Here is a 48,514-nt window from a genome sequence, read left to right on the forward strand (position 1 = left end):
GTTGCCGTCGACGCTGATCCGATAGATCTCCTGGCGGCCCCCTTCTGCCGGCGTGGCCCCGAAGTAGATGGACTGGCCGTCCTCCGAGAATCGCGGGGTGTTCGGGTTCTTGATGCCGTCGGAGAGATCCAGGATCACCCGCTCGACGGTCGGATTGAGCACCGTGAGGTCGACGTCTTTCTGCGCGGTGCGCGGCTTGAACAGCGCCAACAGGTTGATCCGGTTCCCGTCGGTGACCGACACCGTGAACGTATCCGTTTGCGCCGCATCATAATTGATGTCATCGGGGGTGTAGGTGAACTCACCGGTCTGCTGATCGATGGTCACCGTGCCATGCTCGGGGGCCTTGGTGACCGTGTATGTCAACGCGTCACCCTCAGCATCGGTCACACCGATGTTGCCGGTCACCGTCTGCCCGGTCTGCACCGTGGTCGTCGGATTGCTGACCACCGGAGCCTGATTGAACAGATTGCGCCGAACCCACCCCAACACCGCCCACGCCATCGGAGTGAACGGGTCCGGAGCATCCGGAGACGGCGCCAAGAACGGATTCAGCAGATTCGTCACAATCCCGTTGAGCAACCCCGCCGGATCAGTAGGCGCAGCCACCTGAGACCTCGGAGCCACCGCAGCCGTGGCGATCTGCGCATTACTCGCAGTCGACACCGCCAGCGACTTGGCCTGGTAGGCAGTAGCCGCCAACTTCGGCGCGGCGAGCCTCTCGCTGAGATGCTCCGAAACCTTCTCGGTGATCGTGCCCGTCACCTGTTCCACCCGCTCGAACGATCGCTTGACCGTGTCATTGATGTTCACCGGACTCAGTGACGCCGGGGGCTGGGCGGTATCTGAGGTGCGCGCCGACGCGGTGCTCGGCTTGAGAGCCTTGCCCACCGAGAGGTCCAGCACCGTCGAGCGAACCTTGTCAGGTATCGAGGTCAGCGCCTTCAAGGGCACATCGATCGCCTCCTCCATCCCCGCCTGCTTTCCCGGTTCCTTCTGTGTCCCGGCGCTTTCGGCATCTGGAGCAGAATCAGCATCGTTCGCGCGTGCTCCACCACTGCTGCTGACCGTCACTCCGGGCGCCAGGTCCTTGGTCAACGACGTCTTGCCGGCCCGCTTCGGCTTGGTGGTCTTCTTGGCCCAGCCCTTGCCGACCGTGGGGCCGGTCTTGGTCGTGTCGCTCGATCCGACCCCCGCCGTCCGGTTCGCCGTCGTTCCGGTGGACGCTGCACCCGACGGCAGGTTCGTTGAGCTGGCCGTAGCGGAATCCGACGACGACGTACCGGTGGTGTCGGCAGCGGCGATGCCATAGCCACTGGCTACCGCGGTGACCAGCCATCCCGCCACCACGACGCCGCTGTACGCGCCGATTCTCGCGGTAGTTTGAGTTGTTGTCCGAGACGCCGTCGCCCGTGCCGGCGCACTCGACGAAGGCGAGGCGAACTGGGGGTTGATGAGGGGGTTACTAGCGGTCATGGCGCGGCTCCGATGCCCTAGATGCCTATTTAATTTCTGTGCCGAACTTAATAGCAGCATATTGTTGAGACCGTCAAGGAGGTTCTGCTGAAGCGGTCAGAATCGGCGCGACAGGAGAAGCAGGTGTTGCATCTGCTGCACCGCCAGCGCGTCGTCCACCTGTTGCGGACCGAAGGTCCGCTGGCCCGAGCCGACCTGGCAGATCGGCTCGGTCTGAGCCGACCGTCGATCACGACCATCGTCGGTGAGTTGATCGACGACGGAACCCTCGTTGAGCTGGATTCGCGTGTCGAGGGCCCGGGCTACCGCGGACGTCCGCGCAAACTCCTCGGCTGCAATCCGCAGGCGCGTCGGGTCCTCGGTATCTGGATCGACGAACGACGGGCGCGGATCGCGGTTGCCGACGCGACGGGAAACATCTCCCACGAGGACGAGACACCTACCGCCGGGAGAACCTCCGCATCCGTGATCCGGTCGATCATCCGCATTGCGAAGCATCTGATCGACGAGCCTGCAGGCGGTTCGGTCGCGGCTGTCGGGATCTGTATACCCGGATTCATCGACAGCACAACAGGTTTCGTCGTCGAGTCGAAGTCACTCGGCTGGGCCGAGGTAGAACTGGGTGCGCCGATTGCCCGTGCGCTGGGGGTCCCGACCGCTGTCCAGGACACAACACAAGCCATGACGCTCGCCGAGACGATTGCCGGCGAGGCCAGGGAGGTACGTTCGGCACTCGTACTCAATTGTGGAGGCCATGTCGATGTCGGTCTGATCATCGGCGGGCGACCGTATTCCGGTGCGACCGGAGTCGCCGGTGCCATCGGTCATATGCCCGTCGCCGGCAGCCACGCGAAATGTGCTTGCGGACGGGTCGGCTGCGTCAATGCCGGAATGTCGCTGCACGCCATGCAGTCGGTCGCCCCGCAGACCGAAGGTATGCCACTGAAGGAGATCGATGTCGATGCAGTGGCGCGTGAGACAAGCCGAAACCCGCAGTCCCAGAAGCTTATCCGCGATGTCATCGACCAGATCGCCCGCACGGCAATCTTGATCGAAGCGGTGGTCGATCCCGAGATCCTCATCCTGTCCGGGCTCATCACCGAGTTCGAGGACCTCATCGTCGCCCTCGAATCGCGTATCGACGAGATCAGACCACCCGAGAGGCGTGGCCGCACCACCACCGTGCGCTCACAGATCGGCCGCGACTACCGGGTCGCGGTCATCGTCGCCCTGCAGCAACTCGATCCCGACATCGCCGGGCTGTTGCACACCCCGGCTTCGTAACGCGCCGGGGATCGCCTCCCACCGAGCAGAGAAACTAGGATGTGCAAGTATGCCGGTTGATCGCCTCCTTCCCTCTGACGACGCTCGTGACCTCATTGCGCTGACCCGCGATGTCGCCGACAAGGTCCTGGACCCGATCGTCGACGAGTACGAACGCGACGAGAAGTACCCCGAAGGGGTCATGGCCCAACTCGGCGCGGCGGGGCTGCTGAGCCTGCCGCAGCCCGACGAGTGGGGTGGCGGTAGCCAGCCCTACGAGGTCTACCTGCAGGTTCTCGAGGAGATCGCGGCGCGGTGGGCCGCGATCGGCGTCGCGGTCAGCGTGCACAGCCTGTCCTCGCACCCACTGCTGGCCTACGGCACCGAGGAGCAGAAGAAGCGCTGGCTGCCGGGCATGCTCTCCGGTGAGCAGATCGGCGCCTACAGCCTGTCGGAGCCGCAGGCCGGCTCCGATGCCGCCGCCCTGAACTGCAAGGCCACCCGCGACGGCGACAACTACGTCCTCAACGGCTCGAAGGCGTGGATCACCCACGGTGGAAAGGCCGACTTCTACACTCTGTTCGCCCGCACTGGAGAGGGCTCCAAGGGCATCTCGTGCTTCCTGGTCCCCGCCGATCTCGAGGGCCTGAGCTTCGGGAAACCCGAGGAGAAGATGGGCCTGCACGCGGTCCCGACCACCTCGGCGTTCTACGACAACGCCCGCCTGCCCGCCGACCGGCTGATCGGCACCGAGGGCCAGGGCCTGTCGATCGCGTTCTCCGCGTTGGACTCCGGCCGGCTCGGCATCGCTGCCGTCGCGGTCGGCATCGCCCAGGCCGCCCTGGACGAAGCGGTCCGGTACGCCAACGAACGAACCACGTTCGGCCGCAAGATCATCGACCATCAGGGCCTCGGGTTCCTGTTGGCCGACATGGCCGCCGCGGTGGTCAGCGCCCGCGCCACCTACCTGGACGCCGCGCGCCGCCGCGACCTCGGCCTGCCCTACTCAACCCAGGCCAGCGTCGCCAAACTGATCGCCACCGACGCCGCCATGAAGGTCACCACCGACGCCGTGCAGGTGTTCGGCGGCGTCGGCTACACCCGCGATTTCCAGGTCGAGCGGTACATGCGGGAGGCCAAGATCACCCAGATCTTCGAAGGCACCAATCAGATTCAGCGCCTGGTCATCTCGCGCGGCCTGGGGTCGTGACGAACGGCGTCACCGCGGCCAGGAACTGATCGGGCTGCTCGACCATCGGGGTGTGTCCGGACCCTTTGATCACCACAGGCGTCAGCCCGGCCGCGGTGTAGCGCTCCACATTGGGCGCCGTCGGGGTCAGCACATCCTCGTCGCCCCACAGCACGAGCACCGGCTTGTGCAGTGCGGCAAGCGTTTCCACGGTCGGGTGCGGGCCTTCGGTGGAATCGCACAACCCGGTGTAGGTGAGTCGCTCCAACGAACGGTGGGCGTAGTCGGGCACCGGATAGTCGGCGGCGAACCCGGTCTGAAGTGAACTCTCGCTGATCGCGTCGACGCCGCGGACAAGATCCATCGCCGGCCCGATCACCGGCCAGCACACCATTTTTCCGAGTAGCGGCATGCTGACCAGATCGTCGGCTCCTGGGGTGTCGGAGACCACGACCCGCTCCACCAGGTCGGGATACTGCCGGGCCAGTTCGGCCGAGACCGCTCCGCCCATCGAATGCCCGATCAGCACCGCGTGACGCACGCCGAGTGCCACGAGCGCGTTGTGCACCGCCGTAGCCTGCGCATCAGAGCGGTACGCGGCACCGTCGGCGGGCGCCTCCGAACCGCCGTGACCGACCAGATCGATCGCGATCACCCGCTGGTCTCGGGCCAGCTGCGGAGCCACCTTCTCCCACCACTCCATGGAGGCCGAGTACCCGTGCAGCAACACCACCGCGCGTTCCCCCGGCGGCCCGTACTCACGCACGTTGAGGTCGGGACCGTCCAGTTCCAGCACGTGCCCGCCCGCGAACGGCTCGGCCTGATGGTGCTCCTTGTTCGCCACCAGTTCATTCAGCAGCAACGCCACCACAGCCAACAGCAGCACGACGACGGCGATGCGCAATTTCATCCTGCGCACGGTAATGCCAAGACGTCGGCGTTGACCAGCAGATTTCCCCGGTGGAACGAGTCTCAGCTAACGGCCCCATAATGACAGGGCAATGAACACACCTGCCCACGCCGCCAGCGTCCCCCGGCACCGTATGCCGCGTCGGGGCGTGCGGGCCGCCCGCCGCGCCGCAGCCGGCCTGGTCGCGGCATCAGTGGTGGCCGGTACCGGTGCGGGCTGGGTGACCTACCACGGGGCCCTGGACGGCATCACCACGTCCAACGCCCTCGAGGGTGGGCCGATGTCGGCCGGCGACACCGAGAACATCCTGATCATGGGGCTCGACAGCCGGCTCGATCAGCACGGCAACCCGCTGCCCGAGGATGTCTACCAGGCCCTGCACGCCGGCGACGAGACCGTCGGCGGCTACAACGCCAACGTGCTGATCGTGGTGCACCTGCCCGGTGACGGCGGCCCGGCCACCGCGTTCTCGATTCCCCGCGACGACTACGTGGACCTGGCCGGCTGCGACGTCTCGCCGTGCAAGGGCAAGGTCAAGCAGGCCTACGGTTGGGCCTATCAGCGCGAGATGGACTCGCTGGAGGCCGACTCCGACGATCCGTCGGCCAATGAGCAGCAGGCCCGTGAGGCGGGCCGCAAGGCAGAAATCGCCACGGTCCGCAACCTGCTCGGCATTCCGATCGACCATTTCGTCGAGGTCACCCTCGGCGCATTCTTCGAAATCGCCAAGGCGGTGGCACCGATCACCGTCTGCCTCAACGCCGACACCTCAGATCCATACTCCGGGGCAGACTTTCGCCAGGGTGTCCAGGAGATCGACGCGGCCCAGGCGATGGCCTTCGTGCGTCAGCGTCGCGACGTCAACGACGAGAACTTCACCGACCTCGACCGCACCCGCCGCCAGCAGGCGTTCATCGCCGCACTGGTATCGGCGCTGGGCAAGAGCGGAACGCTGAACAGCCCGGCCGGATTGCGCAGCCTGCTGGGCGTGGTCAAGCAGAACGTCGCGCTCGATGCGGGATTCGACCTGGCCAGTTTTGCCCGGCGCGCGTCGGCGCTGACCGACAAGCCGCCGACGCTCTACACCCTGCCGATCAAGGAGTTCAGCCAGAATTCCAACGGCGAGGACATCAACCTCGTCGATGTGCCCACGATCCGCAAGATCGTGCACGACCTCGTCTCCAAGGATGACGCCACGTCGTCGTCGGCACCCACCAGCAAGGCACAGACGCTCAATGGCCATGGTGCGGTGCTCGACGTGGTCAACGCGTCCACGTACAGCGGCCTGGCCGCCCAGCTCGAAACCACCTTCGGCGCGCACGGATTCACCGAGGGGCAGATCGGCGACGGTGAATCGCTGGCCGCCACCACCACGATCGACTACGGAACCGGCGCCGAGGCCGCCGCTCAGTCACTGGCCGACGAGCTCGGCGTGATCGCGAGCCCGTCGTCCGAAGTGCAGGCCGGTACCGTGCAGCTGACGCTGGGGACCGATTTCCCCGGCGACGAATACCTGACGGGATCGGACGATGCGACATCGGAGTCCGGCTCGGACTCGACCTGGGACTCGAGCAGCGAGACGACGGAGGAGACCACGCCCAGCACGCCGGTGACCACGGTGGCCGCCACCGCGACCGGTACCTACACCCCGGCCCCCACCGACCTGAGCCAGATGAAGGTCTCCGGCATCCCCTGCGTGAAATAGTCGCGGCTACAGCGTGACCCGGACCTGGGTGCCGAACCCGGGCTCCGAGCTGATCGCCATCGATCCGCCCATCGCCTCGATGCGCACCTGCAGTGAGGCCAACCCGATGTGCCCCTCGGCCACGGACTGAGCCAACATCGACGGGTCGAACCCCGTGCCATTGTCGGCCACAGTCAGGACGACGCGCTCCCCCGAGCGGTAGAGGCCGACGGAAATCGTGGTCGCCCCGGCATGTTTGTTGATGTTGGCCAGCAGTTCGCGCGCGGCGCGGTACAGCAATGCCTGCCCGACGGCGCGCCCGACGTCCTCCAGATCCGCCCGCACCGTGATATCCGGCCGAGTCTCATACTGACGCAACAGTTCCCGCACCGCCGGGGTGAGTCCCAGCTGAGCCAGGACCTGCGGATGCAGTGCGGTGACCGTGGAGCGCAGCCCGACGGCGGTCTCCTGCAGCGCGGCATGGACGCGGTCCAGCCCGGGATCCGGGATGCGTTCGCGGATCTCGTCGAGGTCGAGGCGCGCGGCGAGCAGGGTCTGCAGTGGCCCGTCGTGAAGGTGCTCGGCCAGTTCGGCATTGCGCAGATCGTCGGCCCGGGTGGATTCCGAAACCAACTGGCGACGCACCTCCATCAAGGTCCGTACCCGCGCCGAGCGGCGCGCCAGCACGAATGACAACGCCGCCGACGCGACCGCCAGCCAGGCCAGAAAGCCCACGTGCATGTACACGATGTCGGGCAGGCCGACGTTGTCGTCGCGCTCGGAATACAGGATCCACACCGCGAGATATCCCACTGCGGTACTGCCGCCGAGCAGTGCGGTCAGCCATGGACGATCCTGGAACGCAACGGATATGGGCAACAGGAAGAACACCGGCAGCAGCGCCGCGGTGGCCCCGCCCGAGACCGCGCACAGGGCGACCAGCACCAGTACGTCCACTGCGGTCGAGGCCCATTCGGCCCACGGCGGCATGGGCCCGCGGAACACCACCACCAGCCACAGCACCGCCACGGCGGCGTAGACGCTCAGGATCACCGCGTACAGGACAGGCAACCAGTGGTCGACGTCCCACACCGAGACCAGCACCACGATCAGACCGATCAGCGGCAGCCGCAGCAGCGCCGAGACCCGCACGGGCTGGGTGGTGAAGAATTCGACGACGCGCCCGCCTGCCATGTCAGTCCAGCAGCCGGCGGCGCATCGCCTCCGCGACTGCCGCGCCCCGATCCCTGACGCCCAGCTTCTCGTAGAGGCGCTGCACGTGGGTTTTCACGGTCGACGGGGCCAGGAACAGCTGCTTGGCCATGGCCGGGATGGAAAGGCCCTTGGCGATCAGGTCGAGCACCTCACGTTCCCGTGGGCTGAGCACGGGAACGTCGGGTTCGTTGCGACGACGGATCTCGCCGGCCAGCCCGGCCGCCAGGTTGGGGTCGAGGACGTCGCGGCCCTTGGCGCACGACAGCACGGCGTTCACCAGCTCGCTGCGGGTGGACTCCTTGGACAGGAATCCGGCGGCCCCCTGCTGCAACGCGGTGTAGACGATCGCCGACTCGTCGTGCGCGGAGACCAGCAACACCCGGGTGGGCAACTCGTCACGGCTGACCGCGGCCGCCACCTGGGCCCCGTCGAGTTGTGGCATGCGGTAATCGAGCAGGGCGACCTGCGGCTGGTGGGTCCGGATCAATTCCAGTGCGTCGGCGCCGTTGTCGGCCTCGGCCACCACGTCGATCTCGCCGCTGGAGGTCAAGGCGCGCACGACACCCTCGCGGAACATCGGGTGGTCATCACCCACGACCACCCGCACCTTGGCGACCATGCGACACAGCATGGCACAGGCGGACCGGTGATCAGCGCGTTTAGAGTCGGCGGTATGCATCTGGACGAGCTGCAGTGGTTCGTGGTGCTCGCCGAAACCGAGCATGTCACCGACGCCGCAGCCGAACTCGGCATCAGCCAACCCACCCTGTCGCGCGCACTGGCCCGGCTCGAGGAGCAGGTCGGGGTTCCGCTGTTCGATCGGGTGAACCGGCGGCTGCGGCTCAACGCCTACGGGCACATCCTCTTGGAGCACGCCCGCCGCAGTATCAGCGAAATCCGTACGGCCACCGAGAGAATCGCCGAATTACGCGACCCGGACACCGGGACGGTGCGGCTGGCCTTCCTGCATTCGCAGGCCGGCTGGTACGTACCGGATCTGTTGCGGCGGTTCCGCACCGAGGCTCCGCGGGTGCGATTCGAGCTGTTCCAGGGTGCGGCCCACGAAATCGTCGAACGCCTGGCCGGCGGTCAAGCCGACCTGGCGATCACCTCGCCGCGACCCGAGGGCTTTCGCTGGCGCGGGCTGTACATGGAGCGGCTGTGCCTGGCAGTGCCGCGCGAGCACCGTTTCGCCCGCCGGTCCAGGATCCGGTTGGCCGACGCCGGTGCCGAGCCCTTCGTTGCCCTGGCGCCGGACTTCGGGTTGCGGCAGCTCACCGACGAACTGTGCGCCGAGGCCGGCATCTCGCCACCGGTGGTGTTCGAGGCGATGGAGATCCCGACCATGGAGGGGCTGGTGGTCGCGGGTTTCGGGGTGGCGGTGGTCCCGGTGCCCCGGGCCGAGCGGGCCGAACCCGGGGCCGCGTACGTGCCGCTGTCGGAGAGTTCGGCCAAACGCCAGATCGGGCTGACGTGGACCGCCGATCGCCCGCTGCCCCCCGCGGCGGCCCGCCTCGCCGAATTCATCATGCAAAATATTCATGAGATTGAGTAAATTTATGTATTGGACACATCTTTGCCGGCGTCCTACCGTCGGCTGAGTGTCCACCTCCCTGACCTCCGTTGAATGGCGCGGGCATTCCCGCGGCTCGACCGAGTACCGGAGGCTGCTGGCCGCCTTGTTCTGTGCCGGTGTCGCGACCTTCGCCCAGCTGTACTCGCCACAAGCCGTACTCCCGCTGATCGCCCACGACCTGGGCACCGGCGCCGCGCACGCCGCCTTGACGATCTCGGCGGCCACCGTCGGACTGGCACTGGGTGTGATCCCGTGGTCCGCTCTGGCAGATCGCATCGGCCGGGTCCAGGCCATGACGATATCCATCACTGCAGCAACGGTTCTCGGCCTGATCGTGCCGTTGGCCCCAGGTGCCGCACTGCTGCTGTCCGGTCGGCTGCTCGAGGGACTGATGCTGGGCGGGGTGCCCGCGGTGGCCATCGCCTACCTCACCGAGGAGATCGATGCCGGGCACGCCGCCCGCGCGGCAGGCACCTACGTCGCGGGCACCACCATCGGCGGATTGGCCGGCCGGCTCGTGACCGGGCCGATCGCCGAGTTCGCCGGATGGCGCGTCGGCGTCCTCGTGGTCGCGGTGTTGTGCGGTCTGTCGGCGTTCGCATTCGTCAAACTCGCCCCGCCTGCGCGGGGCTTCACCCCGGCCCGCAGCCGCAACCTGGGCCGTCGGCTCGCCGAGAACCTCCGCTCACCCCGTCAACTCGTGCTCTACAGCCAGGGCTTCCTCCTGATGGGCGGCTTCGTGGCGATGTACAACTTCCTCGGTTTCCGGCTGATGGCCACCCCGTTCAACCTGCCGCAGACCGTCGTCAGCCTGGTGTTCCTGGCCTACCTGTCGGGCACCTGGGCCTCCGCCCGGGCCGGCGCCGAGGCCAGTCGGTTCGGCCGCAAGACCGTGCTGCTCGGCTCGATCGCCACGATGATCGCCGGGGTCGCGATCACGCTGGCCGGCAATGTCTTCGTGGTGCTGATCGGGCTGGTGATCGCCACCGCCGGGTTTTTCGGTGCGCACGCGATCGCCTCAGGTTGGGTGGGCGTCGCCGCCGGCGACGGCAAGGCCCAGGCGTCCTCGCTGTACAACCTCTTCTACTACGCGGGATCCAGCGTCATCGGCTGGGTCGGCGGGCTGGCGTTCGACGCCGCGGGATGGCCGGCGGTGGCCGGCACCGTGATCGGTCTGGCGGTGGTGGCGGGGGTGCTGGCCTCGACGCTCAACTACCAGAGCTCGATATCGCGACCGTACTCCGCTTCCGGGCGCGGACCGAAGTAGCGCCGCTGCGACTCCTCGATCGCGACATCGTTGATGCTGGCCTCCCGCCGGGCCATCAGGCCCTCGGGGGTGAACTGCCACAACTCATTTCCGTAACTGCGGTACCACTGTCCCTGTGCGTCATGCCACTCGTACTGGAACCGCACTGCGATCCGGTCCTCGCTGAAAGACCAGAGCCCCTTCCTCAACACGTAGTCGAGTTCGCGTTCCCACTTGCGGGTCAGGAACGCCACGATCTCCTCGCGCCCGACGATGTGCTCGGCACGGTTACGCCAGACGGAATCGGGTGTGTACGCCAGGCTGACCTTCTCCGGGTCACGCGTGTTCCATGCGTCCTCGGCTGCTTGGACCTTCCGGAGGGCTGTTTCGAGAGTGAAGGGCGGGAACGGCGGGCGGCTTTCGGGTGGGACGGGGGGCGGCATTCCAGTCATGCCACCTTTCTACCTGTCTAACCATGTGGCTATCGTGGCTGGCATGGACTTCGCTCTGTCGGCCAAAGCGGCTGATTACCACTCCCGGTTGACCGACTTCATGGTGGAGCATGTTCTCCCCGCAGAAGCCTCCTACCACGCCTATCGCGAGGAGAAGGGCCCGAATGATCACACGGTGCCGCCGGTGGTCGAGGAGCTCAAGGTCAAGGCGAAGGCCGCAGGCCTGTGGAATCTGTTCCTGCCGTCGGAGTCCGGGCTGACCAATCTGGACTACGCGCCGCTGGCCGAACTGTCCGGGTGGAGCCTGGAGATCGCCCCCGAGGCCCTCAACTGCGCCGCGCCGGACACCGGCAACATGGAGACCCTGCACCTGTTCGCCGACGAGACCCAGCGCAAGCAGTGGCTGGAGCCGCTGTTGGCCGGCGAGATCCGCAGTGCGTTCGCGATGACCGAGCCTGCCGTGGCGTCCTCGGATGCCCGCAACATCGAGACCACGATGCTGCGCGACGGGGCCGACTACGTGATCAACGGCCGCAAGTGGTGGATCACCGGCGCGGCCGATCCGCGCTGCAAGATCCTGATCGTGATGGGCCGCACCAATCCTGACGCCGCGTCGCATGCCCAGCAGTCGATGATCCTGGTGCCGGTGGACACCCCCGGGGTGGACATTCAGCGCTCGCTTCCCGTCTTCGGCTGGCAGGACCAGCACGGGCACTGCGAGATCGTGTTCGACAATGTGCGGGTGCCGGCGGAGAACCTGCTGCATGAAGAGGGCAGCGGTTTCGCGATCGCCCAGGCCCGGCTGGGGCCGGGCCGTATCCACCACTGCATGCGCGCCCTCGGTGCGGCCGAGCGGGCGCTGGCGCTGATGATCGACCGGGTGCAGAAGCGGGTCGCGTTCGGCAAGCCGTTGGCCGAGCAGGGCGTGGTGCGTGAGTCGATTGCCAAGTCCCGCAACGAGATCGATCAGGCCCGACTGTTGTGTGAGAAGGCGGCCTGGATGATCGACCAGGAAGGCAACAAGGCCGCCCACGTGCTGGTCTCCCAGATCAAGTCGGTGGCCCCGCAGGTTGCCTGCGACGTGATCGACCGGGCCATCCAGGTGCACGGCGCAGCGGGCGTCAGCGACGACTTCCCCCTGGCCAGGCTGTACTCGTGGCACCGCGCGATGCGGTTGTTCGACGGGCCCGACGAGGTCCACATGCGCACCATCGCGCGGGCTGAGTTGGGCCGCGAGAAATCGCCTCTCGCTGCGGCGGTGATCGCGCAGTGACCACCGAGCTGGGGGAACTGTCGGGGGCGTGGAACTTTCGCGACGTCGCCGAGATCGCCGGAATCCGGCCGGGCCTGCTGTACCGCTCCAGTGAGTTGAGCCGGCTCACCGACGACGGCCGCGTGGCGTTCAGCGGGCTGGGCATCACCGACGTCGCCGACCTGCGCTCGCATCAGGAGGTCGCGCGGCGCGGGCCGGGGCAGGTCCCCGACGGCGTGACGGTGCACATGCTGCCGTTCCACCAGGACGACGAGTCCAATCAGGACGCACCACACGAGTCGACATTTCAACGGGTGATGGCCGAATCACCCGACGGCGAGGACGTCTCGGCATCCGCGCGCCGCTACATGACCGAGGTGTACGAGGAGTTCCCGGGCCTGCCCGGTGCGCATACCGCTGTACGGCAGGTGATTTCGTTGCTCAGGGCGAACCGCCCGGTGATCGCGCACTGCTTTGCAGGCAAGGACCGGACCGGGTTCACCGTGGCGACCGTGCTCACCGCAGTCGGCGTGGACCGCGACACGGTCATCACCGATTTCCTGCGCAGCAACGACGCGACCGTCGCCCTGCGGGAACGCATCATGGAATCGGTACGGGCCCGCGCCGATTCGGCCGAGGCCATCACCTACGCCGAAGCCCGGTTATCCGACGACGTGCTGGGTGTGCGTGAGGAGTACCTCGATGCGGCGTGGGCGAAGCTCGACGCCGCGTACGGGTCGGTTCAGGGTTTCCTCGAGGCGTCGGGGGTGTCCGCCGAGGAACTCGCCGCGCTGCGGGCCAGCCTGCTCGGGTAGCGGCCACTCGGTCAACGGCGGCCGGGAAGCGCGGCGCTGGAACAGGTGTGTCGTGCTGCCCACCTATGCGCGACAATTCAGCGACAATCGCCTCGCAGGCATCGCTGACCACACCTGCCACAGCGCAGATCTTTACCCACGCCACTGGCGCCTCATTCGCCTCGCATGCAACGGATTTCGGGTTGTCCGACTATCAGCGACAGTGTCGCTGATAGTCGGGCACTGGACGGGTGAGGCTGACGATGCCAACGAGACACCGGGGTCGAATGTGACGGCTAGCTTTGGGGCCACTGAGACGCACGTCGACGCATGAGGCGATTGTCGCGGAATTGTCGCTGATAGTCGGGCACAACGCCGATAGCTTCGAAACGCCGTCGCAGCAGTGACTCGCCGCCCTCAGGCCGGCCGGGTCGCTGCCAGGCTCACCCCGACCTCATCGGCGACCTTCATCGCACCCATCAGCATCGAGTACTGCTTGAGGCCGAAATCGCTGTGCCGCACCGAAGCCGCACCGCGCAGGGAATCGTCGGAAACCTCGACCTCGACGGTCTGCTCACCGGAGTGACCGGCAAGCTCGAGAACCCCCACGAGCCGGACCACCGAACCGGAGCACTCGATCGACGTGGACCGGAACCGGGCCTGTGGAAACTTCTTCGCGCGCAACGTCTTCAACGCGTTCGATCGGATCAGCAGCTTCTCGGCACCCGACAACGGAGTCATACCGCCCTCGCCCCGGAGCACGTCCAGGGAGTCGAGGTCCACCGTCACCTCGACCCCCGAAGGTGTGTCGCCATCCCATTCCACGGTCGCGTGCCACGAGCGCATCGCGATGGTCAACCGATGGCCCATCCGCGACGCACTGCCGGTCACCCCGGTGTGGAGCAGCAACTCGCCCGAGTCGGGGCCCAGGTCCCAGTGCGTCACGCGGCGATCACCAGACCCGTCACCCAGGTGATCGTCGCGAGTAACGCTCCGGTCAGCTCGACGCCGACCGACAGCGCAACACCTTTGAGCGCGTGCACAGTCGACGTCCAGGCCCGCCGGTAATCGCGCCGCGAAGCCAGCTCGGCCAGATACACCCCGGCGACGAAGCCGATCACCAGCCCGATCACCGGGATGACGAAGAACCCGATCAGGCCGAGCACCCCACCGGCTGCCAGGCTCCAGATCCCCACCTCCGCGGCCCGCATCCGGCGTACCGGCCAGACGTACTTGATCACCTCAGCCGTCACGAAGAACACCGCTGCGACCCCGAGCGTCACCCAAGCGACGGTGGCGTGGCCCGTACCGGCCTTGGCTTCCCAGACTGCCCACACCGCGATCGCCGCGAAGACCAGGAACCCGCCACCGGGCAGCACAGGCAGCACGATGCCGAGGAGTCCGATGGCAATCACCAATGCGACGAGAACAACGCCGAGGGTGCTCACGGTTTCTGCCCGCGCACCCACTGCATGGTGCCCATGGTCTTGGACCGCACCCGCTCCAGACCCAGCCCCTCGAACCGGTCGGCGAGCTCATCTTCGGCGAAGAAGCGGGCGCCGCCCTTCGACAACAGCTGCGCCGGTCCCCGGTTCGTCGCCGTGGGCACCATGATCGCCATCCGCCCGCCCGGGCGCAGCACCCGCACCATCTCGGCCAGTGCGGCCTCTGCGTCGGGGATCAACTGCAACACCGCGATCGACGTCACCGCATCGAAGACGTCGTCCCGGAACGGGAGCTTCTGGGCGTCGGCACGCAGGAAACCGACCTGGCGGCCCGCTTCGGCCTCGACCGCGCGGGCCAACATCGGCTCGGAGATGTCCACACCGAACGCGAACCCGTCCAGTCCGGCCGACCGCGCCAGCGCGGCCGTCACATTGCCCGGTCCGCTGCCGACGTCGAGCGCGAGGCCGCCGGGCGGGATGTTCAACCATTCGGTGGGTTCCTGCCACGCCGTCATCAGCTTGCGGCCGATCCCCTGGGCGTTGTCGTACAGCATGGACCCGAGCGGGGACGCCCACACCTTCTGGATGAATCCCGCGTTCTTCGGGGCGTCACTGCCGTCGCCCAACAGGTCGAGATACCCCTTGCTGATATCCGGCTCGGCCGGCGGATCGGCGAGAAGCTCGAGCGCCTTGCGTAGTGCCTGACTCGATGCGGTGTCCACACCCCTACGCTACGCACCAAGTTGGTCGGCAAGGTCGACAAAATCGGACGCGACGATGTCGAAACCATCGGCCCTGACGTCGTACGGAGTCGCGTCCGGGCCTGCCTCGACACCTGCCTCCTCGAGCAGTGGGACCAGGATCGCGCGATGCAGGTCGTCGATCCCGGTCCACGGCAGCTCACCACGTCGCACCCGGTCCATCGCCGGGGCATAGCCGGCCCGCCAACGGTCGGCGAAGACCGGCCAATCCCGTTGCAGCCCACGGCCTTTACCGAAGGCTTGTAGCTCACCGATGATGCTGGACCGCCAGTCGACGACGGTGCCGAACACATCGAAGGCCAGGGCTTTCACTGCTACGGTTCCAGGACGAGCTTCCCGCGCACCTGGCCACTGGCCAGCGCATCGAGCGCTGCCGCCCCCTCGGACAGCGGGTACCGCACCGGCGCCGGGGGACGAAGCCCGCCGGCCACCAGCTTGTTGAGCTCGGCGCCGACCTGGGCCTGAGCGGCGGGGTGACGGCGGACGAACTCGCCCCAACCCACGCCCACCACGCTGACGTTGCGCAGCAGCAACCGGTTGACCTTGACCGTCGGAATGCCGCCGCCTGCGGCGAACCCGATGACCAGCAGCCGGCCTTCGGGCGCCAACACCCGGATGGCGTCGTCGAAGGCCTCGCCGCCGATCGGGTCCACGACCAGATCGGCGCCTTCACCTCCGGTGGCGTCCATGACCGCCTGGCGCCAACCGTCGGTCAGCGGCAGCACCACATCGGCGCCCACCGACGAGACGAACTCCTCGGCCCCGGACCGGTGGACCATCGCAATCACCTTGGCGCCCATGGCTTTGGCCAGCTGGATCGAGGCGACACCGATACCACCGGCCGAGCCGAGCACCAGCACCGTCTCCCCGGGAACCAGCCCACCGCGGCGGGCCAGCGCGAATTGCATCGTGTAGTAGTTGCCCAGCAGCGACGCCGCCTGGCCGTCGTCGAGACCGTCGGCGGTCGGGATCACATTGGCCGGCAAGGCTGCCACCTGTTCGGCGTAGCCGCCCAGCATCGTCATCGCCGACACCCGCTGGCCCGGGGTGAATCCCGAGCCCTCGGGTGCCGAGCGCACGGTTCCGGCCACCTCCATGCCTGGGGTGAACGGCGGTTCGAGCCGTAGCTGGTACTCGCCGCGCAACAACAGCAGATCAGGGAAGCAGACGCCGGCGGCGCCGACGTCGATGATCACGGCTTGACCGGAAGGATCAGCCACCTCATCGACGTCGGCGTACGCCAGCCCGGATGTGCCGGTAAGTGCCTGCGCTACAAGCGCCTTCACGTATTTCAGCCCAGCTTGAAGCTGGCCTGCTGAGCGGCGGACAGATCGGTGATCTCGCCCCACTTGGCGGCGATCTCGTCGACCGAAGGCACCTCGCTGAAGGTGATGCCGTCATTCTGGAACAGCGCGGTGCGCTGCACTTTGCCGCCGCCCACGATGAACACCGAGTCGGTGTCGGGCAGTTCCTCGGTCATCAGGTAGGCCACCACCGGGGCGACGTACTCGGGGGTGAGCTTCTCGAACACCTCGGGCGGCAGGATGTCCTGCGTCATGCGGGTGGCGGCGATCGGCGCGACCGCGTTGGTCTTGATGTTGTACTTGGCGCCTTCCTGGGCCAGCGTGTTGATCAGGCCGACCAGGCCGAGCTTGGCGGCACCGTAGTTGGCCTGCCCGAAGTTGCCGAACAGGCCGCTGGTGGAGGTGGCGACGACGACGCGGCCGAAGCTCTGCTCGCGGAAGTGCGGCCACGCGGCGCGGATCACGTTGTACCCGCCGTAGAGGTGCACCTTGAGCACGGCGTCCCACTGCTCGAACGTCATCTTGTGGAAGGTGCCGTCACGCAGGATGCCCGCGTTGCTCACCACACCGTCGACCTTGCCGAACTCGTCGATCGCGGTCTTGATGATGTTCTCGGCGCCCGCCTGCTCGGCGACGCTGTCGTAGTTCGCGACGGCACGGCCACCGGCGGCCTTGATCTCGGCCACCACCTCGTCGGCCATGTTATGTCCGGCGCCGGACCCGTCACGGGCACCGCCCAGGTCGTTGACGACGACGCTAGCGCCCTCACGGGCGAGCGTCAGGGCGTATTCACGGCCCAGACCTCCACCGGCTCCGGTGACGACGACAACGCGATCCTGCACTCCTGGCATGGGGATTCCTCCTCGATAACGGGCCGGGAAACGGCTCAGCTCCCCTCCTGTATACGGCGGGCGGATAACTCCCGGTCAACCGGGTCGGTTACCGCCCGGGACGACGCATTTCTGCCACCGAACGGTCAATTGCCGCCAACCCCGCTGATCAGGAATCAACCGGCACTTCCTTTAGTTGAACCAATCAAGAAAGCAAGATTTAGAAAGAGGCAGAGGAAATGAAGAAGTTCGGGATTGGAGCTGGGTTCAGCACAGTCGTCGCCAGTGGTCTGGCCGCCGCAGTTTTGGGCCTGGCAGGCCCGGCTTCCGCCGATGTGTCCCACCACGATTGGCTGAATCAGATCGGCCCGCACGTGACCGTGCCGCACGTCGACACCACCGTGCACCAAAGCCACTGAGGCGCCTACGCGCCGGCAGATGCGACTCGCACGAACTGACCGATTGGTGAGCACCGTCACCGCGTCCATGACGCGTTTAATAGGAATAAACGCCCAGGTCCGACGGTTGTTCACTGCGGAATGTGTTCGCAAAAAGGATAGAAATAGATGAAAAAGTTCGGAATTCCCGCAGTACTCGTCAGCGGAGTGGCCACCGCCCTTCTGGGCCTGTCCGCCCCCGCCTCAGCCGGAGTTGACCACCACCTCTGGGTGCACCAGATGCATCAGAAGGCCACGGTTCCCCAGGTCGACACCACGGTCAAGCACACCAATGTGAATCGCACCAAGGCGATGTCGAACCGCTGATCGACAACGAAAACGAAAGGGGCGCCCCACAATCGGGGCGCCCCTTTCGTCATGTCAAAGGACTCAGAGCTTCTCGGCCGTGACAAAGATCGAGAACGCGTCACGCTCGGGCTCCTCGCTGAGCTGGACCAGGCGACCCAACCGGCGCATCTCGTCCAACGAGTGCACACCCTCGGCCTGCCAACCGTGCGACCGCAGCCATTCCGCGACGTCGGCACGATCGGGATCCTCGTACATCAGGTCGGCGACCGACAGCGCGGAGCCCATGTTGAATTGGTCGGCGAACCTCTCGAAACGTTCGCGCATCGCCTCACGGCGCTCGGCCGAACTAACCCCTGCCGTCTCGGCCGCGAGCCGACTACCCGGTGCCGACAACTCGGTGACCAGCTCGAACAACCGGTCCTGAGCATCGGCCGGCAGATACATCAGCAGCCCTTCGGCCAACCAGGCCGTGGGCACGCTGTCATCGAAACCGGCCTCCCGCAGCGCCGTCGGCCAGTCCTGGCGCAGGTCGATGGCCACCTCACGCCGCTGCGCCGACGGCTGCGCACCGTGGGCGACCAAGGTCTCGACCTTGTACTCCAGCACCTTCGGCTGGTCGATTTCGTAGACCGTGGTGCCGGACGGCCAATCCAGCCGGTAGGCGCGGGAATCCAGCCCCGAAGCCAAGATGACGACCTGCCGGATGCCGGCCTGCGCGGCTCCGGCGAAATACGCGTCGAAGAAGTGGGTGCGCACCGCCTGGTAGTTGCCCATATGCGCGAAGATCTGCGCGGCCTCGGCGTCGACGTCTTCGATCTTGCTGACAAAATCGTTGTCCAACAACGTGTCCCATACCCCGGTACCCGCACCGGCCACCAGAATCTTGGCGTACGGGTCGTTGATGAGCGCGTCCTCGCGTTCGGTCTCCCCGGCCCGGGCGGCGGCGACCATCACGGCCGTCGACCCCACGCTGGTGGCGATGTCCCAGGTGTCGTCGTGGCTGCGCAGTGAGCTCATCGGGTTTCTCCGTCCAATCGGGCGCGCAACAGCACGCTGTCCAAACCGAGTTCAGCCAGTTCGTCTGCGTCGGCCGCACGGCCCAACCGGGCCATCTCGTCGGCGCTGGACACCGCGTCGACGTCCCAGCCGTGTGCAGCGAGCCATTCCGCGGCGTCAGCGCGACCGTCGCACGCGTACATCAGCGCGTCGGCATCGATGTCGAGCCCCAGCGAGGCGCGCATGTGCTCACCGCGGGCCCGACGTGCGGCCCGCTTCTCCGGCGTGAAGCGCGCCGGATCCATGGCGAAGTCCTCGACCGCGACGCGGCTGCCCGGCGCGCTGTGTGCGCCGACGAGTTCGAACAGCTGATCCTGCGCCTCGGCAGGCAGGTAGGGCAGCAGCCCCTCGGCCAGCCATGCGGTGGGCTGCCCCGGGTCGAAGCCCGCGTCGATCAGTGCCGCGGGCCAATCGTCGCGCAGGTCGACCGGCACCGGCACGTGCTCGGCGCGGGCCAGCGCGCCGTGCGCCTGCAATGTCTCGGTCTTGTAGTGCAGCACCTTGGGCTGATCGATCTCGTAGACGATGGTGCCGGCCGGCCAGTCCAGCCGGAACGCCCGGGAGTCGAGGCCCGCGGCCAGGATCACGACCTGACGGATGCCGTCATGGGTGACCTCGGTGAAGTAGTCATCGAAGTAGTGGGTGCGCACGGCCTGGTAGTTGCGGGCCATGTCATGAATGCGGTGAGCCTCCGGATCGTCACCGATCCAGTGCGGTTCGCTACCGGCCAGCTGCGCCCACGCCGGACCTGCGGCCGCCACCAGGAGGAAGGCGAACTCGTCGCGAATCAGGGGTTCGGCCTGCACGGTCTCGGCAGCACGGGAGGCGGCCACCGCCAGCGCAGTCGCCCCGACGCTCTCGGTGATATCCCAACTGTCGCCTTCGGCCCGACCCGGCCGTACATCGCTCAGATCAGTCATTTGCCAAACAATGCTACCGAATACTTAGTCGATCTATGCGGTGCTGTGGGGTACCTCACGGCACCGCTGCATCAATCGCGCAGTTGCCAGAGCTTGTTCGCCATCAGCAGTTCGAACTTGTCGACGATGACCGCCACGTCGTCACGACGGCCCACGTAACCGGCGTAAAAGCCCATTCCCCACATCACTGCCACCAGCATCTCCACGATGGCCGGGATGTCGGTGTCGGTGGACAATTCGCCGCCCGCGATCGCCTCGTCGACTGCCCACTTGACGAACTCCCGCGAGCTGCGCAATGCGTCGTGCTCCTCGGAGATGAGCTCGGGATGGCGCTGTGCCTCCAGCACCGAGGTCACCAGGAATGCCGCCGCCGACCGGTCGGTGGACTCGGCATCCATGGCCGCGGCGAAGAACGCCGAAATACGGTTCAGCAGGCTGGTGGCTTCCCGCGCCTTGGCAATGCCCGCGGCGATCACTTTCGCATTGGTCTGCTCGACCACATCGCGGTACAGAACACGTTTGCTGCTGAAGTAGTGGTTGATTGCCGGGCGGGTCAGATCCGCGCGGATCGCGATTGCCTGAAATGTAGCTGCGTCGTAGCCAAGTTCGCTGAAAACTTCACGGGCTGCGCGCACGATGCGTTCGCGTGTCTCCGCTGCCTTTGCTGCGGGAGGACGTCCAGGTCCTCGACTCGCCATGTGGGCCACACTCAAATTGTGCCACACGTCACCTGAGAGACCCGATACCGTCATGTTCGTGTGCGTTATATGCGGCTGACCAGCAAAGCCCCGCCGTGCCGAAAATGTCGACGACGAACTAGCGTTAACCGGATGGCGGGGGTGGTATCGCGGGAGGCGTACTTCGAAACCGGTCTGGACGTGTTGTCGGATCTCGGGTACGGCGGGCTCAAACTTGCCGAGGTGTGCAACCGACTCGGCGTCACAACCGGGTCGTTCTATCACTACTTCCCCAACTGGGCTTCCTACACGCGGGAACTGATCGCGCACTGGCGCGAAGCACGGACCCGACGGGTGGTCGAAGCACTGCGCGCCGATCACGACCCCCACCACCGGATCCTTTCCATCATTCAGGAGGCACTGGCCCTGCCGCACGGCGCCGAGGCCGCCATCCGGGTGTGGAGCTCGCTGGACCCCGACGTCTACGCCGTTCAGGCTGAGGTGGACCAACTGCGCTTCGACATCGTCTTCGAATCCGCCTACGAGATCATCGGCCACGAACGCAATGCCCGGTACTACGCGGCCTGGAGCCTGTATCTGGTGATCGGCTTTGAGCAGGCCACCCTGACGCGGGACCCCGACGCCCTGGAGTGGATCTCCTTGCAAATGCGCGACGCGCTGGAATCAGGCCGCTTCACTCCGGCCGCCGGACCGGACCAACCGGTCTAACATCGGCGATCATGCTGACCCCGGCCGAGATCTGGCACCGGGCAGCTGACCGCCTGCGCGATAAGGACCCCGATTACGACGCGCTGCGCCGTGCCGTGCGGGCCGCCATCGTGCTACCCGTCGCCGCGGCCGTGGGCTTCGCCGTCGGGGGCGACTCCCAGACTCCGCTGTTCGCGATCTTCGGTGCGGTCTCCCTGCTCATCACGGCCGACTTTCCGGGCAACCGGCCGGCCCGCGCCCTGGCCTACGGCGGCCTGGCCCTCAACGGGTTCGTACTGATCGTGCTGGGCACGGTCCTGGCTCCGTACCCGTGGCCGAGCGTGGCGGCGATGTTCGTCGTCGGACTGGTGGTGACGTTCTCCGGAGTGCTCAGCGAGATCGTCGCCGCCGGGCAACGCGCCACGCTGCTGCTGTTCGTGCTGCCGCTGTGTACACCCGTGGGTCCGATTCCCGACCGGCTGCTGGGCTGGCTGATCGCCCTGGTGGTGTGCGTGCCTGCCGCGCTGTACCTGTTTGCGCCCCGCCACCACGATGAGCTGCGCCGCGACGCCGCGCGGGTATGCCGGCTATTGGCCGACCGGCTGGAAGGCCAGGCCTCGGACCGCGACGTCACTCGCGCGATGAACGCGCTGTACGCCAGCTTCCTCGGCGCCGACTACCGACCCGTCGCTCTCAGCGCGGGCAGCCGCGCGCTGGTGCGTGTCGTCGACGATCTGGGCTGGATCTGCGACCAGATCACCGACCAGACGGGCGAACTGCTGGGTGCCACGCGCGAACCCACGGTGCGGGTACTGCGCGACAGTGCCGCCCTGCTGAAGATTCATGATCGCGCCGAGCGTGCCGCCCGCGAAGCCGATCTGCGCGCGGCTCTCGCCGAGCAGCGCACCGTGGCCCAGAGCAGTTACCGCGAGGACATCACCCAGATCCTGAGCATGGCCGACGACGCGTCCGCCGCCAAGGTCGGCGGGATCCTGCTGAACCGGCGCACCATCTCGGCCACCATCGCCGTCACCGGACGCGTCATCGGCAATGCAGCGCTGGCCGACGCCCGCCCGGTGTGGGCCCGGGTGCTGGGCCGGCGGCTACCCGAAACCGGGGCCGCGGATTGGGTGATGCCCGAGACCGTCGCAGTCGCCGCCATCACCCGCGGCCTGGTCGCCTCGCGCGCGGTGGTGCTGCGCAACAGCCTGCGCACCGGGCTGGGGTTGGCCCTCGCGGTGGCCGTCACCCACCTGTTTCCGGTGCAGCACGGGTTCTGGGTGGTGCTGGGTGTGATGTCGGTGCTGCGCAGCAGCGCGCTGGACACTGGGACGCGGGTGTTGCGCGCCGTGGCCGGTACGACGATCGGCTTCATCCTCGGCGCTGTGCTCATCGAGTTCGTCGGGGTGGACCCGATGGTGATGTGGATCTTGTTGCCTCTGGTGGCATTCGGGTCGGCCTATGTGCCCAAGGTCGGATCGTTCATCGCCGGGCAGGCGGCGTTCACCATGATGGTGCTGATCAACTTCAACCTGATCGCACCGACAGGTTGGCGAGTCGGGTTGGTCCGGGTGGAAGACGTCGTGGTCGGCGCACTCGTGGGGATCGTGGCGTCGGTGCTGTTGTGGCCACGGGGTGCGACGGCCTCGGTATCCAAGGCGATCGATCAGGCCCGGGCGGTGGGCGCACGGTTCCTCGATGCCGCCGTGCTGCGGGTGACACGGGGCGCCTCCGAGGCGGCCACCGATCGCGTGATCGCACTCGGGCATGACACCCTCACCGCCACGCGCACACTGGATGACGCTGTCCGCCAGTACCTTTCGGAGACCGGCGGGCCCACCGACCAACGCGCCCCGGCGGTGCGGGCAGCCAACCGGGTCATCCGGGTACGGGCGGTAGCAGAGTTGATCGCCGACATCGTGCCCCCACCGCTGGGCGTCTATCCGCAGACCCGCTCGGTGATCGAGGAGCATGCCGCGGCGATCTGTGCCCGGCTCACCGGCGCGGACACCACGTCGGAACTGATACCGATCGGCGAGAGCTTCGTGGTGTCGTTACGCGCCGAGGCCACCGGAACGGATCTGGCGGTCTCGGCGGCCCTGCCGCTGGTGACGGCTGCAGCGCATCTCGGCGAGCTGGAGTTGTTGTACCCACAGCCCGCCGAGTCGGTGGGTTAGTCGGTCAGTTCAGGGGCCGGTGCGGCATCAGCGCATTCGGCGGAATCTGGCCGAACTTGCCCGCCTGGTAATCCTCCAGCGCCTGGATGAGCTCGGACTTCGAGTTCATCACGAACGGACCGTAGTGGAAGACCGGTTCCCGGATCGGCTTGCCGCCCAGCAGCAGAACCTCCATGGCGGGCCGGTGTGAATCCTGAGTTCCCTCGGCAGACACCGTGATCCGGTCGCCCGGGCCGAGCACGGCCAGTTGGCCCTGGTGGATCGGATGACCGACGGGGCCGACGCTGCCGCGCCCGCTCAGTACGTACACCAGCGAGTTGAAGTCGCGGTTCCACGGCAGGTTGAGCTGCGCACCCGGTTCGATCGTGGCGTGCGCCATGGTGATCGGGGTGTGCGTACTGCCCGGGCCCTGCGCACCGTCGATCTCGCCGGCGATGATGCGGACCAACGCCCCGCCGTCCTGCGAGGACAGCAGCTTGGCGTCGGGACCTTCGATGGCCTGGTAACGCGGCGTCGCGAACTTGTCCTTCTTGGGCAGGTTCACCCACAGCTGGATGCCGTGGAACGTGCCGCCGCTCTCGACCAGTTCGGCCGGCGGGGTTTCGATGTGCAGGATGCCGGACCCGGCCGTCATCCACTGGGTGGCGCCGTCGGTGATCAGACCGCCGCCGCCGTGTGAATCCTGGTGCGCGAACCGGCCGTCGATCATGTAGGTGACGGTTTCGAATCCGCGGTGCGGGTGCCAGTCGGTGCCCCGCGGTTCACCGGGCTGGTATTCCACCTCGCCCATCTGGTCCATGTGGACGAACGGGTCGAGGTCGGCGGCGCTGACTCCACCGAATGCGCGGACGACGGGGAATCCCTCGCCCTCGTATCCGCGCGGGCCGGTGGTGATCGAGCGGACCGGGCGTTCGGTCTCCGCCGCCTGAGCTGCCGCGATACGGGGCAGGGTCAAGGTGTCTGCGGTGATGGCTGGCATTCCTACCTCCTGTTTGTAGTCTTATGCCAGCTATAACCGGACTGCGGTCCGATTATTCCCCGGGGCGCTCCCCCGTCAGGCGAGAGCGGCGAGCGCAGCCTCACGGGCCTCGGCAGCTGTCGCGGTGTCGAGCACCGCCTCTGCGGCGGCGCGGCACTGCTGCAGCGTCACCTGCGCGAGCTTCGCGCCCACCGCAGCGATCGCGGCCGGCGCCATCGACAACGACGTCACACCCAGGCCCACCAACACGGCGGCCAGCAGCGGATCGGCCGCGGCCTCACCACACACACCGACCGGCTTGCCCGCCACCGCTCCGGCCCGCGCCGCCATCGCCACCAGAGCCAAAACCGCGGGCTGCCACGGATCGGTGAGGGCGGCCAGATCGGCCGACATCCGGTCGGCGGCCATCGTGTACTGCGCGAGGTCGTTGGTGCCGATCGACAGGAACTCGACGTGCTCGAGGATCTTGTCGGCCAACAGTGCCGCGGCGGGCACCTCGATCATCACGCCCGGCGTCAGCCCGTACGAACGCGCTTTGGTGGCAAAGCTTTTCGCCTCCGCAGCGGTGGCGATCATCGGTGCCATAACCCATGGTGGGTTGCCGGTCTGCTCGGCCGCCGCGCCGACCGATTCGAGCTGACGGTCCAGCAGGCCAGGATTGCCCTCGGCGATGCGGATGCCACGCACGCCCAGCGCCGGGTTGACCTCCTCCGGATGACCTGCGAACTTCAACGGCTTGTCCGAACCTGCGTCGAGGGTCCGGACCACCACTTTGTGCCCGGCGAACGCCTCGAGCACCTCGCCGTAGATCTTCGCCTGTTCGTCGACGGTGGGCTCGGTGTCGCGGTTGAGGAAGCACAGTTCGGTGCGGAACAGCCCGACGCCCTCGGCAGGGGTTTCGCGGGCAGCGCGAGCGGCGGCACCGTCCTGGACATTCGCCAAGATGGCGACGGTATGGCCATCCGCCGTCGCGCCCGGGCCGGCCCACTGCCGGGCCGCCAGCGCCTCCCGTTGCGCAGCGGCCACTGCCGCGGCGGCCTCCGAGGCGTCGGGGTCAGCGGTGACGGTGCCCGCCGTGCCATCAAGAAGAACCATCGCGCCGGCGGCGACGGCGTCGAGACCACCGACGGCCACGACGCAGGGAATTCCCAGCTGGCGGGCGATGATCGCGGTGTGGCTGGTCGGCCCACCGAGCGTGGTGGCCAAGCCGACCACCAACTGCGGGTCCAGTCCGGCGGTGTCGGCAGGTGCCAGATCCTCGGCACACAGGATCGACGGGGTATCCGGCAGCGGCACACCGGGTTCCGGCAGCCCGGAAAGCTCGGCGATGACCCGGTCGCGAATATCCCGCAGGTCGGTGACACGTTCGGCCATCAGCCCGCCGAGCTGCGTGAACAACTCCACGAACTGGTCCACGGCCTCGGTCACCGCGCGGACTGCCGGAGCGCCTGCGGCGATCCTCTTGTCAGCAGCGCCGAGCCAGGCCCGGTCCTGGGCCAGCGTCGCGGTGGCGGCGAGCACCTCTGAGGCGGCACCCGTGGCGTGCGCGGCCCGGTCCCGCAGCCGGGTGGCGACCTCCGTCGCCGCAGCCGCGAAACCCCCCGCTTCGGCCGGCCGGTCCGCCTCAGGGATGTCGCCGGCCGGCACCTCGATCTGCGGGAGTCTGCTGACCCGGATCACGGGTGCGTACTGCACCCCCGGGACCACCGGAACCCCGCGCAAGACGATGGGTGACGCAACGGATGCTGTAGTGCCCATGTGAGCCACATTACAAGAAAACGTTGACAAGTCAACACAGTCAGGCGTAAAACAACACATATCAACATCTCGTCAGGCTCGAACCCACACAAACGGAGGCTCATGTACGCCGAGGAGCGCCAGCAGGCCATCGCCGCGCTGGTCATGAGCAGGGGCCGCGCCTCAGTCGCCGAACTCGCGCAGACATACGACGTCACCACCGAAACCGTCCGTCGAGATCTGGCGGTGCTCGACAAAGCCGGCGTCGTCCGCCGGGTGCACGGCGGAGCCGTCCCCGCCCGGACCCTTCACCTCGTGGAAGCCGGAGTCGGCGAACGCGACACCACCCGCGCCGCGCAAAAGGATGCCATCGCCGCGGCTGCAGTCGACTTCTTCCCCCTCACCGGTGCCAGCGTCCTGCTGGACGCCGGGACCACCACCGCCCGCGTCGCCTCGCAGGTGCCGACAGACCGGGAGCTCACCGCGGTGACCAACTCGGTGCCGATCGCCGGCCTCCTGGCCACCATGCCGACCGTCACCCTGCAATTACTGGGTGGACGGGTCCGCGGCCTCACCCAGGCCGCCGTCGGCGAGCAGGTGCTGCGGGTACTCGAAACGCTACGGGTGGACATCGCGTTCATCGGCACCAACGCCATCAGCGTGCGGCACGGACTCTCGACGCCCGACACCGACGAGGCAGCCGTCAAGCGGGCCATGGTGCAGGCCGCGAATTACGTTGTAGTGGTCGCAGACTCATCAAAGGTCGGCCAAGAGGACTTCGTCAGCTTCGCCCCCATCGACAGCGTCGACACCCTGATCACCGACAGTGAGATCTCGGATGCCGACCGCGCACAGCTCACCGCACACGGCGTCGAGGTGGTGATCGCATGATCATCACCGTCACCCCGAACCCCAGCCTGGACCGCACCGTCACATTGAGGGCGCCGTTGGCGCGCGGAGCTGTACAGCGCGTCGACTCCGTCACCGTCGAACCCGGCGGCAAGGGCATCAACGTGGCCCGAGCTCTGACCCTGGCCGGCGTGGCCGCCGAAGCCGTGCTGCCCGCAGCTGACACTGATCCCCTACTCGCGGCGTTACGGGCGCACGGTGTGCCGTTCACCGCCGTTCCGATCGCGGAGCCGGTCCGCACCAACGTCGCCATCACCGAATCCGATGGCACCACAACCAAACTCAACGAGCGCGGCGCCAGGGTGAACGCTGACACGCTGTCGGCGCTCACCAGCTGTCTGCTGGCCAAGGCCCAAGAAGCATCGTGGTTGGTGTTGTCCGGGTCGTTGCCGCCCGGGGTTCCGGTCGGCTGGTACGCCCACGTGGTGAGGCTGCTGGCGCCGCTCGACTGCCGGGTGGCCGTCGATACCTCCGAAGCGCCGCTGGCCGCGCTGGCCGCCGCGTTCGAAGTGGCCGCGCCCGATCTGATCAAGCCCAACGCCGAGGAGCTGGCCGACCTGGCCGGGGTATCGGCTAACGCCCTGGAAAGCGCTGCGGCCCAGGGTGACGTGTCATCGGTGGTGGCGGCCGCCGGCCGGCTCGTGGAGCGGGGCGTCGGCGCGGTGCTCGCCACATTGGGGGCAGCCGGCGCGGTCCTCGTGGACAGTGCGGGTTCCTGGCTGGCCACGCCGCCGCCGATCGTTCCGCGCAGCACCGTCGGCGCGGGCGACGCCTCGTTGGCCGGCTACCTGCGCGCCGCCGACGCCGGTGCCGAAGCCCCGCAACGACTGCAGATGGCCGTCGCCTACGGCAGCGCCGCCGCGGCACTGCCCGGATCCGCCCTACCCACGCCTGCCCAGCTCGACCTCGACGCAGTCCGCACCCACCCCATGAAGGTGTCGCCATGACCCAACCGATCATCACTCCCGAGCTGGTCCTGCTCGACGTCGACGCGGGCGGCGACAAGCAAGCCGTCATCACGCGACTGGTCGGTGCGCTCGCCGAGGCGGGTCGCACCGACGACATCGACGGTCTGGTGGGTGCCGCAATGGCCCGTGAGACTCAGTCCGCCACCGGACTGCCCGGCGGCATCGCGATCCCCCACTGCCGCTCGCCCTACGTCGAGACTCCCACGATCGGCTTCGCCCGGCTCGCCCCCAAGGTCGACTTCGGAGCCCCGGACGGACCAGCGGATCTGGTGTTCCTGATCGCCGCACCGGAATCCGGTGGGGCCGAACACATGAAGCTGCTGTCCAGCCTGGCCCGCGCCCTGGTCCGCAAGGACTTCGTGGCGTCACTACGGGATGCCACGAGCGTCGACGAGGTGGTGGCGCTCGTCGACGGCGTGGTGAATCCGGCTCCTGCTACTGCCCCGGTCACTGAGTCCGAACCGGCCAAGGCGGTGTCGATCGTCGCAATCACCGCCTGTCCCACCGGCATTGCCCACACCTACATGGCGGCCGACGCGCTCAAGCAGGCCGCCGAGTCTGCCGGGGTGAGTTTGACGGTCGAAACCCAGGGTTCGTCCGGCAGCACCCCGCTGCCCGCGGCGACGATCGCTGCGGCCGATGCCGTCATCTTCGCCACCGACGTCGGGGTCAAGGACAAGCAACGTTTTGCCGGCAAGCCCGTCGTCGCCTCCGGCGTCAAACGCGCCATCAACGAACCGGAGGTCATGATCTCCGAAGCCATCGGGGCCGCAGGCAATCCCAACGCCCCGCGAGTGGCGGGCTCGGTCGACGAGGCGGCTCCAGCCGCGTCAGGGGACGTGGGCTGGGGCACCCGCACCCGGCAGATCCTGCTCACCGGCGTGAGCTACATGATCCCGTTCGTCGCGGCCGGCGGTCTGCTCATCGCCCTGGGCTTCCTCTTCGCCGGCTACGACATCGGCAACACCCCGGACGGTGCCGAACCTCTGTCCTACGGCATGAACTCGCTCGGCCACCACATCGCGGTCACCAATACCCTGGCCGACCTGCCACCCGGTGGTCTGACGCAGTACCTCGGGGCGGTGCTGTTCACGCTCGGCGGACTGGCCTTCATGTTCCTGGTGCCCGCCCTCGCCGGCTACATCTCGTTCGCGATCGCCGACCGGCCTGGCATCGCACCGGGTTTCACCGCAGGAGCGGTGGCAGTGTTCGTCGGCGGCGGGTTCATCGGTGGCATCGTCGGCGGTCTGATCGCCGGGTTCGCCGCGCAGTGGATCAGCTCGTTCAAGGTGCCACAGTGGTTCCGGGGACTGATGCCCGTGGTGGTGATCCCGCTCGGTGCGTCACTGATCGTGGGTCTGTTGATGTTCCTGCTGCTCGGCCGGCCGCTGGCCGCGCTGACCACCGGTCTGACCAACTGGCTCAGCGGCATGACCGGGACATCGGTCGTCATCCTCGGTGTCATTCTCGGTTTGATGATGTGCTTCGACCTCGGCGGCCCGGTCAACAAGGCGGCCTATGCATTTGCGACCGCGGGCCTCAACGTCGCCGACCCCGCCACACTGCGCATCATGGCCGCGGTGATGGCCGCCGGCATGGTGCCGCCGCTCGCGATGGCGCTGGCCTCGACGCTGCGGCCACGGCTGTTCACCGAACCCGAACGCGAGAACGGCCGCGCCGCATGGCTGTTGGGCGCGTCCTTCATCTCCGAAGGCGCGATCCCGTTCGCCGCCGCCGATCCGCTGCGGGTCATCCCGTCGATGATGCTCGGCGGCGCCGTGACCGGCGGGCTGATCATGGCGTTCGACGTCACGCTCAAGGCCCCGCACGGCGGCATCTTCGTGTTCTTCGCGATCGGGAACCTGCTGTGGTTCCTGATCGCCCTGGCTGCCGGCACCGTCGTCAGCGCCCTGGCGGTCGTTGCGGCCAAACAGCTCGCAAAACCATCTGTCACGCCGGAAGCTCCGGCGCTGGCCACCGCCTGAGTCACAACTCTCTCGTCACAACCCTAAGGAGAAACAATGCCCAGCAAGACTGTCACCGTCGGTTCGGCCATCGGCCTGCACGCCCGCCCTGCGGCGATCATCGCCGAGGCCGTCGTCAATGCCGGAGTGCCCGTCACCCTGTCCATGGATGGTGGCGAGCCCGTTGACGCCGGTTCGGCCCTGATGATCATGACGCTCGGTGCCGGTAACGGGGCTCAGGTGACTGTGGACTCCGACGACGCCGATGCGTTGGCCACTGTTGCCGGGTTGGTGGAGCAGGATTTGGACGCGTAGGTCGTCGGTTGGTACACGTCATCGCCCCGGGGTGCGTGAGGCCACAGCCGATGGGGCTCCCCCACCTCAGTGCGCGCGGCAATATTTCATCGGCCGAGATCGATGCGCTGCGGAGGGTGATGTAGATGAGAAGCTTTGCCTATCGACTGGAGTGAGCTAGCCGCCCGCAATTGCACGGAGCGTGCCCTCGTATTTCGCCACGGCGGACTCGAGCTCCGAATACGCAGAAAGATAGTTGATGAGTTGGGCGTTATACAAGCTGAGTGGACCGCCCTTCAAACTGGTTGGAGAAACGAGACCGCCGTCTTTGTCGAAGTATTCAGCGCTGATTCGTGGATCGTGTCCATGGACCATTCGTGAGACGATCGCGAATCGCAATTCAGAGGCCGCGACGCCTGGAATCGAGGATCTATCGCCCGGGACTGCTACCCGCTCGCTACGAGCCAACAGCCCAAGCAAACGAGCAGACCATTGAGCATAGCTCCGCTCAGTGTGGTCATCGGGAAGGGTTGGATTAGCAGCCGCAAATTCCGCGAATTGTGTTTGATAATTTCCAGCGCGCACCTTTGCTTCGGAGATAAAGTTCTCCTGAGCGGGTGTTTTTCTCATGGCAGTGAAAACCGACGCGGTTCTTTGGAGGATGCTATCCAATTTGTCGAGGGGTTCGAATCCTGACGTTCCTCGGGAATCGCCGATCATCGCACCTTGGTACGGGACCAGCGCTTCTGCGTACGCAGCTAATAGTTCCGGGTTTCCAGCGGGAGCAACTCCTCGTTCGTCTGATTGGTCGCCCAAAAATCCGGCAAGTGCATGAGCGGCAACGCCGGCCTGTTCGGATGTTGCCTGATCGGGAGATTCTGCGGCAGCGGAAATCCACTCAAATAACTCGGCGGGTTCGCGGCCCTGGTCGGGCCAGTCATACCCGGTGATCTCCCCGAGGAACTCGGTACCGTCATTGTCTGTGAGCAGTGCTGCGATAGCTGCGGGACTAACGTCAGTTGGAAGAACGGGCTTGGTTGGTGAGCATCCGGTGCCGACTAACGCCACTGCACAGACGATGGCCAATATCGCATTTTTGAGTTCCATCTATCATCTCTCGCTCGCGTCAAGGCCTGTTCGGGGGAAGGCCGTTGATCCGGTTGAGGTCATTACGGAACGCCCCCACAAAGGAGTCGATTGAGTCAAATTTCGACGTATTGCTCAGCAATTGTACGTTATACAGTGTTCTCTGGGCGTCCGGTATATCAACCGGCGATTTCAATTGGTCAAATTCGTTGAGAAAATCTGTCTAGACTGATCTTTATGTCATGCATCGAGGGCGTCCGACCAGGCAACGCCTCGGCCATTGGTATGATACGCACGCCCGGGGCACGTTCCTAATGCCGTATCGACCAGAATTTCCTGTTGTCATATGAATCGCTTGCCGCTTTTAGTGCCCCATCGGGTCACCGATTCGCGCGGTTCGGCCATCCAGGTGCGGCGGGCAAGGTGGGGAAGGCCGATTTCGGGTAGTCAGCCCCCACGATGAATGTGCGACTCTCCGGCGGGCCTTCAACGAGTGAGAGACATTTCTCCTTGTCACTGGCATTCCCGGGCGAGTGCGCCAGCATTAGAAAGCCTCCTTGGTGGTTCGTAACTCGCCACCCACCGAACACGTTCTCGACCGGTGCGCGGGCCGGACCTTGCTGCGGGGGCAACACCGCTCCGTCAGTGTCGGGTGCCCGTAGGCCGATCCGGACTGCATTGATGCCCGCGTAAGGACCTGTTCCGCCGACGTTTGCCTCGAACCCGTCGTCTGTCCGCACGGCCGTACCGTAGGAGTAAGCACACGCGACAACGGCGACATCTCGACCTGACTGCTCTATCCGAACTACGTGGTGGCGGAAGGTACCGATCCATGTCTCCGGGCTATCAGGTGTCGGCCAGAGTTCGTCCGTCCCGTCAGGCCCCTCTGGATCATTGGCGTCAACAGCCTGCCGGAATCCCGGATAGAGATACTTCTCGTCGTCGGTGAGATAGGCGAGGTAGTACGACTCCATGTAAGCCCGCGCTGCAACCGCAGCACCTTTGGTCAAGTCAATTCCCGGCTCCGCCGTCCACGTCACGGTGAAATCACCCAGTGATCCAGGTCAGCCGGCCGCAGCTGGTTCCGGGGCTCCCGTGTCGCTCGACCTACAACCAACAACGATCAGGATCATCACGACATGGACAACTGCCAGCCAGCGCCTACCCATCAATGCCTTCCTCCTTCTCGTCCAGCCAGGGATGTTTCTGGGTGTCCGGATCTTGGATAATGGATTCAGTGAACGCGAGCTGAATGCGTACAGGTTGGACTAATCCGGTCACCCTGGATCCCCATACGATGTCTCGAAATCTGCAGCAGTGAATAGACCAACGGCGCAAAGTCCTAAGTTGAGATTCACGCTCAATCGGCGTCGGGCCAGCCCGGCACAGCCGGCTCGACCGGCGGCCGATGGTCAAGCACCGTTGTGGCGCGCTGGGCTCGTTGCTCGGCATCAAGGGGGTAGCGGTCAAGGCACTGCTGGCGCATCTTGCCTTCCGCCGCAATGGCTTCATCGGTGCGCTGGGATAATTCCGGCTGCCGTAGGCCTGGATAGTCGCTTTCCACCCAGAAGCTCACTTTTTGAGAGCCGGCAACAAACCACGGCCCGAACACGTCAGTGCGCGGCGCGGGCAAGGGCCCCTCCTGGGGTGCAGCGGGCGCAGGCCTCGGTGCGCCACCCGCCGATGGGCCACGGTCAGTGAATTCGATCCGCCACACCGCCATGTTGTGGATATCGGGTTCCTTGGTGTTGACGGAGGCATCGTGGTAAATCGGCGTGTACTGCGTAGATCCGGGCCCACGCAGATACAGGCCGTATGTGGCGTCGCAGACAAACGCCCGGAACCCCGCCTCCATCGGCTCCAGCCGCAGGATGTTCAGATCTTCATTGCCCACGAATCGTTGATCGGGGTCATCGAAAAAGGGTTTGCCGGTGTAACCGCCAACCTCCCGTTGCGCAAAAGGCGTGCTCAGCCAATCGGTAGAGGTGCGTTTCACCGACTCCGGCGTGACGCGGTGGAACCCGGGAAAAGCGGCATCGAGGTCACCGGTGTAAAGAGTGATCAGCCAAGATTCGAGGTAGGCGCGCAGCGGAACCGCCCGGCCCGTAGCCAGATCTGTCCCAGGCGCTGCGCTCCACCGAAATCGCATGTCGGCCAACTTCTCTGGCCAGCTCGGCTTCTGGGCGGATGGAGACGTCGGCGGCGGCGCAGGTTCTGACTCGGAGCGACAGCCTGTGAGCACAAGCAGAAGAGCCGCCGCAACGCACAGCAGTGCACGCGCATTCCGAGGCGCCTGTTGGCTTCGTACGGAGTGCATGGGGTCGCTACTCTGGTGGCTTGATCTTGTCGAACTCGCCTTCGGACGCATAAATCGCGTTCCCATAAGCCTCGATCCATTTGTTGAACGGACGATCGTTGTTGTCGGTGACCTTGTTGACGTAGTCCTCGATCGCATCCTGGACATTGGGCATACTCATGTTCACATGCCCGTTTTCGTCGAGGAGTCCCCGTGCGCGGAGATCGGCGAGATCACCGACGTTCTGGCTGGCGAGGTATTGCCCGACGGTCGCGACGATTGCATCACTCTCGCGCAGCGGCATGGGTGCCATCGCCTTAGATTCAGGCGGATCGCCCACGAAAAGTGCCCGCAGCGGGTCACCCGGGATATTGTCGTAGAACCCAATCGGCCCTTTTAGATGCGGCGAGAGCGATGCCACGTCGTGGATCCCATCAAACCACTCGCCCCGCTTCTTCCAGGCATTTTCCGCCGCGCTGTGTTCATCCGCACCTTCGTCCAATTGATGAATGTACTCACCCATGTCCATCGCGCCCTGCAACTTCCCGGCAGCCTGCAGCGACTCACCTCGGGGAATATCTCCATGCGCCAGGCCATCTGAGTAGTCGGCGATGTACGCCTGCCACACGTTTGCGGCTTCGGCATTGAACTTGCTCGCCACGGTCACGGCCGGGTGACCGTCGGCAGCGGGGGAAATTTCTGTCTGGTTGGAGTCGATCACAGCGAACAATCCCCGCAGGTTGTTTGCGTTCCCGCCCGCGTCCAGTGCGGAGAAACCTTTCGTCTCATCGATAACGTGCCCACTCATATCGTCAAGATAAGGCACACTGGCTTCTGAAAGCGCCTGCACCAGCGCAGGATTCACCTGGCCCAACGCCTCTCTGCCCCCCATGTTGAGCAGTTCTTGATAGTGCTCGCCAACGTAGGAATCGAATGCGTGGACGGTCTGACCGGCCCGCTCGGAGTGGTCGGACACATCAGGCAACAGGGCCCCGGCAGCCGTCCCACCGTCGGCCCAGTCGTGCCAGTTCAGATCATGGATGAAATTGTCGTTGCGGGAGTTTCCGTCCGCCCCAGCGGTGATGTCGTGCACAGCCACTGGGTCATTCGACGCGGCAGACAGCATGTCCTGCAACGTCGGGTCGATGTGGCGATGAGCCCAATCCTCGCCGTAGGCGGGGCCGAGCCGACTCTTCTGCCCGTAGTCTTCGAGCATTTCACGTGACTGTGCTAGCAACCCCTCGTTGATTGCGCTCCCTCGTTGAAATGCCGGATCACCGAACTGGCTGATCGCAGCAATATCCCGGTACTCATCGAGGTTTCGATACGGAAATTCTGGATGGTACAACGGCCCGGGCGGGACTCCCTCGTTCATCAGCGGATCGTCGAACACGTCACGGATGCTTTGCGGCAGATTATCTTTACCACCATTGGTAGGAACGTAGCCGTTGTCGCCGGGCTTTAGGGACGCGTCGACGGGTTCCGTCCGCAGATGCTCACTGCCCACCAGGTGTAGCGCGTTGCCCACCGCTTTCGCATCCTCGGGCGGAAGTCCATCGAGGATGGTTCTGATCTCGGATGGCGACTTGCCGTCGAGTGAATCCGATAACCCGTTGAGGTAGGCCATCTGCTCCGGCGGAATCGTGACATCTCCATGGTCGAGCGCCGCCGTATCCACATTGATGGCGTCAGTTAACCGCTGACGTTCCTCGGGCGTGAGATGCCCATCGGCGAGCGAATCACCGTCGCGATGGCCATCGTCCGCAGCGTGCTGCGTGCCCTCTTTACGCTTATCTTCCTCGGCCTTCGCCTTGTCGTCTTTTTCCTTGTCAGTAAGCGCCTGGACATCGCCGTTCTTCTCGTCCTTTTTGTCGTCCTTCTCATTTCCGACATCCTGGAACTCACCTTTTATGGCTTGGACCCGTCCGCCGATGGCGTTCATCTCGCCGGTCGACGTCTGAACGATGTTGCTTACCTTGGAAATACCGGCGTTGGCAATCTGCAGCAGCTTTTTGTCCCTGTCCGTAGCGCTAGTGTCGCTGGGGATCGAGTTCACCGCGCTAGTCACCCAACTTTTGACCTGGTCGAGGTTCTGCCGGCCCGCGGCAACCACATTGGCGGCGTTGGTAACCTCGGCGGCCATCCGCTTGTCGAGGTCGGCCAGCCTGCCGAAGACCTTGGCATGCTCATTGTTCTTGGCTGCATATGCCTCCGAGGCCGGGCCCCGCCAATTCGGCCCTGCCGTAGCAGCCTCGACTGCCGCCTTCGCCTGCTGAAACTTTGAGCTTGCGTCGAACTGAGTCCCGTCCTGAGGGGTGCCCTGGCCAAAAGTTTGCCGCGCTTTCGACCACGTCGAATTAAACGCGTCCAATACACCCACTCGAGCCTCCCCGGGATATCGACGGTGACGACTCAGTATCTCAGCAGTTCCGGCACCGCGGAGGCGGCAAATTCCGCAGATATGAATCCGCCGAGCGCACAGAACAATCCACGCTAAGCCCCGGCGCGAAACCCCGTCACACGTTCACGCTCAAGATCCGCACATTGAGGCCTGTCTGACGCGGGCACGACTAGTGGGGACCCTCCGGTGTTACATGTCGCGGGCGGTTCGCGGGTGAACCCGCGGCAACGACTCTGGCAGGGGTTCATGCGGAGCCTCGTCACGGTGCAGCGGGGGTAAACCCTGCAGCTCTCGCATCCGCTCCTCGCTCATGATGCCCGCTTGAGCAGGCGCCTTTTCGCCCTTGTCAGGTGCTCCCGCTCCATCGGATTCGGCCGCCCCTACCGCTGGCGCTTCGGGGCCCGTCGCGCCTGCCCCGCCGGCCGCACCTTGGGTCGCCGCTTGGACGATGCCCTGCACGCCCTGCATCACTTGCTGCGGCACCTGCGTCAGACCTTGCACGATGCCTTGGACCGGCTGCGTAATTCCCTGCATCATCTGCCCGGCCATCTGAGAGAACTGGCCCATCATCTGGCCCCCGGCCTGCATCCCGCCGTCCTGGCCGCCGTTCGGACCACCACCGGCGGCATTCGATGAGCCGGAACTAGGCCCGCCCGCCATACGATCGGCTTGCGCCTTCAGCTTCTCGGCGGCCTCCATATCACCGCGCTCATACGCTTTCGCGGCCTGACGGAGAGTTTCGGCCATCCGTTCGGAAACGGCCTTCGTAGCATCCACTGCCGCACTGCGTGCATCAGAGGCACCGGCGAAATCGGCCGGGAAGCCGATGGTTCCATGACTATTGGCGACCTCTGAAAGTGCGGGCGAACCATTCATCACCGCGCCCACGTCCGCAGCGACGTTGTCGAGTTGCCCTCCCAAAGCCGCGACTGCGCCGGTGGAGGCTCTCAGTTCCGTCATCGCCGTCCTCCCTTAGGGGTGTTCCTGTACGCGCTAATTCTAGGCAGCGCCCCGTTGCGTCAGTGACAGAACATTTTCTTCCTGCACGGCCAGAGCCCGATGACTGAAGCCACCCGTAACGGCCTCGACACCGTGGCCCCTTCGGGCCCGCTCACGCCCGCAACTTGCCGGGTGCAACACTCACTGCGGGCACAAAGCGTTATCAGCCTCACCTGGGCACCCTTATGATTGCCTGCGTGCAAATAGCCGGACGGCTTGAAGTGAGAAGATGCGTTGTCGAGCAGGCCGGATATTGTTTGCTGAAAGTGCATCAGCACACTGCAGACAAGTCCGATGTCGTTGGGGGAGTGTGAGGCGTGCAGCGCTTAGCCGTGATGCTGCTGGCAGTTTTGCTGGCCCTATTCAGTGCGCCTCCGGCGTTCGCGATCGATCCGCCGGCGATCGACGCCGCGGCCGTTCCGCCTGATGAGACCGGCCCCGATCAACCGACGGAGCAGCGCAAGATCTGCGCGACGCCGACGGTCATGCCGAACTCGAACTTCGCCGACAAACCCTGGGCCGCGGACTACCTGAAGCTGGCCGAGGCGCAGAAGTTCGCAACCGGCGCGGGAGTAACTGTCGCGGTGATCGACACCGGGGTCAACGGTTCACCTCGGGTTCCGGCCGAGCCGGGCGGCGACTTCGTCGACGCCGGCGGCAACGGAATGTCCGACTGCGACGCCCACGGGACCCTGACGGCATCGATTATCGCCGGGCGCCCGTCCCCCACTGACGGATTCGTCGGTGTGGCCCCTGAAGCGCGACTGATTTCGCTGCGTCAGACGTCGGTGGCGTTCCAGCCCAAGGGTTCGCGGCAGGATCCCAACGACCCCAACACCACCCAGACCGCGGGCTCGATCCGCAGCCTGGCCCGCTCCGTGGTGCATGCCGCCAACCTGGGCGCGCAGGTGATCAACATCAGTGAGGCCGCCTGCTACAAGGTGACCCGCCGGATCGACGAGTCCAGCCTGGGCGCGGCCATCAACTACGCGGTGAACGTCAAGGGCGCGGTGATCGTGGTGGCCGCCGGCAACACCGGCCAGGACTGCACCCAGAACCCGCCGCCGGATCAGTCGCTTCCGGCCGACGCCCGCGGTTGGAAGGGCGTGCAGACGATCGTCAGCCCAGCCTGGTACGACCCGCTGGTGCTCACCGTCGGCAGCGTCGGCCAGAACGGTCAGCCGAGCAACTTCTCGATGTCGGGACCGTGGTTGGGCGCGGCAGCACCGGGCGAGAACCTCACTGCACTCGGCTATGAGGGCCAACCCATCAATGCCACCCCCGGTGAGGACGGCCCGGTACCGCTGAACGGCACGTCGTTCTCGGCCGCGTTCGTCTCCGGTCTGGCGGCGCTCGTCAAGCAGCGCTTCCCGGATCTGACCCCGGCCCAGGTGATCAACCGGATCACCGCCACCGCGCGCCATCCCGGCGGCGGCGTGGACAACTATGTCGGCGCCGGCGTGGTCGATCCGGTGGCCGCGCTGACGTGGGAGGTCCCCGAGGGCCCGAAGAAGGCGCCGTTCCGCGTCAAGGAAGTTCCGCCGCCCGTGTACATTCCGCCGCCAGACCGCGGACCGATCACCGGAGTGGTGGTTGCCGGAGTTGCACTCGCACTGATTCTCGGGATCGCCGCGATGACCCGACGCGCATTGCGGCGGCGCCAATGAGCTTCTTGCAGCGGCATTTCGGCTTCCGCTTCACCACGGGGCACGCCATCTGGGCGGCCACGCTGATCCCGGCGTACATCGCGATATGCATGCACTTCAACCTGCTGTGGCTGGGAATCACGCTGTCGGTGCTGACCGCGATCTTCTCGGTACTCACCATCCGCGGTTACCGGCTCACCGGTTGGGTCCGGGCGATCTTCTCGTGGCGGCGCCGCCACCGCAGTACCCCCGACGTGCCGTCGGAGCCTGCGGTCGGCGCCACCGTGATGCCGGGCGACCACGTTGCGGTGCGCTGGCAGGGTGACTACCTGGTCGCGGTGATCGAGCTGGTGCCAAGGCCTTTCACCCCGACCGTGATCGTCAACGGAGGTGCCGTCTCCGACGACACCGTCAGCACCAAGCTGGTCGAGAAGCTCTTGGCGGCGCACTGCCCGGATCTGGAGGCCGACATCGTCTCAGCCGGCTATCGAGTCGGCAAGACCGCTCCCGCGAGCCTCGTGGCCCTTTACGAGCAGGTGGTGGGTCCGTATCCCGCACCGGCCAACCGTCGGACCTGGATTGTGATCCGTGCGAACCCGGAGGAGACCCGACGCTCAGCCCAGCGACGCGACAGCGGGGTATCCGGGCTGGCGCGGTACCTGGTGGCGTCCGCTACGCGTATCGCAGACCAGTTGGCCAGCAACGGGGTCGACGCACGATGCTCGCGCAGCTTCGATGATTTCGACAAGGCCACCGAGATCTCCTTCGAGAAGGAGACCTGGTCGGTGATCAAGGGCCGCAGCACCTTTACCGCGGCCTACAACGCTCCCGGCGGTCCGGATGTCTGGTGGTCGGCGCGCGCCGACCACACCACTACGTGTGTGCGGGTGCGTCCCGGGGCCGCCCCGACGACGACGGTGCTCTTGACGACGTTGTCCAATCCGACGACGCCGCGCGGTTTTTCCTGCCTGTATGGCGGGCAGCGGGCGGCCCTTCAAGGCCTCACCCCGGTGACCGACAAGCATCATGAGCTTCCGATCGGTTCGGCCGGCGTGCTCGTCGGTGAGACCTCGGACCGCTATCCGGTGTACATGCCGTTCGACAACGTCGACGTCAGCATCAACCTCGGCGACGCGCGCCTGTTCACCCAGTTCGTCATCCGCTCCGCCGCATCCGGCGCCGTCGTGACCCTCGGGCCACAGTTCCGCGAATTCGCCACGATGATCAACGGTCGCGTCGGCCGCGTGCCGCGCGTGGCCTGGCCGCACTCGACGACGTATCTGGGTCCGCATCAGGGCGTCGGCCGAGTGATCATGCGGCCCAACTTTATTGACACGCCACGGCACCGTCAGCTCCCCATCACGTTGATCAACCCACGTGAAGAGAGCCGCTACCAGATGGCGCTGGAGCAGTGACATCAAGCTTCCTGGGAGAGGGGTCCCAGAAAGGTCGGGAGGACACCGAAATGACGAGGACATGGGTAATTCAGTCCGGCCAAGCGGGACAGGGTTCGAAGTGAACGACGATATGCACCCGGAAGTCGCCGCGGTTCTACGTCAGGCGCAACGCCTCCAGTCGCTGATGGACGATCAGCTGCACAAGATGGCCAACGAAACCTTCACTGCCAGCGACGAAACCGACACAGTTGACGTGACACTCGACGGTCACCACAACCTGAAGTCGATCTTCATCGAGGATGGTCTGCTGCGGCTCGGTGCCCAAGTGGTTCAGCAACGCCTCAACGAGGCGCTGCAAAAGGCCACTGCGCTTGCGTCGGCCTCGATCGAGGCCGACCGCGAACGCCTCGACGAGGTCGCTGCCCGGATTACGGCCGAGGACGCCTAGCGGGACGACGGTGCCCCGATTCGGTGCGAATGTATTAGGTTTGCGGCGTTTCGGTGGCCTGATGCCAGTCCAGGTCTCACGTGGTCAAGCTGTGACCACAGCCTCGACAATGACAGCATGAGCCAAATTCCGGCCCGCGGTCCATCGACGGCGACTGCCCGACCGTTGGCTGAAAAACTTCTGAACGTGTCGACCACGCACGGGCCATAGGATTGCTCTATCAGTGCACGCCAGGATCCGAGGGGGATTCCGTGACCCAACTCAATGTGAGCACGAGTGCCGTCTCCGCATGGGGCGAGCAGTTCAACGGCCTCAGCGATGCGATAGGCAACGTCATCAGCGGTGCACCGGGTACTTCAGGTATCGAAAGCAGCCACGGGCCGGTCGCATTCCCAACGCAGAGCGCGTTCAGCGGAGCATATTCGGCGCGGGGCGATGCATTGGGCGCCACGCAAGTCGCGTCCGGAATGATTGGCGATTTGTTGCGTCAAGCCGCCCAGGCCTACGACCGCGGCGATTCGGAAGCGGCCGGACGTTTGCGAGCGCAGGCGGACCAGCTCGCGGGCGAGAGCAGTTCACGCTCGGCGGCCGTGGGAGGTTCAGGGGGCGGCCAAGGCGGCGGTATGCAAGCCGCTAGCCAGATGATGGGCCAATTCAGCCAAGTTGCCAGCCAGATGATTCAGAGCGCGACACAGCCCGTGCAGGGCATCATGCAAGGGATGTCGCAGATGCCACAGCAGGTAATGCAGGGTGTGCAGAGCATCGTGCAGACTGCGACGCAGGCGGCAGGTGGCGGGGCGACTGCGGATGCCGCGGCCCCGATCCCCACTGCGGCGACGGCCGGCGGCGCACCAACCGAAGCAGCCGGTTCGCACTCAGGAGAACGGGCGCCGGTTCATCACGAAATCATGAGCGAAGAACGAATGCGGGAAATGCAGGGGCTACCGAGCCACGGCGAGGATCGCGTCAACGGCCCGGTCACCAGAACTTAGGAAAAGTCGGGGCCGTTCGTCTCGTTCGCGCCGCAACTGCAGTGGCAGCTGGACCGATAGTAGCGAAAGCGTCTTAGCGGCGCTGATCACGGAGGGATTGAGCTGTGAGCTTGTTGGATACGTTTGCCTCGACGTGGGCGCAAGCACGCCAGACCTACGGCCACGGCACGCCGCAGGGTGGTGCACAGTTCGACAACAGCGGCCAGTTGCGTCAAATGCAAGACTCGACCGCCGCCGCCGCGCCGGACCACCGGTGGCAGGGCAGCGCTTCGGAAGGATACGCCAAGGTCAACAAGGATCATGCCGCGGTATTTGGCAAGCTCGCCGATCTCGACACCAAGATGGCCGCCGAGATCGACCGCGCGGCCGCCTCGGTGACCGCAGGTCGGCAAAACTTGGACAACATTAGAAGTTGGGTGACGGCTGCTACCGGCTCCCTCAACGAGAACAATGCGACCGATCGGCGCTTGCTCGCCCAGATCGTCAGTAAGGGGCTGGGAGGGATCACCGAAGCCATCAACCAGACCGACAACGAGCAGCGTGAGATCGCCGGTCGCCTCGCTGCTCTACAAAGCGAGTACCAGGCGCTGACGAAACAGAAGTTCGCGCCCGGGGCGAAGCCCGGTGACAAAACCGACGAGACGACAGGCGAAAAGAAGGACGATGCCCAGGCGCTGACCGAGAAGGAAAAGGCCTCGGAGCAAGCGGACTTAGATCCAAAGCTGCAGGCCGACCGCGATGTCGGGGACGCACTAGATGGCAAGCATCCGGAGGCTGCCGCACGCGTCGATGAGGTGCTCAGTTCCATCAAACCCGGTCAAGACCTCACCCCTAAGCAAGACGCCTACTTGACCCAAATGCACGATCATCAAAAGGGCATGAGCGTCAAGCGATTCCAAGAAGTCAGTGACATGCTCGGTGGGCACAAGAACATCCTCGCGGACTCTTGGCAGCTGATGAGCAATGAGGATGTCAAATTCTCGGGCGGTACAGGCGAACCTCCGAAGGGGGCGGCGTCGCAACTGCCTGACAGCGTCCAGGAAGTTCTGCGAGAGGCGGATACAAAGACCCTGGTTAGCAATAATCCCCCCACGTATAGATTGACGAACGCTGACGACTTACAGGCCATCTCGCAGATAATGAAAGACGGTAACCCTCAGTTTCAAACCGGCACTGAACTCGACAGGCAGGTTATGCTCGCCGCAGACAGAGTGATGGATGAAGTCGCATCTGATAACTCCATACACGGCAGCACTCCTGCCATCCAAAGCCTGTTCGAAGCCGTCGATGACGATCATCAGATCATCAATGACCACCTCATGGGTCGAAATGGCGTAAGCGCCGACGATTTCCTCAAGGACGTGAACGCCATCCGCTGGGACGACCATGGCAAGGCGGCAGGTCACCTATTTAGCTGGACGAATGAATCGCACGACTCGCACGTGGCAGGCGAGCGGGCGCTAGCTTCGGAAACAGCCCAGAAGTACGCCAGCTATATCGGGAGCCATCACGAACTGATGGGTATCGATGGCAAGACCTTGGGGCAGCTCAATCCCGAGTTGGTCCAAGGCTATGCTCATGGTCTGGCAGATTATATCCCCGATATCGCCGGGTTGAATAACGCCGCCGACGATGGTTATACGTTCCAGAACTTTGAACCCGATGGGCAGGAGCCAGATCGCCCCGTCGCAAAAGGGATATTCTCAGTTCTGAGCACTGACCCGCACGCTTATAAAGAATTCCATGGCGCAGCCCACGCGAATGCTCTAGCAGCCAGCTACTCCTGGGCAGACGATGTCAGGGATAATAAACCCGTCTACCAGAACGATGCCAGGCTAGTAGATGCGCAGACATTGAAAGGGCTTTCGGCGGTTGGGACTCAGCAAGCCGCGACTGCACTTAATATGAATGCGCACGACGTATGGGAGCAGCAAAAGGGTGCATACGAGGTCGCTCAGAAAGTGATCACGGGAGGCTTCGGCGCCATACCGGTCTATGGCGTGGCCGCGGGCCCGAGCTTCGATGTATTCGCAACCGTAATGCAGGATTCAATCATCGGCACAGAGCCGAAATTCGCGGACTACACTATCCCACCACCGTCGCCAGCAAACAGCGCAACCTATGCACTCAACGCATTGTTGGCCAGGGACGTCCCTCTCGCGTACGACTCGTTCTCGGAATTTGAGCCACAAAAGTATTTTACTGACGCGGAACCGCCCGCAGCGGGGACCCGTGCGGGTGGTTATGCCGACGACCCCTATCAGCCCAGACCCGGTTATCATCCTCAAATCCATGATCTTTCAGGACTAAAGCACAATGACGTAACGCAGGGTCAAGCAGACGGGGTTCTCGTCCAAGTACTCAACGCCACTGTGCCACGCATACCGGGCGATACCACGGATGCTACTCAGGCGATGCTGACTGAATACGACAAAGTGACAAAGAATCCCACTGTGAAAATCGCACACGCACCGGAGGCGCAACCATGATTTGCGCACGAACTAAATTGCTAATAGTCATGATCGCCTTTGCTGGTCCGCTGTTCGGTGGGTGTGGAGTTTTAAATCGCGCCAACGAACAGGGCCTCCTGTGGCCCGAGGGAATGAGCGGCGTTCGGGTGCAGTGGACCGCCGAACCGGAAGTTGACCTCGCCAAGGGAATTGCGGTGCCAGTGCGGGCCTACCTCGAGTCGTACAACGTCGTAACCAACACGGGCAACATCAATAATGCATATCCAGGATTCCTAGAAGCGGTTCCACCTAATGAACCTAGCGACCATTCCGACAGTCGGACCGCTCGAGACCGACGACCGGACGGAGATTCTCACGAGGCTGGAGTTACATTTGTGGGTAATCTGGGCTTTCACATTCAATCGGTACAGACTGAGGCTGGCCGCGCGACCGTGACGGTATGCAAATACAGCTATAAGCTGGGAGCCCGCCGCTACGACGGGGCCTACGACCCACTCGTTCCTGGCGGACCGTCTGTCGAACGCGGCATCGCGGGGATTCGATTGGACCTTGTCGCTCCACCCGATGACCAGACAGCAGGGACTCTGCCTCCGCAGCGTGGGCCGGCAGCCGCCCCAAAAGTCAACGTGTTCGGCGGTTGGCAAATCGTCGGCTTTCTCACGACCTCTGGCGCCCCGCAACAGGAATGGCCAACCAAAGATCAAGTTGTAGCCGACTGCGTAGCGACTGCGCCAGACTCACTCGACCAGAGGAATAGGTTGGCTCGCGGCCCACTCACCGCTGCAGATTTCGCGTCCTCACCCGCGACTCCTGGATGGCCGGATTAGCCGCACCCGGCGGTCGAACACCCAAAGTGCTTCTAATGCACCAAATTCGGGGGCGGCTAGCACGGTGACCCGTGATGTTTTCACAGGTCACTGCGCCAGCCGTACGCCCCCTACTTCTTGTTTTCCTTGCCCTCCCTGCGCGGCCGGTGTCCGATGATGGCTTCGGTGTGGGCACGGTCTTCGACGTAGAGGTCGTCGTCGGGAGTCAGGTTGGGATCGCGGCGCTTCTCTTTGCCCTGGTTGCCCTGACCGTGGCCACCACCCATACCGCCCATACCGCCGCCCATGCCGCCCATGCCCGCACCACCCGGTGCCGCGCCAGCCGGCCCGGCTCCACCGCGCGCGGCCGCGGCGGGGTTGGCCGCAACGGAATCCGCGCCGACCGCCGGTCCCAACGGGGCCGACGGCACTCCGCCACCGCCGCCTCCGCCGAGACCGCCTCCGCCGCCTCCGGCGCTCGCCGGCTTCAGGCCAGGCTCGCCTAATCCGGGGAGGTCTCCAAGCTTGTCGCCCGGCAGGCCGCCGGGCATGCCACCGGACGGCGAGCCTCCACCGGACGGGGAGCCACCGCCAGATGGCGAACCGCCGCCTGAACCTGAGCCACCACCGGCGCCCTTGCCTTGACCAGACGGCGCCCCGGATTGCTGACCTGTTTGACTGGCGCTGGCCGGCGACATGGACGGTTCCCCGGCCGACAATTGACCGTCACTCTTCTCGTCACCCCCACCGGGGCCACTCTTGTTGCCGCCGCTGGTTTCGTCTTTGCCACCGGAGTTGCCGGGACCGGTGCCATTCCCACCAGCTTTCCCGAATGGCGGACTCGGCGGTGCGGGCATCTCCGGCCGCGCCGACTGCGCGTACCCATCACGAACGCCGAGCGATCGGCGCTCCGCCTCCTCCATAAGGCTGGCGACAGCGTCGACCTCAGCCTGGCTGCCGCCGTTCGACATAAGTTCTGTTAGCTGCTTATCCAGAGCATCGTAGGCTTTTGCGATCGGTTTGTGTTCGGCCTCGGCCTTGTTGTGGGCCTGCATAATTGCCAGGGCCGCGACACCATACTTTCCCCACGCGTCGGAGAGGTCCTCAATCCAATCGCGAAACAGGTTGAACTTGCGGAACGCCGCGTCCGCCGCCTCGCCCTCCCAGTCATCGATGTTCGAATCGGGAATATTGAATTTCAAGCCGAAATGCGCCTGCGCCGCTTTAGCGATCGCCGCATCCAATGAGGCGGTACTGCCTGGGTTGTTGAGCAATTCCTCGGTTTCAGGCACCGTGGCGTACCCATCCGAAGTCACCATCCCCGGTTGCGGTGGCGCCGGTGGTAGCTGCACCTCAGGCCCGGAAGTGTTCGGAACCGGGATGGCCTCCATCGCCTGCGTCCTCTCGATACCGACCTTGCCGGCCTCGTCGACGTTGCTATAGGCGGTGGCGGTATCGCGCAACATGGCCGCCATCCGCAGGCTTTCCTGCTTACTGGCCTTTGTGTACTGCTGCAACGACTCGCCGTAAGCGTTCAGGTTGTCGATCGCTGCCTGTGTCGATTTCAACCCATCCGGCGCAGTGGCTTTCGGCGCCTCAGAGGGCCAAGCCCCTTCGTTTCCTTCGATCCACTGCGCCCGCGCATTCAGCTCGTCTGCAGCGACCTTAACGTGTCCGCCCACCCGTACTCCTCACACCGTGGTCCTCAACGAAGACCTTTGAGCCACAACCAGATTGTGCACAATGATCGCGCCCTACCGATCCACCTGATCGAGAGATCGCGGCGATTCCCGACAGCGCGTCGGCGAGCGCCGTCAACTCGGTTCTCCGAGTGCGTCAGAGTTCAGTACTGAAACATGCTGCCAATACAGTGCGTCGGCGATCGCCTCCCGCTGACTGGGTCCATCGGTGGCCGTGTATGCGGCGTGCATCGCCACCTCATACATGTGCTGGCCGTAAGCCACCATCGCCTGCAGCTGCACCGCGACCCGGCCCGGGTCACTGTTGAGCAACGGACGGAACACCGCCATTAGCAGCTTCACCCGACGATCCTCCGGCGGTTGTGGATCCACCGGCGCCGGCGGCAACAACTCCGTCAACCCGGCATCGCTGACCTTCGACAAACGCTCGGCCACCTCGGGCGCGATCAACATCAACCGTGACCGACCCTGCATCTGGCCATTGGTCGGCAAATCGTCGGGGTGCAGTACAACCGACGCTGCCCCCGAGTCGAACCCCTTGAGTTGTTCCTCGAGCGCGATCACAGCCCGTAGTTGCGTGTCGTGGGCCTGAGCCCAACTCTCCAGCGCCAACATCGGATACGTCGCCGACCGCCCCCGCTCCCTAGCCGCAACCGACTCATCGACGCTGGCGAACTTCACCTGATCGGGCAAATTCACCCCGTCCGGCACAAAACCCAACCCATAGTTATTGGCCACCACGATCGTGCCGTCGTTGGTCAATGCGGTCAGCCACATGAACCGCGGAGCGGTTGTGCCGACGTTCAGCGCCGCCGCGATCCGCCGAGCGAGCTCCAACGGATCAGTACTGGACCGTCGCGACGCATTCGCAGCTGCATCGCGCTCGGCACGTGCCGCCGACACCGGAATTGGCGCGACCTGTGCGCCGCCACCGGCCGTCGGAGTAGATGCCGGGTTCACTGCCGGACCGAGCGCGCCCGGAGCCGGCGCACCGGGCGAAACAGGCGCGGCGGGAGGTGCGGTCGGTGGCGGGCCCAACGGCATCGGAGTGCTCGGTGCGGCACCGGTGGGCGGACCCGCACTTACCGGGGCAGAACCGGCGCTGGCCACTCCACCTGCTGCCTGTGCCATGGTTCCTGGTGCCGGCGGGGCTCCCGTCCCGGCCGGCGCGGTGTTGAGCGGCTGTGTGGTGGGCTGTCCGCCAAGTGGCTGAGACGGTGCCGACGACATCTGCTGCGGGGGCCCACTGGCCTTGGCAGCGTCTGCCATACCCTTCTGGAACTGATCCAGCGGATTCGTCGGCTGAGCACCCGTGCCGGCGGCACTGGTCGAAGCGCCAGTCGCCCCCGCTGCGGACGCGGCGTCCGAATTCGGCCCACCTGCCGACATCGGGGACACGCTTGGTCCCTGCGAACCGCCACCGGTCGGCGGTGGCGCCTGCGTGCCGGGTACCGCGGCAGGGGGAGGCCCAGCGGCGGGCGCTTTGGGCTGCGGGTTTGGTTTGGCGGGCCCGGGCGGTGGGGGCGCTGTCTGGTTGGATTGTTCAGTCGCGGGCGATGGATCACCCTGACCGCCAGGAGAAGCCGGATTGACTGGCCCTGGTGGAGGGGCCGGCGCTGTCTGGTTGGATTGTTCAGTCGCAGGCGATGGATCACCCTGACCGCCAGGAGAAGCCGGATTGACTGGCCCTGGTGGAGGGGCCGGCGCTGTCTGGTTGGATTGTTCAGTCGCAGGCGATTG

The 48,514-nt window shown here is 65.5% G+C and carries 41 protein-coding genes and 1 pseudogene (1 of these 42 cut by a window edge); 20 read left to right on the forward strand and 22 right to left on the reverse strand.

What is annotated here, in order from left to right:
* Window positions 1–1,476 carry the 5' portion of a cadherin-like domain-containing protein gene (locus AB0876_RS07180; protein ID WP_526041591.1) on the reverse strand. Its footprint begins 1,314 nt before the window's first position, so 1,476 of the gene's 2,790 nt are visible here — the first part of the coding sequence; it begins with the start codon at window positions 1,474–1,476; the stop codon falls past the left edge of the window.
* Between the two features lie 123 nt (window positions 1,477–1,599).
* Between AB0876_RS07180 and AB0876_RS07185 the strand changes: the two genes are divergently transcribed.
* Window positions 1,600–2,760: an ROK family protein gene (locus AB0876_RS07185; protein WP_526041592.1), complete on the forward strand. Its 1,161-nt coding sequence runs from the start codon at window positions 1,600–1,602 to the stop codon at window positions 2,758–2,760.
* 49 nt (window positions 2,761–2,809) lie between these two features.
* Window positions 2,810–3,949 (forward strand): acyl-CoA dehydrogenase family protein, encoded by a 1,140-nt coding sequence (locus AB0876_RS07190; RefSeq protein WP_526041593.1) that lies wholly within the window; start codon window positions 2,810–2,812, stop codon window positions 3,947–3,949.
* Here the strand turns inward: AB0876_RS07190 and AB0876_RS07195 are convergent.
* Complete coding sequence (locus tag AB0876_RS07195) at window positions 3,924–4,838, reverse strand: alpha/beta fold hydrolase (RefSeq protein WP_526041594.1); 915 nt, start codon at window positions 4,836–4,838, stop codon at window positions 3,924–3,926. The genes AB0876_RS07190 and AB0876_RS07195 overlap by 26 nt on opposite strands.
* Before the next feature lie 91 nt (window positions 4,839–4,929).
* Between AB0876_RS07195 and AB0876_RS07200 the strand changes: the two genes are divergently transcribed.
* The gene (locus AB0876_RS07200) at window positions 4,930–6,543 is read left to right on the forward strand and encodes an LCP family protein (protein ID WP_526041595.1); all 1,614 of its coding nucleotides are present in this window, start codon (window positions 4,930–4,932) and stop codon (window positions 6,541–6,543) included.
* A 6-nt stretch (window positions 6,544–6,549) separates the two neighbouring features.
* Here AB0876_RS07200 and AB0876_RS07205 read toward each other — a convergent pair whose 3' ends face one another.
* Together AB0876_RS07205 and AB0876_RS07210 are read right to left on the reverse strand one after the other, a co-directional pair.
* Window positions 6,550–7,716, reverse strand: a complete 1,167-nt coding sequence (locus AB0876_RS07205) for a sensor histidine kinase (protein ID WP_526041596.1) — start codon at window positions 7,714–7,716, stop codon at window positions 6,550–6,552.
* A gap of 1 nt (window position 7,717) precedes the next feature.
* Complete coding sequence (locus tag AB0876_RS07210; protein WP_526041597.1) at window positions 7,718–8,368, reverse strand: response regulator transcription factor; 651 nt, start codon at window positions 8,366–8,368, stop codon at window positions 7,718–7,720.
* A gap of 42 nt (window positions 8,369–8,410) precedes the next feature.
* Here AB0876_RS07210 and AB0876_RS07215 point away from each other — a divergent pair, with 42 nt between their 5' ends.
* Window positions 8,411–9,292 (forward strand): LysR substrate-binding domain-containing protein, encoded by an 882-nt coding sequence (locus AB0876_RS07215; protein ID WP_526041598.1) that lies wholly within the window; start codon window positions 8,411–8,413, stop codon window positions 9,290–9,292.
* A gap of 46 nt (window positions 9,293–9,338) precedes the next feature.
* Complete coding sequence (locus AB0876_RS07220) at window positions 9,339–10,580, forward strand: MFS transporter (RefSeq protein WP_526041599.1); 1,242 nt, start codon at window positions 9,339–9,341, stop codon at window positions 10,578–10,580.
* On the opposite strand, the gene AB0876_RS07225 is transcribed toward AB0876_RS07220, so the two are convergent.
* Window positions 10,526–11,011: a DUF1348 family protein gene (locus AB0876_RS07225; RefSeq protein WP_526041600.1), complete on the reverse strand. Its 486-nt coding sequence runs from the start codon at window positions 11,009–11,011 to the stop codon at window positions 10,526–10,528. The two genes, AB0876_RS07220 and AB0876_RS07225, sit on opposite strands and share 55 nt — an antisense overlap.
* A 55-nt stretch (window positions 11,012–11,066) precedes the next feature.
* On the opposite strand from AB0876_RS07225, the gene AB0876_RS07230 reads away from it, so the two are divergent.
* The gene (locus tag AB0876_RS07230; protein ID WP_526041922.1) at window positions 11,067–12,284 is read left to right on the forward strand and encodes an acyl-CoA dehydrogenase family protein; all 1,218 of its coding nucleotides are present in this window, start codon (window positions 11,067–11,069) and stop codon (window positions 12,282–12,284) included.
* Window positions 12,281–13,078 (forward strand): tyrosine-protein phosphatase, encoded by a 798-nt coding sequence (locus AB0876_RS07235; protein ID WP_526041601.1) that lies wholly within the window; start codon window positions 12,281–12,283, stop codon window positions 13,076–13,078. Before AB0876_RS07230 ends, AB0876_RS07235 begins: the two co-directional genes overlap by 4 nt.
* Before the next feature lie 396 nt (window positions 13,079–13,474).
* On the opposite strand, the gene AB0876_RS07240 is transcribed toward AB0876_RS07235, so the two are convergent.
* From AB0876_RS07240 to AB0876_RS07265, 6 genes and pseudogenes are all read right to left on the reverse strand, one after another.
* Complete coding sequence (locus tag AB0876_RS07240; protein WP_526041602.1) at window positions 13,475–14,002, reverse strand: YceI family protein; 528 nt, start codon at window positions 14,000–14,002, stop codon at window positions 13,475–13,477.
* Window positions 13,999–14,505: a DUF456 family protein gene (locus tag AB0876_RS07245; protein ID WP_526041603.1), complete on the reverse strand. Its 507-nt coding sequence runs from the start codon at window positions 14,503–14,505 to the stop codon at window positions 13,999–14,001. The genes AB0876_RS07240 and AB0876_RS07245 overlap by 4 nt, the downstream gene beginning before the upstream one ends.
* Entirely contained in the window at window positions 14,502–15,224 is a 723-nt protein-coding gene (locus AB0876_RS07250) for a class I SAM-dependent methyltransferase (protein WP_526041604.1), read from the reverse strand. The genes AB0876_RS07245 and AB0876_RS07250 overlap by 4 nt, the downstream gene beginning before the upstream one ends.
* Window positions 15,225–15,326: 102 nt before the next feature.
* Window positions 15,327–15,575: pseudogene (locus AB0876_RS07255) on the reverse strand (haloacid dehalogenase type II); the annotation flags it as partial.
* A 2-nt stretch (window positions 15,576–15,577) separates the two neighbouring features.
* Entirely contained in the window at window positions 15,578–16,549 is a 972-nt protein-coding gene (locus AB0876_RS07260; RefSeq protein ID WP_526041605.1) for an NADPH:quinone oxidoreductase family protein, read from the reverse strand.
* A 5-nt stretch (window positions 16,550–16,554) separates the two neighbouring features.
* Complete coding sequence (locus tag AB0876_RS07265; protein ID WP_055119353.1) at window positions 16,555–17,418, reverse strand: SDR family oxidoreductase; 864 nt, start codon at window positions 17,416–17,418, stop codon at window positions 16,555–16,557.
* Window positions 17,419–17,636: 218 nt separating this feature from the next.
* Between AB0876_RS07265 and AB0876_RS07270 the strand changes: the two genes are divergently transcribed.
* Complete coding sequence (locus AB0876_RS07270) at window positions 17,637–17,816, forward strand: hypothetical protein (protein WP_526041606.1); 180 nt, start codon at window positions 17,637–17,639, stop codon at window positions 17,814–17,816.
* A 147-nt stretch (window positions 17,817–17,963) separates the two neighbouring features.
* Window positions 17,964–18,161, forward strand: coding sequence for a hypothetical protein (locus tag AB0876_RS07275; RefSeq protein ID WP_064878604.1), 198 nt, complete (start codon window positions 17,964–17,966; stop codon window positions 18,159–18,161).
* Window positions 18,162–18,224: 63 nt separating this feature from the next.
* Here AB0876_RS07275 and AB0876_RS07280 read toward each other — a convergent pair whose 3' ends face one another.
* The 3 genes from AB0876_RS07280 to AB0876_RS07290 all read right to left on the reverse strand — a co-directional run bounded on the left by AB0876_RS07280 (window position 18,225) and on the right by AB0876_RS07290 (window position 20,826).
* A complete protein-coding gene (locus tag AB0876_RS07280) occupies window positions 18,225–19,160 on the reverse strand; it encodes a class I SAM-dependent methyltransferase (protein WP_526041607.1) in 936 nt (311 codons plus the stop codon).
* Window positions 19,157–20,119, reverse strand: coding sequence for an SAM-dependent methyltransferase (locus AB0876_RS07285; RefSeq protein WP_526041608.1), 963 nt, complete (start codon window positions 20,117–20,119; stop codon window positions 19,157–19,159). Before AB0876_RS07285 ends, AB0876_RS07280 begins: the two co-directional genes overlap by 4 nt.
* Window positions 20,120–20,190: 71 nt before the next feature.
* Complete coding sequence (locus AB0876_RS07290; protein WP_526041609.1) at window positions 20,191–20,826, reverse strand: TetR/AcrR family transcriptional regulator; 636 nt, start codon at window positions 20,824–20,826, stop codon at window positions 20,191–20,193.
* Between the two features lie 123 nt (window positions 20,827–20,949).
* Between AB0876_RS07290 and AB0876_RS07295 the strand changes: the two genes are divergently transcribed.
* Together AB0876_RS07295 and AB0876_RS07300 are read left to right on the forward strand one after the other, a co-directional pair.
* A complete protein-coding gene (locus AB0876_RS07295) occupies window positions 20,950–21,525 on the forward strand; it encodes a TetR/AcrR family transcriptional regulator (RefSeq protein ID WP_526041610.1) in 576 nt (191 codons plus the stop codon).
* A gap of 11 nt (window positions 21,526–21,536) precedes the next feature.
* Complete coding sequence (locus tag AB0876_RS07300) at window positions 21,537–23,681, forward strand: FUSC family protein (RefSeq protein ID WP_526041611.1); 2,145 nt, start codon at window positions 21,537–21,539, stop codon at window positions 23,679–23,681.
* 4 nt (window positions 23,682–23,685) lie between these two features.
* Here AB0876_RS07300 and AB0876_RS07305 read toward each other — a convergent pair whose 3' ends face one another.
* Both AB0876_RS07305 and ptsP read right to left on the reverse strand, forming a co-directional pair.
* Window positions 23,686–24,660, reverse strand: a complete 975-nt coding sequence (locus AB0876_RS07305; protein ID WP_526041612.1) for a pirin family protein — start codon at window positions 24,658–24,660, stop codon at window positions 23,686–23,688.
* Window positions 24,661–24,735: 75 nt separating this feature from the next.
* On the reverse strand, window positions 24,736–26,418 hold the full coding sequence (gene ptsP / locus AB0876_RS07310; protein ID WP_526041613.1) for a phosphoenolpyruvate--protein phosphotransferase: 1,683 nt from the start codon (window positions 26,416–26,418) through the stop codon (window positions 24,736–24,738).
* 102 nt (window positions 26,419–26,520) lie between these two features.
* On the opposite strand from ptsP, the gene AB0876_RS07315 reads away from it, so the two are divergent.
* The 4 genes from AB0876_RS07315 to AB0876_RS07330 are packed head-to-tail and all read left to right on the forward strand — an operon-like array spanning window position 26,521 to window position 30,553.
* Window positions 26,521–27,288, forward strand: a complete 768-nt coding sequence (locus tag AB0876_RS07315; protein WP_491840454.1) for a DeoR/GlpR family DNA-binding transcription regulator — start codon at window positions 26,521–26,523, stop codon at window positions 27,286–27,288.
* Entirely contained in the window at window positions 27,285–28,253 is a 969-nt protein-coding gene (locus AB0876_RS07320) for a 1-phosphofructokinase family hexose kinase (protein WP_526041614.1), read from the forward strand. The genes AB0876_RS07315 and AB0876_RS07320 overlap by 4 nt, the downstream gene beginning before the upstream one ends.
* Window positions 28,250–30,259 (forward strand): PTS fructose transporter subunit IIABC, encoded by a 2,010-nt coding sequence (locus AB0876_RS07325; protein ID WP_526041615.1) that lies wholly within the window; start codon window positions 28,250–28,252, stop codon window positions 30,257–30,259. The genes AB0876_RS07320 and AB0876_RS07325 overlap by 4 nt, the downstream gene beginning before the upstream one ends.
* A gap of 36 nt (window positions 30,260–30,295) precedes the next feature.
* Complete coding sequence (locus AB0876_RS07330) at window positions 30,296–30,553, forward strand: HPr family phosphocarrier protein (protein ID WP_064878625.1); 258 nt, start codon at window positions 30,296–30,298, stop codon at window positions 30,551–30,553.
* A 156-nt stretch (window positions 30,554–30,709) separates the two neighbouring features.
* On the opposite strand, the gene AB0876_RS07335 is transcribed toward AB0876_RS07330, so the two are convergent.
* The 4 genes from AB0876_RS07335 to AB0876_RS07350 all read right to left on the reverse strand — a co-directional run bounded on the left by AB0876_RS07335 (window position 30,710) and on the right by AB0876_RS07350 (window position 37,275).
* Window positions 30,710–31,639 carry a hypothetical protein gene (locus AB0876_RS07335; protein ID WP_526041616.1) on the reverse strand — a complete coding sequence of 310 codons (930 nt, stop codon included), beginning with the start codon at window positions 31,637–31,639 and terminating at the stop codon, window positions 30,710–30,712.
* Window positions 31,640–32,978: 1,339 nt separating this feature from the next.
* Window positions 32,979–33,767, reverse strand: a complete 789-nt coding sequence (locus AB0876_RS07340; protein WP_526041617.1) for a hypothetical protein — start codon at window positions 33,765–33,767, stop codon at window positions 32,979–32,981.
* A gap of 175 nt (window positions 33,768–33,942) precedes the next feature.
* Window positions 33,943–36,294 (reverse strand): TPR repeat domain-containing protein, encoded by a 2,352-nt coding sequence (locus tag AB0876_RS07345; RefSeq protein ID WP_526041618.1) that lies wholly within the window; start codon window positions 36,292–36,294, stop codon window positions 33,943–33,945.
* Window positions 36,295–36,504: 210 nt separating this feature from the next.
* The gene (locus AB0876_RS07350; RefSeq protein WP_526041619.1) at window positions 36,505–37,275 is read right to left on the reverse strand and encodes a type VII secretion target; all 771 of its coding nucleotides are present in this window, start codon (window positions 37,273–37,275) and stop codon (window positions 36,505–36,507) included.
* Between the two features lie 356 nt (window positions 37,276–37,631).
* Here AB0876_RS07350 and mycP point away from each other — a divergent pair, with 356 nt between their 5' ends.
* The 5 genes from mycP (at window position 37,632) to AB0876_RS07375 (ending at window position 44,286) form a co-directional block, all read left to right on the forward strand.
* Window positions 37,632–38,981, forward strand: a complete 1,350-nt coding sequence (mycP, locus tag AB0876_RS07355) for a type VII secretion-associated serine protease mycosin (RefSeq protein WP_491840459.1) — start codon at window positions 37,632–37,634, stop codon at window positions 38,979–38,981.
* Complete coding sequence (gene eccE / locus AB0876_RS07360) at window positions 38,978–40,375, forward strand: type VII secretion protein EccE (RefSeq protein WP_526041620.1); 1,398 nt, start codon at window positions 38,978–38,980, stop codon at window positions 40,373–40,375. Before mycP ends, eccE begins: the two co-directional genes overlap by 4 nt.
* A gap of 100 nt (window positions 40,376–40,475) precedes the next feature.
* Entirely contained in the window at window positions 40,476–40,805 is a 330-nt protein-coding gene (locus tag AB0876_RS07365) for a YbaB/EbfC family nucleoid-associated protein (protein ID WP_491840461.1), read from the forward strand.
* Window positions 40,806–41,056: 251 nt separating this feature from the next.
* Window positions 41,057–41,797 carry a type VII secretion target gene (locus tag AB0876_RS07370; RefSeq protein ID WP_526041621.1) on the forward strand — a complete coding sequence of 247 codons (741 nt, stop codon included), beginning with the start codon at window positions 41,057–41,059 and terminating at the stop codon, window positions 41,795–41,797.
* A 104-nt stretch (window positions 41,798–41,901) separates the two neighbouring features.
* Window positions 41,902–44,286 (forward strand): TPR repeat domain-containing protein, encoded by a 2,385-nt coding sequence (locus AB0876_RS07375; RefSeq protein WP_526041622.1) that lies wholly within the window; start codon window positions 41,902–41,904, stop codon window positions 44,284–44,286.
* 919 nt (window positions 44,287–45,205) lie between these two features.
* Here AB0876_RS07375 and AB0876_RS07380 read toward each other — a convergent pair.
* Both AB0876_RS07380 and AB0876_RS07385 read right to left on the reverse strand, forming a co-directional pair.
* Window positions 45,206–46,756 carry a PPE domain-containing protein gene (locus tag AB0876_RS07380; protein ID WP_526041623.1) on the reverse strand — a complete coding sequence of 517 codons (1,551 nt, stop codon included), beginning with the start codon at window positions 46,754–46,756 and terminating at the stop codon, window positions 45,206–45,208.
* Between the two features lie 132 nt (window positions 46,757–46,888).
* The gene (locus AB0876_RS07385) at window positions 46,889–48,043 is read right to left on the reverse strand and encodes an EspK C-terminal domain-containing protein (RefSeq protein WP_526041624.1); all 1,155 of its coding nucleotides are present in this window, start codon (window positions 48,041–48,043) and stop codon (window positions 46,889–46,891) included.
* Between the last annotated feature and the right edge of the window lie 471 nt (window positions 48,044–48,514).

It is taken from the genome of Mycobacterium sp. NPDC049093 (assembly GCF_040704635.1).
Classification (GTDB): Bacteria; Actinomycetota; Actinomycetes; order Mycobacteriales; family Mycobacteriaceae; genus Mycobacterium.

Bases quoted from the DNA above. Each gene is read 5' to 3' on its own strand.
- AB0876_RS07190 (WP_526041593.1), top strand. From the start codon at position 2,810: ATGCCGGTTGATCGCCTCCTTCCCTCTGACGACGCTCGTGACCTCATT.
- AB0876_RS07195 (WP_526041594.1), bottom strand. From the start codon at position 4,838: ATGAAATTGCGCATCGCCGTCGTCGTGCTGCTGTTGGCTGTGGTGGCG.
- AB0876_RS07200 (WP_526041595.1), top strand. From the start codon at position 4,930: ATGAACACACCTGCCCACGCCGCCAGCGTCCCCCGGCACCGTATGCCG.
- AB0876_RS07205 (WP_526041596.1), bottom strand. From the start codon at position 7,716: ATGGCAGGCGGGCGCGTCGTCGAATTCTTCACCACCCAGCCCGTGCGG.
- AB0876_RS07210 (WP_526041597.1), bottom strand. From the start codon at position 8,368: ATGCTGTGTCGCATGGTCGCCAAGGTGCGGGTGGTCGTGGGTGATGAC.
- AB0876_RS07215 (WP_526041598.1), top strand. From the start codon at position 8,411: ATGCATCTGGACGAGCTGCAGTGGTTCGTGGTGCTCGCCGAAACCGAG.
- AB0876_RS07225 (WP_526041600.1), bottom strand. From the start codon at position 11,011: ATGACTGGAATGCCGCCCCCCGTCCCACCCGAAAGCCGCCCGCCGTTC.
- AB0876_RS07265 (WP_055119353.1), bottom strand. From the start codon at position 17,418: ATGCCAGGAGTGCAGGATCGCGTTGTCGTCGTCACCGGAGCCGGTGGA.
- AB0876_RS07270 (WP_526041606.1), top strand. From the start codon at position 17,637: ATGAAGAAGTTCGGGATTGGAGCTGGGTTCAGCACAGTCGTCGCCAGT.
- AB0876_RS07275 (WP_064878604.1), top strand. From the start codon at position 17,964: ATGAAAAAGTTCGGAATTCCCGCAGTACTCGTCAGCGGAGTGGCCACC.
- AB0876_RS07280 (WP_526041607.1), bottom strand. From the start codon at position 19,160: ATGAGCTCACTGCGCAGCCACGACGACACCTGGGACATCGCCACCAGC.
- AB0876_RS07285 (WP_526041608.1), bottom strand. From the start codon at position 20,119: ATGACTGATCTGAGCGATGTACGGCCGGGTCGGGCCGAAGGCGACAGT.
- AB0876_RS07295 (WP_526041610.1), top strand. From the start codon at position 20,950: ATGGCGGGGGTGGTATCGCGGGAGGCGTACTTCGAAACCGGTCTGGAC.
- AB0876_RS07300 (WP_526041611.1), top strand. From the start codon at position 21,537: ATGCTGACCCCGGCCGAGATCTGGCACCGGGCAGCTGACCGCCTGCGC.
- AB0876_RS07305 (WP_526041612.1), bottom strand. From the start codon at position 24,660: ATGCCAGCCATCACCGCAGACACCTTGACCCTGCCCCGTATCGCGGCA.
- ptsP (WP_526041613.1), bottom strand. From the start codon at position 26,418: ATGGGCACTACAGCATCCGTTGCGTCACCCATCGTCTTGCGCGGGGTT.
- AB0876_RS07315 (WP_491840454.1), top strand. From the start codon at position 26,521: ATGTACGCCGAGGAGCGCCAGCAGGCCATCGCCGCGCTGGTCATGAGC.
- AB0876_RS07320 (WP_526041614.1), top strand. From the start codon at position 27,285: ATGATCATCACCGTCACCCCGAACCCCAGCCTGGACCGCACCGTCACA.
- AB0876_RS07325 (WP_526041615.1), top strand. From the start codon at position 28,250: ATGACCCAACCGATCATCACTCCCGAGCTGGTCCTGCTCGACGTCGAC.
- AB0876_RS07330 (WP_064878625.1), top strand. From the start codon at position 30,296: ATGCCCAGCAAGACTGTCACCGTCGGTTCGGCCATCGGCCTGCACGCC.
- AB0876_RS07335 (WP_526041616.1), bottom strand. From the start codon at position 31,639: ATGGAACTCAAAAATGCGATATTGGCCATCGTCTGTGCAGTGGCGTTA.
- AB0876_RS07340 (WP_526041617.1), bottom strand. From the start codon at position 33,767: ATGCGATTTCGGTGGAGCGCAGCGCCTGGGACAGATCTGGCTACGGGC.
- AB0876_RS07350 (WP_526041619.1), bottom strand. From the start codon at position 37,275: ATGACGGAACTGAGAGCCTCCACCGGCGCAGTCGCGGCTTTGGGAGGG.
- eccE (WP_526041620.1), top strand. From the start codon at position 38,978: ATGAGCTTCTTGCAGCGGCATTTCGGCTTCCGCTTCACCACGGGGCAC.
- AB0876_RS07385 (WP_526041624.1), bottom strand. From the start codon at position 48,043: ATGGCAGACGCTGCCAAGGCCAGTGGGCCCCCGCAGCAGATGTCGTCG.